This is a genomic window from Bartonella sp. AA9NXGY (genome assembly GCF_042196845.1).
GTDB lineage: Bacteria > Pseudomonadota > Alphaproteobacteria > Rhizobiales > Rhizobiaceae > Bartonella.
The window spans coordinates 1-57,671 of record NZ_JBHIRB010000007.1 but is presented as its reverse complement, the minus strand read 5'-3'; the positions used below and the strand labels follow the sequence as shown (position 1 = coordinate 57,671).

Sequence of the window (57,671 nt, the reverse complement as noted above, 5' to 3'; positions counted from 1 at the left end):
TAAATTGCATTTTGAATCATATCTATTACTGATATAAAAAATATTTTTGTTCTTTCTAAGAAGTAACAAATTATATTAAAATAATTAATTATATTTATTTGATTTATTTATAATAATAACATGTGTAATTAATATAACTGTAAATTATTTTTATTAAAAATTATTATATATATTTAGTATGTTGATATGAAATAAGAGAAAACTGAATTATAGACTACAAATTAAATTATAAAGATATCTTGCTAAATTATATCTGTTAAATTTAGAACTATAAATAAAATGAAAAATAATACCGTTTTGAAAAATTTATTTTATTAAATTAATTTTAATAAGAAAATAAATAAAAACAGTTTTATTTAATCAATATATTTTCAAAAATTTTTATTGTTAAGTATAATATTAAAAATAAAATCATCTTTGGAACCTGTTAGTAACACAGAGGTTAATGAAGTGTTGTTTCAACAAATGGTAACAAGATGACACTAAATAATTTTTTGAAATTAAGTACTTTTTTTATAATGATTGCATGTGTCTCGTTGATAGTCACGACTTCAATAAGTGAAGTTTTTCACCTTCCTTATTGTCAAACCTTTACCTATAGCTCTACTCAAAAGGTCACTAAAATAGGTCAGAACTCATTTACTGCTTCACAAGTTAAAAATTGTCTTATGCAAAATGGTTTTGAGAATATTAAACGATTGCGCTTAGATGACAATGGTATCTGGCGTGCTTTAGTAAAATTTAAAAAGTCCCATTTTTTCGTATCCGTTGACTATTCAGGAACAGTTAGCATTCAAAATGAAAGAAAAGAATATGATTGATTTAAAAACTTACAGCAACGTTTCTTTTCACAGCTGTAAGAAAAAAAAATTAAAAAAGTACTGCCATTCTATTAAAGAATTTTCTTTCATTGGCGGTTTAAATGGTAGCATATCAGGAGCTATCGCGGCAACTCTTGCAGCTTATGGTTATATTGCTCTTCCAGGATTTGGTCCAGTTATCGCAATGGGTATAGGAGTAGCACTTTCTTCCGGAATAATAATAGGAGCACTGATAGGATCAGGAATGGGAGGGAGTGTCGGTATATGCTGTATTTTATTGGGAAATTTATATGAATCATAATAATTTTTTCTCTTATAAATTTCATAATGAATAGAAATTTCTCGTCATTTTTTCTATGAAAAACAATTAAATCATCAACAAATTATATGTTCTTTTTTTGATGAAACGATCATCATATTGTAAATGAAATAATAGCTAACTTACTAAAATTCCTTATTTAATTTCTTATTATACCTCAAAAAGTAGATTTTTTAAAAGCATCTCTTGAAGAAATGTAAGTGAGATATAATTATCCATCCATAAAAGCTGTATTTTTTATAGATCAAAAAATAAAAGTTATGTTCAGAAATATATATAAACACACTTTAATTTATTTGCTCTTTCTAATAACAGAATATTTCTATGTAAATTATTTTTCTTAAAGTTAAATTTAAGACATTTATATAATATATCATTAATATAGATTGTTATTTATAGACAACAATATATTAAAATATAAGTATAAAGGTATTTTATGAAAAAAATATTATTATCATTATTGTTTTTTATGGCATTTTTAATTCATAAAAATTCTGCATTAGCACTATCAAAACAAGTAAATATTTATAAATTAAAATATAACAATTCCAAAAAGGCTATTGGTAGCATTAAAATTGAAGAAACCACATACGGTTTGATTTTCATCCCTAATTTATCTACTTTATCAGAAGGAATGCATGGTTTTCATGTACATGTAAATCCTTCATGTGATACAAAAGATGGCATAATTGGTGGAAGCGCAGGTGGACATTATGATCCGGAACATACCGGAAAACATTTAGGACCTTATAATGTCAATGGTCATCTTGGTGATTTACCAGCACTTTATGTTGATAAGCAGGGATATGCCATAATGAGCGTTCTTGCTCCACGATTAAAAAAAATCTCTGAAATTAAAGGGCGCTCTTTAGTCATTCATTTAGGGGCTGATAATCAATCAGATAAACCATTACCGCTTGGCGGAGGTGGTGCACGTTTAGCGTGCGGTATTATTGAAAAATAAAGAGAGTATTGTGGCAGACTGAGACAGTACACACTCCCTTTACCATAAGGTGTGAGAGAAATTTATTTTTTAAATCTATTTCAAGAAATTGAGTAAACTGTGTGAATATTTTATAAAATTAATGTTTTTTTGAATGTTTAGTTCGGATAACAAAAAGCTTAATAATCATCAAAACGAACAGCAATGGAAATTAAAGAAATAGTAGTGTAAATTCTCCGTAAGAAGACTTCAATATGAGGAAGTAATATTTTCCATGCTTGATGTAAAAAAGCAAAAAAGTCGAATTTCACTCTCTATAATAAAAAATTTATAATAAATTATAATCATTAAGTCTAGTATCTAATGGAATCACGCTCAATGCACAAAATATAACAGGTCTAAAACAGAATTTTTACTCTTCCCCTACTCAACCCTACTCATGAGGTACGTGAGAAAAATTTTAATTGATACAATATCAATATAATAAGTCAAACAAAATAATTAGAGTAATTTTTCATCACTCTGAAAAAAGGCTTTTAAATAATAGAGTCTTTTTAAAAATACTCCTCATAGATACATACGATCCCAATCTAGTGGACGCATCTCACCAGTTTGATAAAATTGACGAATGAGCTTAATATAATCAAGAAAATCTTTGTTTTCCTCCACTAATCTATTAGCAGTATCCCAATCAATATCACTACGTTCTTTGGCAGGAATTAAGATTTCACTCTCGGAAGAGTTTTCCTTATTAAGTCTTATAAATCCAATTCCATGCAAACTTGAAAGCATCCGAAGCTCTTTTAATGTATCAACTCCTTCAATTTCACTAGCAACTAAATAACTCAAATTAGCCCATGAAGAATTACTAACTGTTTGAAAAAATGCTTTTCGTAAATTTGAACGATTGATGAGAATTTTTACTTCAAAAGACCAAAGCTTTGTCTTTTTATCAAAATATTGCAAAACACAGTCTTTGATTTCACGATTCCATTCCTTGCTTAAATCTTGCATCCCTACGAGATCTGGATAAAGCCATTTATTTCCGCCTGCACCATGTTTATTACGAGAACATTTCTCATTAATGCGCTTGCTATAAACTGCAAGCTCTGACCATAAAAATTTAGATAATAATGGATAAAGATCATGCTCTTTAACAGAGCCATCTTCTGTTCTACTCTTTGCATTGTCCTCTATTGTATCAATTTCAGCACTATCTGTTTGTTCAGTAAAATAATATTGTCGCGGTCGTCCTTCAGTGGTTTTAATTTCTGAATAACGCTTTTGTAACTGAGGGCGTTTTGCCCCTATTTCAGCAACAATTTGCTGAATAAGAGCTGCATCACTATTAAGGGGAGTGATTATTGCCGTTGAATTCTTTTGTTTTTGACGGCATTTTTCTGGGTAATTTTCAAATATCCATTGAGCAATTTCTCGAGCTGTAAACTTTTTTGTCGGGTTTTTCTTTAAAAAATTAAAAACAGTGTTTGTTAAATTTAAAGTCATATGAAAAACTCCCCCTTTTATCCTCTGGGTATTTCATTATATTCAGGCGTTTTAAATGAAAGAACAATAAACTGTTTAAGTTTTTTAAAAAAAGAACATTTATCAAATTACTCAATAAAATTAAAATATTTTTTTTAATTTATAACTATAACTCAAAGATCTTTTCACATAACGAAAATAAGATTGTACTTTTATAAAAAATTGTAAATGTGCTACAAATCCCCATACAAAAGCATAATCTTGTATAACTTTTCTATACATTTTTCTTTTAACGTCGTTAGAAAAAAGTTAAAATAATTATTCAAACATTTGATTAAACCTCACACCCGTCAATTAAAAAACTTAAGTGTTTTATTTTTGAAGCAAAAAGTTATAAGCTCTCAAGTATAGATTCTGAAATGGTAAACTCTGCACACAAACCTTCAAAACTACTATTTGCTTTAATAGCATCATGGGGAATAAGAACATAATACCATTTTTTATCGCCATAAGTCGCCGCATAGCGCGTTGCATGACAACACCATTGAACTGCAGCTTCTCTCTTTTTTAAAACAATAGGATTTTGCATTTCAGAGGCTTTTTTAGGCTCACAAAGATATTTGGCATCCTTCGTTTCTACAACAAAGTCTGGTTCATAGATTGATCCTTTATCATATTCTATCTTGAAAAAACCTCGAGCGGGTTTCATCCATTTCAAGACTTGTGCATCATCCTCTAATATTTGAGCAAATCGTAATTCCCCTTCTACTGAATCAAACTTTTGTAAAGGATAACAGCATTTTCTAAAGCCGCTGAATACAAGTTTTTTAATATCGCTTTTAATGGCAGGAATATTACGAAAATCAAGAGGAGACGTCCCTTGCGGCAACACATAATGGATAGGTTGTAAAATTGTAAAACCTCGTGTAACTTTAACCGCATAATCTTTTTGCGTTTCCCATTGATGTTCTCTTAATTGCGCAACAATAAAACTAGTAAGCTTGTGCTGATAGTGAATTAATACGTTCTCAACAGCTGTATCATTGGGTAAATAAGATCGGAAATGTTCTACTATCTGACTAGCTAATTTTCGTAATAAGAGCGTATGGTTATCATAATCGACAAAGTCATTATCAATCAAACCACGAATGATATAGTTTTCAAGATAAGGCTCTTTGACATATTCATTCTTAGATGTGAGAAAAATGCTTTTATGGGTACGCAATTCTCGAATTAAAAGTTCTTTACTAACAGGTTGAAAATTTAAGTTTTCTAAATTTTCCAAATCAAAATCATAAAAACCATAAGTAACATCACGCGAAGGAATGAGTATAATATTTGGAATATTTATTATAAATTCTGTTAATTGTTTTGTCAGAATTGTCACCACTTTTGATACAAGAGACTTTTGTGATGAAGGCTTAATATTCATAACTTTATTAGCAATTTTTTCTTGCATCTGTGCAGAACAAAGCATTTGAGAACTTGGCAATTTATCATTCTCTTTGATAAGATCCCACGCGATCGCTGCAATATCTTGCTCTTCAGGTGTTAATGTAGGGGAATCTGTATGACGTAATATGATACCTTGTAAATCAGAAAATGCTCCATTTATATCGGAATTACGTATTACCATCGTTTGCATCAATAAAGCTTCTACTTGACTTGGAACTGTCACTATATCGGTCTTTTCAAAGGGGATATTCCCTCCTGTTCCAATCTCAATATGCTTTTTTATAATTGAGTTTGGATCGTTTGCACGATCAATAATATCTTGAAAACGATCATGCGCAATAATTGTTAAACGATCAATAGCTTCCACGCCTGTTCTATACCCATAAGGCAAACGCAATCCACGCCCAATTGTTTGCTCTGTTAAAATTTCTGAAGCCGATGCACGCAACGGTACAATAGTATAGAGATTCGTAACATCCCACCCCTCCTTTAATTTATTAACGTGAATAACAATTTCTGTTGAGTCATGAGAATCTTCAATTGCAATCAGCTTTTGAATATTTTGATCTTCTTCTATATTCGACTGTTTTGTATGAATCTCTATAACTTTTCCCTTATAAGCTCCTGCAAAAAAATCATCTGATTCCAATAAATCACGCAATTTCTGTGCATGATTTGTATCTTGAGCGACAACTAAAATAAAAGGCTTAACGAACTTTCTGTTATAATCTTTTGCATAGACAATTAAATCTGCTTTCACGTTTTCATGGGCATGAATTGCATCTTGTAATTTGATATGTTCTAATTGTTCAGATGTATAATTTTGAGGTTGAAAATCTTTACGTGTAGCAACAGCAGGCTCTTTTACAAAACCATCTCTCATAGCCTCTGCAAGTGAATAACTATAGACAACATTTTTAAAATCTACGGGTTTTGCACCTATTGTTTTTGGTGTCGCTGTAAGCTCTATTCCTAAAACAGGTTTTAACTCATTAATTGCTGCCGCACCAGCAGAAGCTCGATAACGATGTGCTTCATCCATTAACAAAACTAAATCAGGAAGATTTGCGAGATAATCAAAATAACTTTCACCAATCGTTTCTTGTAAGCGTTTAATTCGCGGAATACTAGATTTTAGTGCGCCTTTTTTATTATCCGTTGTATTAATTTTAGAAATATTAAAAATATTGATAAAGGCCGTATCTCCATTCTCAAACAAACGCTTTTGTCCTTGAATATGGTGTTCATCAACGCGAATACCTTTACCACTTTCATAATCTTCACCTGTAATAATAACGGGTCTATTGGCAATAAATTCACTCATTCCACTGAAAACATACTTCGGACTTTGGGGACTAAAATCCTGTTTTAACTTTTCATAAATAGTCAAATTTGGCGCTAAAACAAAAAAATGGCGACTATGACCTGTTAAATAAAGATAGCTGATAAAAGCCCCCATAAGTCGCGTTTTCCCAACACCCGTTGCTAAGGCAAAACAAAAAGAGGGAAAATTTCGTTCAAAATCTTGTACAGAAGGATAAAGATTTTTTATCACTTCTAACTCTGTAACAAAATCAGCATTTTTAGAAAGCTCTATATTTTCTAAGATTTTTACCAAAATATTTAAAGATTCACGTTGAGGATCACGTAACGATAAGCGAGCAGAAATCCTTTTTTTAACAGTGTTCATGAAAAACTCCGCTTTTTATATATTATTCAAATAGATCTAATTCTGCTTGCGCAATATCTTTATTTTTGCTGTTTTCTTTTACCACAATCACTGGTTCAAGATTGGCTACATTTAAACTGTAATCGTCCCTTCCCCATTCGCATTTTTCTAATATTGCACGGGGGATTTTAGTGAGTGTCAGATTTTCAAAGGATGCTGATTTTGTATCAAAGGCTGTACCACAAATCAGCAACGTGCGATGAGAGCCTACCTCTTCACTCATTATACGGAGTTGTTCATGGGTCATAGCGCTTGTTGTGACATAAATATAATCTGTTTCGGTTGAATACCCTTGCATCCAATAATGATTTTCATCAGGTGCGTAGGTAAATCCCATATGTTTGCACATGGCTTCTGATAGCATGGCAGCATTATATTCGCGACTAATAATCCATTGTCCCCATGGATCTTTTTGCAACAGGGAAGGTGCAAGGCGATAATAACGGAATCCCCCGCCACCTTGCCAATTGACACTTTTGGAAATTCCCCCTTGATCAGTTCCATCAATGACTTGTTTTAAACGAGGGATAATGTGGGTGTGACAATGCTCACCAAGTTCAATCATAATCCACTTCCTTCCCATTTTATGGGCAACAGCACCGGTTGTGCCAGAACCAGCAAAAGAATCCAGTACAAGATCACCGGGATTAGTGGCAAGTTGAATAATGCGTTCCATTAAACGTTCCGGTTTAGGAGTTGTAAAGACACTATCAAAATTGAAGACTTTGGCTTCTTTTTTTGCATCTTGATTATGGCCAACTTCCTGATAAGGCCAAATGGTCATTGAAACCATACCATTTTTTACCTCTGATAAAAAACGTTTCATAGAAGGAACATTACTTCCTGTTGGACCAAACCAAATACGATTATCATTCAATAATTCAAAGAATTTTTTTTTATTCATAGCCCAACTTCTACCATTAGGAGGCATTACCTTGCGTCCAGAAGGTGTGATGATTTCATAAATATCCTTAGGTGTTACTCTTTTTACAGATAAATCTCCAGATTTCCAAGGACCGCGAGGATCATTATCAGGATTTTTATAGCGCGCATCCATATCGCTTGAACGAGGAAGCAATTGAGGGCGCCAAATCGTTTTATCTTTAGCATAAACCATTATAAAATCATGATTATCAGAAAGCCATTTTGTATCATTTTGTGGAGCATATTTCTTTTGCCAAATAATATTGTTGATGAAATTTTGGCGACCAAAAATTTCATCCATCATCACTTTAAGATAGGCTTGTTCATCATCATCAATTGATATCCAGATACTTCCATCATCCGCCAGTAAATGATGTAACAATTCTAGCCTGTCTCTCATAAGGCTGAGCCATATGGAATGCTCTAAACCATCTTCATAATGTTCAAAGGCATTGCCTGTATTATAAGGCGGATCGATATAGATACATTTTACCTTCCCCATATATTCTTGTTCAAGCGCTTTGAGTGCGAGTAAATTATCACCAAAAATGAGTTTATTATCAAAAATATCTTGGGATGATATTTGATGCGAAGCGTGATAAGATTTTTCAAGATCTTCCAATAAAATACGAGGCTCTAGTTTTGGGCGTTTTTCTTTTCCAATCCAAGTGAGTTCTAGTTTTTGTTTATTATAACTCATGCGATCGTCCTTAAATTTAAACGCTTATGAAAAGTAAACAGCTTATTCATGAATGGCTAAATTAGAGTCTCTTAACAATACTTTTAGTACCATCCGACAGCAATTTGAGCTTCTTCTGACATACAATCAGGTGTCCATGGTGGATCAAAAGTCATAGTGACTTCAACATACGAAACCCCTTCAACTGCACTGACTGCATTTTCTACCCACCCCGGCATTTCACCTGCAACAGGACATCCCGGTGCTGTAAGAGTCATTTCAATTTTTACTGAACGATCATCTTCAATATCAATACGATAAATCAGTCCTAGCTCATAAATATCAGCAGGAATCTCTGGGTCATAAACTGTTTTGAGAGCAGCAATAATATCATTTGTCATACGATCAATTTCGTCTGCTGGCATTGCTGATATGTAAGATTTTTTATTTTCGCTTACAGTTTCAACGGATTCTGTAGAATGACGCTCTTCAATTGATTCAGCCATTAAAAAATGTCCTTGTTTCTTGCAATGCTTCTACTAATTGATCTATATCCTCTTGAGTGTTATACATGGCTAACGATGCGCGGCAAATAGATGTTAGACCAAAGCGCTGTAATAAAGGCTGTGCACAATGAGTTCCCGCACGTATTGCAACCCCTTTTCTATCAATAAACATAGCGATATCATGGGCGTGAATCCCTTCAATTATAAATGATATAATAGCTCCTTTATTGGGAGAATGACCATAAATACGCAATGACTCAACCATTTTAAGTTTTTCCTGCGCATAAGCTAAAAGGGACCTCTCATGGGCATGAATCGTGTTACGACCTTTCTCTTGTATATAATCAATAGCCGCAGTTAATCCAATAGCTTCAACGATAGGAGGAGTGCCTGCTTCAAAACGGTAAGGAGGAGCATTATAAAAAACCTTATCGGTTGTTACCTCCTCGATCATTTCCCCTCCCCCTTGAAAAGGACGCATTTCTTCTAACCTATCTTCTTTACCATACAAAACACCAATACCAGTGGGTCCATAAAGCTTATGACCTGTAAAGACATACCAATCACAATTGAGATCTTGCACATCAACGGTTAAATGTACTGCTCCTTGAGAACCATCAACAAGAACCGGAATAGAATTTTGATGTGCTAGTTTAATAATCTCTTTAACAGGAGGCACAGTTCCTAATATATTGGACATATGCGTTATAGCAACAAGCCGCGTTTTTTCGCTTAAAGCCTTTTGGAAATCTTCAATGTGCAGAACACCATTTTCATCGACAGGAACAAAAATAAGTTTAACACCTTTTTGTTCACGGAGAAAATGCCAAGGAATAATATTTGAATGATGTTCCATGATCGTTAGAACAATCTCATCACCTTCCTTGAGTTTTGGCATCGCCCAACCATAAGCAACAGTATTAATAGCTTCTGTTGCATTTTTCGTAAAAACAATTTCTTCAGCTTTTTGAGCATTTAGAAAAACACGAACGGTTTCACGAGAATTTTCATAGGATTGTGTTGCTATATTGGCTAAAAAATACATTCCCCTATGCACATTAGCATAACTATAGTGATAATAATTATTCATTGCATTGAGTACTGACATTGGTTTTTGGGCAGAAGCACTACTATCAAGATATGCTAATCGCTTTCCATAAACTTGATGGTGCAAAATAGGAAAATCACGCCGAATTTCTTCGACATTATAAGTAAATGTTTGTACGTTATTTTCCATTTTTTCTACCTTAAACATTTTTTTCAAGCCATTTACTAATGATATTCTCCAAAACGATTTGAATATTATCTTGCTTGATGTCATCAATGAGCTCAGAGATAAATCCTTTAATCAAAAGTGCTCGCGCCGTTTTAAATGGGATACCACGTGTCATAAGATAAAAAAGATAATCATGATTAATATTAGCAACTGTTGCACCATGACCACATGCAACATCATCAGCAAAAATCTCCAGTTCAGGCTTTGCATTAAATTCTGCATCATCTGAAAGAATAAGGCTATTACAAGCCATGCGTGCATCTGTTTTTTGCGCTTTTTGAGAAACACGTATTATTCCTTGGAAAACACCAACAGCCTTATCTGTAACCACATTGCGTATAATTTCGGTTGATGTTGATTTTTCTTCCACGTGACGAACAGTCATTGTAAGATCACTATGTGTTTGTCCTGATAATAAATTTATGACGCGTAATTGAAAATCAGATTCTTCTCCCTGTAATTCAATATCGATTTCTTGGCGATTTAATTGACTCCCTATATTAATGACATAAAGTGATAACTTCGCTCTTTGATCAAGAACAGCACAAAATCGACCAAATTGTGTAGAATTAAAATCACGATTGCGAATGAGAATCCACGTAACATCACTATCAGCAGCAACATTTAATGAAAATATTGAACTGACAAAGGTATCTTTATCATTGCCAACCTGATGTTCAATAAACATAACTTGACTATTTTTATCAACTTTTATATCCGAAAAAATATGAGATTGTCCCCCCATTTGTATATTTTGTAATTCAATGGGGATATTTAACTTTGTATTTTCAGGGATGTGAAAAAGCCAACCATCTGTAACAAAAGCTGTATTTAACTGTCCAATAAAATCTTCATCAGAAATGTTTTGATTTATCTGTACAGAATTATCTTCTAATGCGTCTGAAAGGCGTTTTACTGCAATGTTGTCTACCTTTGACTCTATCGATGTTTTTCCATTGTTTATGGAGAAAACAGCACTTTCTGAAAGCAATGCATCAACCAATTGATTGTCTTGAACTTTTGAAAAATTGCTAATAGACTTCAGTAAGGTACGCAGATTGGTATAATGCCAACTTTCGATTTTACGGGAAGGAAGCCGTGTCGTTTGAAACTGCTCAATAGTTTTCTTGCGGATTTCCTGTACAGCTTTATCACCAGGTAAGTGGTTTACATACTGATTAAAATTACTGAGTATATTTTCTTCAACCGCTAACAAGTTTTGCTGTGCATTCATATTTAATAACCTCAAACCGCTTCCCTAATAAGATCAGCATACCCATTTTCCTCTAAATAAAGCGCTAAGGATTTATCACCGCTTTTGATAATTTGTCCTTTATAAAGAACATGTACCGTATCAGGAATAATATAATTAAGCAGCCGTTGATAATGGGTAATCACCAAAAATGAACGTTTTGAATCCCGAAGTTTATTAACACCATCTGCAACAATTTTTAGTGCATCAATATCTAAGCCAGAATCCGTTTCATCTAAAATGCAAAGTGTAGGTTCAAGAAGTGCCATTTGTAAAATTTCAGCGCGTTTTTTTTCTCCACCTGAAAAACCTACATTTAATGGACGCTTTAGCATATCCATATCTATTTCAAGTTTGGCTGAAACTTCTTTAACACATTTTATAAATTCAGGAATTTTAAGTTCTTCGTCACCTCGCGCTTTGCGTTGAGAATTCATCGCAACTTTTAAAAATTCCATTGTTGCTACCCCTGGTATTTCCATTGGATATTGAAATGCAAGAAAAACACCATATGCAGCACGTTCTGCTGGATCCATTTCTAAAAGTGATTGTCCATTATAGAGAATATCTCCTTCTGTTATTTCATAATCATCACGACCAGCAAGCAAATAAGATAAAGTTGATTTTCCGGCTCCATTTTGTCCCATGATAGCGGCAACTTCTCCATCTTGAACTGTCAAGTTTAAACCACGAATAATTTCTGTATCGGTTTCAGCAATACGGGCGTACAAATTTTTGATCTCTAACATAATTTAATCCTGTTTTGGCTGTTTTTCAGATATCAATGCGTATTATTTTACCTTAGCATCCATCTACTTTTGTAATTACCATAGAGGTCATTTTTAGCATTATGTGCTACCGTTACAGCCTTTTTACATAAAGTCTTCTATTTATCTAATTAAATAAAATTATCCAACACTACCTTCAAGGCTAATACTAATAAGCTTTTGTGCTTCGACAGCAAATTCCATGGGAAGTTTTTGAATGACCTCTTTTACAAAACCATTTACAATTAATGCGATAGCTTCTTCTTCCGGAATTCCTCTTTGCATAACATAAAAAAGTTGGTCATCAGAAATTTTTGATGTTGTGGCTTCATGTTCAAACTGAGCTGTTGCATTTTTTGCTTCAATATAAGGAACTGTATGCGCACCACAATCATTTCCGATTAACAAACTATCACATTGCGTAAAGTTACGCGCATTTTGTGCTTTTCGATGCGCTGTGACTTGTCCCCGATAAGTGTTATTTGAAAAACCTGCAGAAATACCTTTGGAAATAATGCGACTGGATGTATTCTCTCCCAAATGAATCATTTTTGTACCAGAATCAATTTGTTGATAACCGTTTGCAACAGCAATAGAATAAAATTCTCCACGCGCATTATTACCACGGAGTAAGCAGGATGGATATTTCCAAGTAATCGCAGAACCGGTTTCAACTTGTGTCCATGAAATTTTAGAGCTATCACCTCGACAATCTCCACGCTTCGTCACAAAATTATAAATACCGCCCTTGCCATCTTTATCGCCAGGATACCAGTTTTGTACTGTAGAATATTTAATCTCTGCATTTTCAAGGGCAATAAGCTCAACAACAGCAGCATGAAGTTGGTTTTCATCACGTTGGGGTGCTGTACACCCTTCAAGATAAGAAACATAGGAATCTTCAGCGGCAATAATCAATGTTCGTTCAAATTGGCCAGTGTTGCGTTCATTAATCCTAAAATAAGTTGAAAGCTCCATAGGACAACGAACCCCTTTGGGAATATAAACAAATGAACCATCTGTAAAGACAGCAGCATTTAAGGCCGCATAATAATTATCACTTATAGGTACAACTGTTCCTAAATATTCTTTAATAAGCTCAGAATGTTCAATAATCGCCTCTGAAATAGAACAAAAAATCACACCGGCGCGTGCCAGCTCTTTTTTGAATGTTGTTACAACAGAAACAGAATCAAAGACTGCATCAACAGCCACCTGCCCCGATACAGACATACTGTCATCAAAAGTGGAGGGATCAGACTGTTTTCTTACTCCTGCCAAAATCTCTTGTTCTTTAAGGGGAATGCCAAGTTTTTCGTACGTTGCTAATAACTCAGGATCCACTTCATCCAAAGATTTTGGTCCTGTATGATTTTTGGGAGCAGCATAATAATAAAGCTCCTGAAAATCAATTTTAGGATATTCAAGACGCGCCCAATGAGGCTCTTGCATTGTCAGCCAACGGCGGTAAGCTTTTAAGCGCCATGTTAGCATCCATTCAGGCTCATTTTTTTTAGCGGAAATAAATTTAATAATATCCTCATTTAAGCCTTTTGGAGCTTTATCGGTTTCAATATTGGTTTCAAAACCATATTTATATTGGTCAACATCTATTTCACGTACTTGGCGTATCGTTTCTTGTACTGCCGGCATCAATTTTCTCCATTTTTTGGCGTCAAAAACCGGTAACTAAAGTCTTGTTTTTTACAAGATTAAAGTAAGCAAGTTATCTCCTAGGCTATAGGTAAAGCGCAAAAATTTCAATCAAACTTATTTTATTTTTAAAATAATTCTAATTTTTATAACTTTCTGATGATAAATCTTCCCCTTTTTTCCTGCTTATAATTTGAGAAAAAAACGACAGAAAATCATCAATATCTTCAGAAGTTGTGCCACGTCCTAGCGAAATGCGAATGGCACCATTTGGAACATGATACCCCATTGCCTCCAACACTTTGCTTTGTTTTACTTTTCCTGAAGAACAAGCAGAGCCGGATGATAAAGAAAACCCTTCTAAATCAAAAGCAATTTGCATCGTTTCAGCTTTTATATTTTTCACGGTAAAGTAAGTTGTATTTGGCAAACGTTGAACTCTTTTGCCAAAAATATCAACATTTTTACTTATTTTTTGTAGTCCAGCTTCTAATTTATTGCGTAAATATATTAACTGTTTTATTTCCTCCTGTGTGAAGCAATCAGTCATTGCTGCCCCAAAAGCAGCAATAAGGGGCAATGCTTCTGTTCCTCCACGGAGACCTTTTTCTTGTCCTCCCCCAATAATAAGAGGGTGTGGCATGAGAAGATTACCACATGAAACAAAAGCACCGATTCCTTTAGGACCGCCAACTTTATGTGCAGACAGTATAAAAAAGTCTCCTCCTAGCTGATGAATATCCACAAAATTTTTATCTACATATTGTGTTAAATCAACTATAAGAGTGCCTCCTAAATCCCGAACAATAGCGGCGATTTCTGTTAACGGTTGAATAACACCCGTTTCACTATTTGCAGCTTGAATAGCAACAAGAGGTAAACCTTTTGTTTTATCGTGAACCGTTAAGAGTGATGTTAATTTATCTTGTTGTATGAGCCCATCTTGATCAACATCAATGACGCTTATCAACTCTTTAGAAAAACGTCCTCCCTCTGCAACAGAGGGATGTTCAGTCGCTCCAAGGTAAAGGTGAGAAAATTTAACTTTTGCTTTCCCCATATTGTAAAAGGGTGTTAACAAAGTCATTGCAGCTTCACTCGCACCAGAGGTAAATACCACGTGATCTGGATCTGTTTTCAGATTTTCAGCGATTTGCCGACGGGCCTTTTGCAACAAAGTTTTAGCGGCACGCCCTTCCTTATGAACCGATGATGGATTACCAAATATCTCTAAAGATTCCAGTAACGCCATCCGTGCCACTTTTTTGAGCGGTGTTGTTGCGTTATGATCAAAATATCGGCGTTTTATAACCATTTTACATCGCAATCATTAATCTTATGAATTGATTGAAAAAATAGCGCATTTTTCTTGAAAAGTGCACTAAAAAAAGAATATCTAATAATTATTTAAGAGATTCTATGGTAAAAGTCGACTAGGGTCAAAGAGAGTCCTTTATTGCATTAAGGAGCATTTTATGCCAGAAATTATTTTTAACGGTCCCGCGGGTCGGCTCGAAGGGCGTTATCAACCTTCACAACAAAAAAATGCACCCATTGCGATCATTTTGCATCCTCATCCCCAATTTGGTGGAACTATGAATCATAAAATTGTCTATGACCTCTTTTATATGTTCCAACAACGTGGCTTTACAACTTTACGTTTTAACTTTCGTGGTATTGGTCGTAGTCAGGGTGAATTTGATTATGGAATAGGAGAACTTTCAGATGCTGCTGCTGCTCTCGATTGGGTTCAAACACAACATCCAGATTCTAAAAATTGTTGGGTAGCAGGATACTCATTTGGAGCATGGATTGGTATGCAGCTTTTAATGCGCCGACCAGAAATTGAGGGATTTATCTCAGTTGCCCCTCAGCCTAATGTTTATGACTTTTCATTTCTTGCACCTTGTCCCTCTTCTGGACTTATCATTCATGGCGGTATCGATAAAGTTTCCCCTCCAAAAGATGTTCAAATACTTGTCGATAAATTAAAAACACAAAAAGGTATCATCATCACACAAGAAATATTGGAAGAAGCTAATCACTTTTTCAGTGGATGTCATGAAAAACTTATTGAGCGATGTACCCACTATTTGGATAACCATATCTCCAATGAACTTCTCGCTCCTCCTCCTGAAATACTTTCACTAACTTAGGAAAATACGATAGATTTATAAAAAAATTAGCAAAAATTGTCTCTGATCATAACAAAGTAATTTTTTTAGTCTGCATTTAAAACTTTTCTAAATTTTATTTCAGGATAGAAATGAGAATAACAGCATACCTTTTTTCTATTACTAAGAAGTCTCTTTTTTAGCGTATAAAGATAATAATACCTGTATTATTATCTTTATATTACCAATATGTCTCTTTCTCTTGTGAGGTGTGCGTCAGTTATGATAGATAACGCATTAATAATTCGTTATATAATCGCCTATTATATACAATAAATGCACTCTTAAATTAGGAAATTAAATCTGTGTTTGCCTTTAAATCTGATTTTTTACACATTATGAGCGAACGTGGTTTTATCCACCAAATTTCAGATGAAAAAGGCTTAGATGATCTTTTTTCAAAAGAAACTGTAAGCGCTTATACTGGATTTGATCCAACAGCATCGAGTTTACATGCTGGAAGTCTTCTTCAGATTATGATGCTTTATTGGTTACAAAAAACGGGTCATCGCCCCATTGCTTTAATGGGCGGAGGGACCGGATTGATTGGTGATCCTTCCTTCAAAGACGAAGCACGACGTCTTCTGACACAAGATGATATTGCTACAAATATTGATGGTATTAAAAAGGTATTTGCTAACTATTTGACATTCGGTGACCGAGAAACCGATGCTTGTATTGTGAATAATGCTGAATGGTTATGCAATTTAAACTACTTAGAATTTTTGCGTGATGTAGGAAAGCATTTTTCTGTCAACCGTATGTTGTCATTTGATTCTGTCAGACTCAGACTTGAGCGTGAGCACTCTTTGTCATTCTTAGAGTTTAATTATATGATTCTGCAAGCTTATGACTTTGTTGAACTTTATAAACGTTATGGGTTGCGTATGCAAATGGGGGGCTCTGATCAGTGGGGCAACATTATTAACGGAATCGAATTAGGACATCGTTTAGGAACACCGCAATTATATGCGTTAACATCACCATTGCTGACAACCTCTTCCGGTGCCAAAATGGGTAAATCATTGAATGGGGCTGTATGGCTAAATGCGGATAAACTTTCACCTTATCAATTTTGGCAATACTGGCGCAATACAGAAGATGCTGATGTAACACGATTTCTAAAGCTCTATACTCCATTGCCAATGGATGAGATTCTTAAACTTTCTCTATTACAAGGAACTGAAATTAACGAAGCAAAAAAAATTCTTGCAACAGAAATTACAGCAATGTTGCATGGACGTGTTCTTGCTGATGCAGCAGCAGAAACGGCTCGCAAGACGTTTGAAGAAAAAACTCTGGGAGAAAATCTTCCAACTGTTGAAATTAATGCCTCAGAATTAAAAAAAGGTGTTGGATTGCTCACTCTTTTAGTACAAGCAGGACTCGCTAGATCTAATAGTGAGGCACGCCGACACGTTCAAGGTGGAGGTGTCCGTGTAAATGATCAAATAATAAAGGATGAAACACATCTTATTATTGAAAGGGATGTCAGTGCAGAAGGAACCATTAAACTTTCTTTTGGTAAGAAAAAACATGTTGTGATGAAACCAGTATAATCTTTTGCTGTTTTGTTTATGTTGTTCACGTCGAGCTTGTTCTTTCAATTCAATCGTTGTGATAGGGCGAATTTTGTTAGGGAAATAAAAGTCTCTTCAAAACGATAAAATTCTAGAGAGTTGAATAGTTCTTTTCTTCTGTGTACTCTGATATCTTATACCTGTTACACAAAAAAGAAAGATGAAAACAATGACAAGACCAATGAAAGGTGCTCTTGCTCCTGATTTTACTTTGCCGCGCGATGGAGGAGAGACAGTGTGTCTTTCTGACTTTAAAGGAAAGCCTGTTGTTTTATATTTTTATCCAAAAGATGACACCAGTGGTTGCACAAGTGAAGCACTTGATTTCACAAAATTAAAGATGAAATTTGATGAAATCGGTGTTGCTGTTATTGGAATCTCTCCAGATAATGTAAAAAAACATGATAAATTTAAAATAAAACATGAACTTGATGTCATCTTGGTTTCTGATGAAGAAAAAACGACCCTCGAAGCTTATGGTGTTTGGGTTGAGAAAAGCATGTATGGACGCAAATATATGGGAGTTGAACGGAGCACTTTTTTAATTGATGCAAATGGAATAATAGTAGAAGAATGGCGCAAAGTAAGCGTATCTGGGCATGCTGAAAATGTTTTAGCTACTGCAACACTTTTATATCATAATGGTAACTTGTAAATTGAGTGTTTGATTTACCTTCAAAAGCAAAAGTTATTCTCCCTAATTGATTTTAGTTTTTCAACGGATTCAATTTTTACAATATATTGATTTATAAGGATAATGAATTGTTTTACATTTATATTAGTCCCCCGAATATCGCAAAATTTTCTGATTTCAGATTCTTCCTATCACTTGCAATATCATAAGCAGAATTAGCGTGTGAGAAAAAGTTGAAGAAAGGAACAAGAAAATCCCCCTTTAAACCTTTAAAGTATCAAAGGCTATATAACATCACAGCATCCATAAAACGAACAGCTTAAGAAAAAATCTACATGGCTTGAAGGAAGGATATGTAATTAACGAATATCCTCAGTTTTTTTGTCTTGTCCATAAATGCGCCGTGCGAGTGCTGCCTCTATAAATGCATCTAAATTACCATTAAGTACGGATTGTGGATCCGTATTTTCAATTCCTGTACGCAAATCTTTGACAAGCTGATAGGGTTGAAGAACATAAGATCTAATTTGATGTCCCCATCCGATTTCTGTTTTAGAAGATTCAGCAGCATTGGTTTCTTCTTCTCTTTTTTTAAGCTCTTCTTCATAAAGCCGTGCACGCAACATCGACCAAGCCGTAGCGCGATTTTTATGTTGAGAACGCTCTGTTTGACATTGAACAACAATACCCGTTTTTATATGTGTGATGCGAACAGCAGAATCTGTTGTGTTAACATGTTGTCCTCCTGCTCCAGATGCACGATATGTATCAATACGCACATCTGCCTCTGAAACATCAACTTCAATATTGTCATCAATAACTGGATAGACCCAAATGCTCGCAAAAGAAGTATGGCGCTTTGCATTCGAATCAAATGGAGAAATCCGTACTAAGCGATGAACGCCTGATTCTGTTTTTAACATTCCATAAGCATTATGCCCTTTTACAAGAATAGTCGCTGACTTTATTCCTGCTTCTTCTCCATCATGAATTTCTAAAATTTCAACCTTCATTTCATGCTGTTCAGCCCATCGCATATACATACGTAAGAGCATAGAAGCCCAATCTTGGCTTTCTGTTCCCCCTGCTCCAGCATGAACTTCTAAATAGGTATCATTCGGATCTGCCTCTCCTGAAAGAAGTACGTCAATTTGCCTTTTATCTATCTCATTTTTAAGATTACGTATTGATCTTTCTGCATCAGCGATAATTTCCACATCACTTTCTTCTTCGCCCATCGCAATAAGCTCAATGCATTCTTCAAGTGTTTTTGTAAATGATAAAAGACCATTGATTGAATCATCAAGACGTTGACGCTCACGCATCATATCCTGTGCTCGTTGTGCATCATCCCATAATGATGGATCTTCCGCTTTTTGATTAAGATATTCAAGACGCTTTAGTGATTGATCCCAGTCAAAGATGCCCCCTTAGCAATTGTATTGCTTTCTGGATTTCATCAACTAATGTTTCTATTTCTGCTCGCATAATTTAACACCGTATTTTAAAAAACTCTTTTTGGTTGTGTCTCTTAGCATTTTATACAAATTTAATAGCTGCTATCAGAAAATGGTACAATTCTATCACTCTATTTATAGAACCGACATTGTAAAAAAAAGATAAAAACCATGACTCATGGCAAAAGGAGATTTTGTCGATTAATACAGCCCACCTGTCCCACTTTCAAGTGCTTTGTTGACTTGTGGAGAAGTCGTTACTGCAGGAACACCTTCTTGAAAAGAATTTGTACTCCCAATAACTTGATATATATCAGCAGGACCAGTCCCTGGTTTAAATGCTTCTATAATGACATCTTGATCTCCTCTTTCGGCAAGCATTCCTGTTTTCCGATTAATTGGCATTAAAATCATACCTTTTGGCATCTTAAAGGGAACATCTGGCTTCCCTTTAAGAGCATCTGCCATAAAATCACCAAAAATAGGTGCAGCTAATGAACTTCCTGTTCCATTATATCCTAACGAAGCTGGTTGATCATAACCGACAAAAATACCAACGACAATGTCAGGAGTAAATCCCATAAACCAGACATCCTTAGAGTCATTGGTTGTTCCTGTTTTAGCGGCAATATGTCGATTAAGATAACGTAAACGTGCCGCAGTACCACGCTGAACAACCCCTTCCATCATCGAGGTAATTTGATAAGCCGTCATAGGGTCAAGAACTTGATCTCGCTCATCAATCAATGTGGGCTCACTTTGATTATTCCATGAATTCGTATTACAATTTTCGCAAATACGATCATCATGACGATAAATTGTCTTCCCATAACGATCTTGAATTCTGTCTATCAGAGAAGGTTTAATAGAGCGTCCGCCATTGGCAATAACGGAATAAGCTGTAACCATCCGTAATACTGTTGTTTCACCAGCCCCTAAAGCCATGGGAAGATAAGGCTGCAATTTATCTACCACCCCAAAGCGTTCTGCATATTCAGCGACAAGAGGCATTCCCATATCATTGGCAAGCCGTATTGTCATAAGATTACGAGAATGCTCAATACCGTAACGCAACGTTGAAGGTCCTGCAAAGGTACCACCATAATTTTTGGGTTGCCAAATTTCACCATTATATTGACGAACTTCAATGGGGCCATCTAAAACAACGGATGCTGGTGTATATCCGTTATCAAGAGCTGCTGCATAAACAAAAGGCTTAAAAGCAGACCCCGGTTGGCGGTAAGCTTGGGTTGCACGATTGAATTCAGATGCGGCAAAAGAAAATCCTCCCACCATAGCAAGAACGCGCCCTGTATGAGGTTCCATAGCAACAATTGCACCTTCAACCTTTGGAATTTGTTGTAAACGATAAGTGTTGTTTGTATTGGATAGTTTTTCAACAAAAATGACATCCCCAACTTGCAGAACATGAGATAAATTCTGAACAGTTTTTCGATAACCATTTTCTTTTACAACATGGAGTGCCCATTTTGAATTAGCTTCAGATAAAACAGCAATTTCCCGTTTTTTTGATAATATACCTGAAGCTTCGCGCTGTGGCTGTAAACCAATCTCTACTTTGTTGGGATTAGTAGAAAGAACAACAGCTAAACGCCATTCAGGAACATCACTTAGCCCTATGATATCTGCAAGTTCTGCCCCCCAATCACCTTTCTCATCAATATGCGCATAAGCTCCACGCCATCCTTGCGCATGATCAAATCTAATTAATCCATCGTGCAAAGCACGTCGCGCAATAAGTTGTAAATGCGGATCAAGCGTTGTACGAATGGAAAGCCCACCTTCATAAAGTGTTTTAGCCCCATAGCGATGTATTAAACGACGCCGTACTTCTTCAGTAAAATAATCAGCTGCAAAAACATAGCTATCACTCCCACGGATTGTCGCTCCTAAAGGTTTAGCTTTCGCTTTTTCACCTTGTTCACGCGTTACATATCCATTTGCAATCATCCGGTCTATAACCCAATTACGCCGATCAATAGCACGTTGTGTATTCTTAAATGGATCATAATTTGCTGGTCCTTTTGGAAGAGCAGCCAAATAAGCACATTGTTCTAGCGTCAGGTCATTGACGGATTTATTGAAATAAGTCAAAGAAGCAGCTGCTATACCATAAGTGCCACGACCCAGATAAATTTCATTGAGATAAAGTTCGAGAATATGATCTTTTGAATAAGTTTTCTCAATACGCATTGCTAAAATAGCTTCCTTAAATTTACGTTCTAACGTTGTTTCTGAACTTAAAAGGAAGTTTTTAGCGACTTGTTGCGTTATAGTTGATGCACCCTCTGGACGTCTTCCAGAACCAATATTACGAATATTATTGATCAAAGCTCGAGAAAGTCCTTCAGGATCTAAACCAAAATGATGATAAAAGTTTTTGTCTTCAGCCGAAATGAAAGCATTTATAACAAGCTTTGGTATTGATTGAATCGGTAAATAGAGGCGATGTTTTGTTGCAAACTCTGCCATAAGACGGCCATCAGAAGCATGGACACGGGTCATTACCGGCGGCTCATAAAGTGAAAGAACTTCATAATCAGGGAGTGCATTTGCTTGACCACTGGTCATAACACCCCACGTTATTGCACCATAAAGTCCAATAGCAATAAAAAAACGAAGAAGATATCTTAAAAAAATCATCATAAAAACGGCTATCGCTTTCTTAAGAATTAATTAAAGAAAAAATACGTTACTTCAAACACACCAAGTGGATATCACCACAAGATTGAGATCAAGAGAAATTGTTTTCTATCTTTTATTTATACTAGGGTACACTAGAAGCCCATATTGATACTCTATTTTCTCATAAATTTAAAGAGGCTGTATCATTTTCTGCCTATAATCAGCAAATTGACGAATAGAATGAGCAATAGAGGCTGCCATTTGTTTTCTCCAATGAGGATCATTTAATAACTTTTCATCCTCTTTATTGGATAAATAACCTATCTCTATCAAGACTGAGGGTATATCTGAAGCTCTTAAAACTTGAAAATTAGCATACCGATGTGGGTTATTAATCAAGTTAATATGATTCTTTGATAAACTTGAAATAACACTATTTGCAAAATTAACCGAAAATGTATGTGTTTCACGTCGTGTAAGATCCATCAAAATATCTGTAACTTCGAGCGTTTCATCTGCAGGCAAACCATCAAGCAAATCAACTTTATTTTCATTTTCAGCTAAAGATTTTGCAATGGCATCAGAGGCTTTATCTGATATGGTATACACTGTGGCACCGCGAAGAGAATGTAGATCAATCGTATCTGCGTGAATAGATATAAAAAGATCAGCATCAAACTCTTGCGCTTTTTTAACTCTTTCACTTAGTCTTAAAAAAATATTGGAATCTCGTGTTAAAGCAACGGTAATATGAGAATCCTTTTGTAATTCGTCTCGCAATGCACGCGCAAAGTCTAAAGTCACATCTTTTTCTAAAATTCCAGTAACACCCCGTGCACCACCATCAATACCACCATGACCAGGATCAAGAACAACACGGAAATTATATGCTGGCATTAACTGTGTTTTTGTATCAAAATTGCTTCTTTGCTGTTTTTTTAATATCTCATCAAATTTTTCTTGTGTACTTTTACGAATATCAATCAGCAACTGCCATAAACCATTATTTAATTTTTTTACGACATTTTTTTCAACCACAAAAGCCGTTTTACTTGTCAAAATAATGCGTGAAGTCTGTATGTCAGAGAAAGCATAACGCACATCTGAAAGCATAACGGATAATGTATTCCGTTTCTTTAAAGGCGTATTTTGCATCGAAAAGTCAATTGTAGGTAAATTGATAACCAAACGTGCGGGCCTGTCCAAAATCTGTAAACGAATATTTGGTTTTGAATTAAAAACCGCAATAATACGCGTATGAATACTATCACCAATGGTTCGAAAATTAATAAGTCTCAGAGGATCTGCGGCTTGAACACTAGTTTGGAGTAGCAAAAAAGATAATAAAAAGTATGTGACGAGCACAATAACATCCCCATAAGCTGTTTTCAGCTTTTTGGTAAAAAAAACTCTTATCATAAGCAAAATACTCTACATTACCTTTGTAATAATTTATCTTGGTTACATAAAACGATACACCAATTTATTCTCTATTTTTCAATAAAAGCTAAATAAACACCTCAAAACGAAATTAAGGTCATAAAGATATTATAATTATACATGATTTACATTGTTACTTGCCAAACGCATGATATCAACATAAAAGAATATTTATGCTTCCTAGCTGATAATAGTCATCTAAATTATCTGTAACTCATATTAAGTTGTCTTTAGAAGTTTTTTGTCTATTATGCGTTGAGACTTTTTTATGGATGAAAAATTTCTATGTTGTAACATTAGGATTGCATTACTTAAGATTCGTTGGTTCGGATATCCGAACTGTTTTAAAGATTATTTTACCGGAGACTTTTAAGAAAATATGAGTCATAAAAAACAGATGGAAATAATGATGAGAAATGGTGTAAATGCAGTCATGCCTTTGCACGTGGTGTTTCGTCCTGTTTTTCTGGTACCTCCCTTTTATGGCAGACAGCCTTTTATGTTTACGAATAGTTATGGCATTCGTTTGAATAAAATTGTGCATGTCGCCTTCAGGATATTAACTTATGTCAAACAAAATGCTTATAGATGCCTCCCATCCGGAGGAAACACGTGTTGTTGTTGTTCACGGCAACAAAATTGAAGAACTTGATTTTGAATCAGAACATAGAAAACAGCTCAAGGGGAATATTTATCTCGCACGTATTACGCGTGTAGAACCGTCTCTCCAAGCGGCTTTTGTTGAATATGGTGGAAACCGACATGGTTTTTTAACATTTTCTGAAATTCATCCTGATTATTATCAAATTCCTATTGCTGATCGCCTTGCTCTTCTTGAAGAAGAAGAAAAAGAAGCTGTAGGAGAAAATTCTGTAGATACCTTTACGGAAGAAGCAACTAAAAATAAAAAACGCTCCAGAAGAACAAAAAAAAGTGAAAAAAACAATGTTATAGCAGCCGATATTGAAAATGATATCACATCTGAAGCGATAATAATTGATAATACAGAAGAAGCATTAAATGCCAATATCTCTTATGATGAAATTGAAATGGTCGGTGCTGAGGACATCCGTGAAGAGCTCCCAATTTATCAAAGAAAACAAGGGCGCCAGTATAAAATTCAAGAAGTCATTAAACGACGTCAAATTTTGTTGGTACAAGTTATCAAAGAAGAGCGTGGTAATAAAGGTGCTGCCCTTACAACATATCTATCTCTAGCTGGTCGTTACTCTGTTCTAATGCCCAACACAGCACGTGGTGGTGGTATTTCACGAAAAATTACGAACGTACAAGACCGTAAGCGTCTTAAAGAAATCGTAAAAGAATTAGCCGTTCCAAAAGGTATGGGCGTTATCTTACGAACCGCTGGTGCCAATAGAACAAAAGCTGAAATTAAACGTGATTATGAATATCTTATGCGGTTATGGGATACTATTCGCACTTTGACACTCGAGTCAACGGCACCATACCTTGTCCATGAAGAAAGCAATCTCATCAAGCGTTCTATACGAGATCTTTATAATAAGAACATTAGTGAAATTCTTGTCTCTGGAGACCAAGGATATCGTGAAGCGAAAGACTTTATGCGTATGCTCATGCCAAGTCATGCAAAAGTTGTGCAACCTTACCGTGATCCTACGCCCATTTTTGCAAGAAATAATATTGAAATTCAACTTGATAAAATGTTGCAACCACAGGTTTCTTTAAAATCTGGTGGTTATCTTGTTATTAATCAAACAGAAGCACTTGTTGCTATTGACGTAAATTCTGGCCGCTCTACGAAAGAATTCTCTGTCGAAAAGACAGCCTTACAAACTAACCTTGAAGCTGCTGAAGAAGTAGCGCGTCAATTACGCTTGCGTGACCTTGCTGGTTTAATTGTGATTGATTTTATTGATATGCTTGAAGAACGCAATGTGAAGCTGGTCGAAAAAAAATTAAAAGATTGTTTAAAAAACGATCGTGCTCGTATTCAAGTAGGTCATATTTCACACTTCGGCCTTTTAGAAATGAGTCGTCAACGTATTCGCATATCGGTTTTAGAAAGTACGACACAGCCCTGCCCACATTGCGCAGGAACAGGAAATATACGTTCTGAATCATCAATTGCGTTACATGTCATGCGCTCAATTGAAGAATATCTTCTTCATAATTCGCAACATAATATTATCGTGCGCACCCCCGTAGCAACAGCGCTTTATGTATTAAATCATAAACGCAATATTCTTGTTAATTTAGAAGCTCGCTTTAAACTTAATATTAGTATTGAAGCAGATGATAGTATTGGAACACAACATCTTGTTATTTCTAAAGGCTCAATAGCAGAGAGAATTTCTCAATCTTCATTGGAAGATGACAATAAGCAAGAAATTGAAGATTCTGTTTTCATAAAGAGTGAATCTATTGAAAATCCTTCTCCCATTGAAACAAATCAAAAGCGTCGGCGCAAAAATCGTCACGGTGAAATTACTGATCATTCTCTCTCCAACGTTCATAAAAAAGAAGATACCTTGAATGATGATTCTTATCGTCGAGGACGTCGTCGAGGACGTCGTGGTGGTCGACGCAATCAAGATAATAGTTTTCATCAGATTCGCGTTCCTTATGCAGAACCAGTGGGAGATTTTGCTAAGCAAGCTTTAGCAGAAATTAAAGCAGCGCATCGCAAACGTCGTGTTTCACCTGCTAAATCTTTTGAACTTGAAGAAACAAAAAATAATACACAAACTCTAGATATACAACAACAGAGTGAATCTGAAAAAAATGATACAAGTATTAAACCTAAAAAACGTAAAACACGTTCTTCAAAAGTAGTAGAAAATCAACTTTCTTTAGAGAATGATCAAAATATTGCAGAACAAAAATCTCTTGAAAAAAAACCTACAACCAGTCCGGTGCGTAAAACTAAAACAAAAAAAGCAGACAAAGCTATTCATGAGGTAGAAGATAAAGCTCTTGAAAAGAGTAAAAAATCAACACGTGGAACACGTAAAAAATCATCTTCTAAAGAGACAACGCAAATACAAAAAATATTAGAGCAAGAAACTGTAATCGAGATGGAGAAAGTTATCGAAACCTCTCCTTCCCAAATTGAAGAAACAATTAATCAACCCGTTGTTATTTCATCAACGCCTAATGATTCTTCCAAAACTGAACGTATTGGTTGGTGGAAACGCAGAATTCTTTCGAAAAATTAAGGATTAAAAAAAACCGCCACAGAAAACTGTGGCGGTTCAAATAAACAATTATAGAAAACGTTTTGACCAACTTTTATGGTGTGGTTTTATTACTTTTGTTTCGCTTTTTCTTGCTCAGCCCGCATACGCTCTTCAATTTCTTTTTGCTTTGATTGAATAGCTTGCTGCAGCTTTATTTGTTCTTGTTGGAAATCTTTTTCCTCCATACCAGGACCGGTATAGGCTGCTGTAAACCCATTAAGAGAAAATTCAATAGGATTAGCTGAACCACGGAAATTAACTGTGGTTACAACCATTTTTGTACCACTTTTCATAGCTGCTATAAGCTTATCATCTAAGACATCATTAGCAATACAACTTGGTCCATTACAAATAATATAAGGAATTTTTTTAGAGAACTCGTCACCAATTTTAATGTGAACACCTTCTGGCAAAAAACGACCTGTAGGCACTTGAATACCTATACGTTTCTCATTTTGCTTCCCTTTTATTTCAACAAGATTAAAAGCCGTTAAAGGTTGTCCCGTATTCGATAATACAGTATTCATTGTATTACAAATATCAACATCATGCTGCTTACTGCAAACTTTGTACCAACCTTGTGATAAAGTTTGCGCATTTGCAGAAATACCAGCTATAAGAAAAAGGGCAGCGGCTCCAACTAATACTGAAACAGCAGAATAAACATTTTTATGCGACATGATTAAGTTAATCCTTTCAACGCGCTCTTAAGTAACTTAAAAAAAATATTAAATATAATTCCAACTTAATTTATTAAATTATAATGAAATAACAATTAATTTTACTATTTTTACTTCAATATAAAAAAAAAAGTCAAATTTAGAGAAAAAATACGACGAGCCATTCTAATTTTTATACACTCATATCATTTCCCCTCTTCATCACATTGGTATTTGATGCAATCTATCCATAAAACACCTCTGTGCATTTAAACTAAGATTACACAAACGAATCAATATTGCAATATTAATTAAAATAAACTCTGATACTACTCTAAAAAACTTACTAATTAAAATTTTTACATTTATTACTCTTCATGTTAAGCTTATAGAACCTTTGCAACAGGTGTTGCAATGCATGAAGCTCTAAAATATCAGATAAATTTTACTGTTTTCCTTGTGTGATACACAAAAACAAAATCATCTACGATATTATTGAAACATTTAATGAATTAAAACCACTGATTGTCTAAAATTTCTGCATAATTGTAAGAGAGCTTTTTGCTAATGAACAATTTTCTGCCCTTGTTTACAAAATAATAGTGATACGCTTTTGTAATAAAAATTTTATATTCCATAGCGTTTAACTAAACAGTTTAGTTTAAAAATACGCTACTAAAGAAGTGCTTTTTTCTTAATTAAACAACACATTTTCTTAGAGAGAAAATCTATAACTGCTGAAAATATTTTATTTATAAAAAACTTTCTTAAAATATAATAACATATTAATTTATAATAATAATTTATCTTTTTTCTATTTCTATATTGTATGAAAGATCCTAATAGCGCAAACCTCTCTTATGTTGAATCAATAAAATTTATCCACTTGTACATCACAAGCGGAGTTAGTTTTATAGATAAACTACTGAACAAAGGAAACCCTCCCTATGAATCATCTCACGTGCCTAAAGCCATAATAAATTTATGCTCATATATTAAACATCTATTATTGCACTTCTGTACAAATATCATCTCTCAGTTTTATAACGTGAATAAAAAATATAGCTTTTATCAATTTCTTTTAAGTTATTTCTTAAATAAAAGAATCTACTAAAATGATAAATTCTTTTCATCTTTCACAATATCAAAGATATAAATCGTTAATGATTTAAGTTTTAAGAAAAAAATGAATTAAAATATCATTTTGTTTCTCTATATAACACAACTTAGAGCTATAAAATATCTCTCTTATCATATTAATGAAACAAGATTTATGATATGAGATGTATCGTCATTAAAATAATTAAACAGATAAAAATAAAAAACTACAAGCACAAAAAATTATGCATAAAAAGAAAACATAAAAAAGATATATGATTTTATTATTTAATATATATATTAAATCTTATATGATAAGAACAATAGATAATATCTTATGTGCATAAAATTACTTTATTATAAATAATAATTAAAAACAAAAAATTAAAATATATTTTAACTATTATTTAGTATATAATCTTAATTTCTCTGTATTTATATGAGTAAATTTTTAATTGAATAATTCTTCAACATGAAAACGTATACGATCTATAATATTCTTTTTCTTGTTTGGAAGCATTATATTATGTACTTCTTTAATGGTATTACAAAGCTTAGGTACACTTTTTACAAACCAATTATCTTCTGTAAGACTATTTTTTATATCGTCAAATATTTGTTTTTCATAACTATAAGAGCCATCTGTTAATAATTCTTTAATATCCCTGACTAAACTAGGACTTATTGAATTATTTGCGCCTTTAGCCCAACTAAAATCTTTATCTTTCCAATCAAAATCTTTGCGCAAAATAGCACCTATATCACTTTGCAATATATCCGCTAACGTATTGCAAGCAATAATAAATATGAGATAATTTTTCATTATCTCATCATCACCTCCACTTTTCTCATTCATTCCCCATTCATTAAACGTTTGAGTTTTTTTTAAATAATCTTTTGCTTTAATCAACTTTTCTTCATACTCCCCTACTTCATACTCTCTCGCTATATGTATTCTAGAGATAATTTTTTGTTTTTTTTCAGCTAGATCCTGTAATTTCGAACCAAGATTATAATATTCATCCTTCAGAGTTTTCAGTTTTTTATATAACTTATTCCGTTCCTGTAAACGCTCATAGTATTCTGCTTTAGAAATATTTTTTTCCCAAATATCCAAATGAGATATACTTTCTTCAATAAATTGTATGCTCTCTTTAATATTCTTTCTTTTGTTTTTTAAATGTTGGTATTGTTCATCAGAAGATAACTCAGCATAAGCGTTTTTTACGCCATATATTAAAGTGAGTAACAAAAAAACGATAGTTAGACACTTTTGTAATGAAGAAAGCATGCTATCTTTACCTAAATTCTTTCTAAAAAATTTACAGGAGCTTATTAGCTTATTATATTAAAAGTGCTATTTATTGCAGTTAAACTGTCTAATCTATTTTCTTCATTATATCAATACGTATATAATAAAAACCAAATAAATATATAAAAGGTTCTTTATTATAAACTTAAATTTTATTCAGAATGATTTTATAAAAATGAGTAACAGTTCTGAAACAATAAAGAAATTTTTTAAACAGAATGTTATTCTGCCATTTCGACAAGCTGTGTCATAATATTCGCTGCTCCAACAAGCCTTTCATCCGCTGAGGACCAATCACGAATAAGAGCAATACTTTGATCTGGTCGAATTTTTGCCATTGTACCTTGTTTTCCCACCCACTGAACAAGAGCAACACTATTTGCGAAATAGTTATTACGAAACTGTATGACAATCCCCTTTGGTCCAACATCTAATTTTTCTACATGTGCTTTTCGACACAATGTTTTAATATGAAAGACTTTAAGAAGATGTTGAACCTCAAGGGGCAAAGGACCAAAGCGATCAATTAACTCCGCTGCAAATTCATCAATTTGTTCTAAACCATCAAGTTCTGTTAAACGACGATAAAGTCCCATACGTAATGATAAGTCAGGCACGAAACTTTCTGGTATCATCACTGTTGTACCAAGAGAAATTTGAGGTGACCATTGCTTATCTTCATTTAGCTCTCCATCTTTTAATTCAGCAACAGCTTCTTCAAGCATTTTTTGATAGAGTTCAAATCCAACTTCTTTGATATGCCCCGATTGCTCTTCACCTAAAAAATTGCCTGAACCGCGGATATCCATGTCATGGCTTGCCAATTGAAAACCGGCCCCTAAGGTGTCAAGAGATTGTAACACTTTAAGACGGCGATCAGCAGCAATTGTTAAAACTTTACCAGCAGGAAATGTAAAGAGAGCATACGCACGTTGTTTTGAACGTCCTACCCTACCACGTAACTGATAAAGGGCAGAAAGACCAAACATCTCAGCACGATGCACAATTAGGGTATTGGCTGTTGGAATATCAAGACCTGATTCAATAATGGTTGTTGAGAGCAGCACATCATATTGTCCATCATAAAATGCATTCATGATATCATCAAGTTGTCCAGCCGGCATTTGTCCATGAGCCACAACGAATTTCAGTTCTGGCACATGTGTTTTGAGATATTCTTCTACAAAAGCCAGATCAGAAATACGAGGACAAACATAGAAACTTTGTCCACCACGATAATATTCTCGAAGCAGGGTCTCTCGTATAACAAGTGCATCAAAGGGTGAAATAAAAGTACGAACCGCCATTCTATCAATGGGGGGGGTTGTTATCAATGAAAGTTCACGTACACCCGATAAAGCTAACCCTAAAGTGCGTGGTATGGGAGTTGCTGAAAGTGTGAGAACATGAATATCACTTTTAAGCTCTTTTAAACGCTCTTTGTGTTTGACACCAAAATGCTGTTCCTCATCAATGATAAGAAGACCTAACCGTAAAAAATTAACTGCATCACTTAATAATGCATGGGTTCCAATGACAATATCGATTGTACCATCTGAAACACCTTTTTTTACTCGTGCAAGTTCTTTCGCTTTTACAAGCCTCGAAGCATGTCCAATTTTAACCGGTAATCCTTGAAAACGCGAAATAAATGTTTTGTAATGTTGACGTGAAAGCAAAGTTGTCGGTACAACAACAGCAACCTGATATCCATTTAATGCTGCAACAAAAGCACTTCGAATGGCTACTTCAGTTTTTCCAAAACCAACATCACCGCATATCAAGCGATCCATCGGCTTGCCTGAGGCTAGATCGTCCAAAACAGCATCAATTGCATTCATTTGATCTTCCGTTTCTTCATAGGGAAAGCAAGCAACAAACTCATCAAATGGTCCAATTGGTGGAAGTAAAGCAGGCGCAGCACGAGTCATACGCTCTGCAGCTATACGGATTAATTGCCCTGCCATTTCCAATAAATGTTTTTTTAGCCGAGCTTTACGTGCTTGCCAAGCAACACCTCCTAATTTATCTAAAGTTACCTCTGTTCCTTCTGAGCCATAACGTGAGAGAAGCTCAATATTTTCAACAGGTAAAAAGAGTAAATCACCTCCAGCATATCTAATTTCAAGGCAGTCTCGTAAAATTCCAGTGGTTCTGATGGTTTTAAGACCAACAAATTGGCCAATACCGTGGTCGATATGCACAATAATATCACCAGAATTTAAAGCAGAAATTTCAGAAATAAAATTTGTATTATTCTTACGCCGCTTTGGCGATCTTATAAAACGATCGCCAAGGATATCTTGCTCTGCTATAATAGCCAAATCTTCAGCCACAAAACCATGTTCTATCATGATAACAGCTGCTAATATGCGATCTCGAGGTGTTGCTTTGACTGTTTGCAAAGATTTTGCAACATCTATTTTTTTCAATCCATGCTCATCGAGAACTTGTAACAAACGATTGAGAGATCCTTCACTCCAACACGCTAAAAGCACTTTTTTACCAGCAGCGCGTAAAGATGCGATATGATCAATAACACTTGAAAAAACATTTTTTTCCTGCGCATTACGCTCTTTTACAAAATCATATCCTTGTTTAACATTTGTGTGAATAACAGTTTGTTCCAAACTTTGTGGAACATTAAAAGGAGAAAAATCAATACGCTGTGAAGATTGTTGCACACCTTCCAAAACACGCTCTGGCGTTAAATAAAAAAGACTAGGATCTATTGGATGATAAGAAGTAGAATTTTTTTCATCACTTTCGCGCTCTTTGCGCGCATTATAATAGTCTTCAATAAGACGATAGCGCTCAATGAAAACTTCTTCTATGAGATGCTCAAAAACTATCGGTAAATTGCCACAATGATCAAAAAAGCTATCAAGGTTTTCATAAAAAAATGGAAGCCAATGTTCCATACCGGCAAAACGCCGACCTTGAGAAATTGCTTCATAAAGCATGTTATTTTTTTGTGATACACCAAATGTACGGGTATAATTGCTTTTAAAACGACTGATACGTTCTGGTGTAAGAGCAACCTCACTCATTGCCTGTAATAAAAGTTCAGTTTTTTGGCCTGTTGTCCTTTGACTTTCTGGATCAAATACGCGGATACTTTCTAGGGTATCTCCAAAAAAATCAAGGCGTAAAGGTTCAACATCCATCGGAGAAAAGATATCAAGTATTCCTCCTCTTACAGCAAACTCACCAATATCACGGACAACCGTAACGCGTTCAAAACCATTGGTTTCTAGAAATTGAATAAGATTTCCCATGTTATTGCGCTGGCCAACACGTGCGTGAATAAGCTGAGCTTCTATCATTTCACGAGGAGGCAACTTTTGCATAATTGCATTTGCTGTTGTTAATATAATTGCAGAATATGGATCTTTCCGTAAATTTGCTATGTGTGCCAATGTTGATAGTCGACGTGCCATAACAGCAATTCCTGGTGATACGCGATCATAAGGCAAACAATCCCATGCAGGAAATTGAAGTACGGGTAAATTGGGTTCAATAAAATTTAAAACTTGTTGTAAATGCGCAATTTTTGTTCCGTCACGGACAACATAGAGGAGCGGTTTACCTTGTGCAATTTCTGAACTTAATTTAGCAAGCGCAAAGGCTTCAAATCCATCAGTAACGCCATCTAAAATCATACGAACAGAATTATTTTTGGGAATAACAATTTTTTTAAATATAGGCATCGGGATTAATAACTTAAGCAAGTACGATAATTGGCAATATCACGGAAAAGTGGACTATCAACTTCAGAGGGGGGCAAAATTTCTCCAGTAATCCATGTGAGTAAATCACGATCATCAAAAGACATAATATACTCAAGCTCAGAGAGCGTTTTATCATTCATCCCAGTAATATGAGCATCGACATAATGTCCAAAAATGAGATCCATTTCACGAATACCGCGATGCCATGCACGAAAAATCAATCGACGACGACGAGCATCTAATTGATTTTTGTCAACGACAAAAACTGTCATAAAAAATCTCCTTTAATAAAGTAATATAAACTATTCAATTAGTCGTATAAAATTTTTACCTTGCTTTAAGGAAGTTCTATAATCTTTTGTTCTTTAAGTGTAATTCGACGATGCATTTGCTTAGCTAAAGCGTAATTATGTGTTGCAATAAGAGCAGAAAGACCAGACTGACGAACAAGGATAGATAAAGCTTGAAAGACATAAGCTGAAGTTACTGGATCAAGATTTCCTGTAGGTTCATCAGCCAAAAGAACCGAAGGGCCATTTGCTACTGCACGTGCAATAGCAACACGTTGTTGTTCTCCTCCCGATAACTCTGAGGGACGATGGTTCGCACGATGAGAAATACGCAGATACGTCAATAATTTGCGTGCACGATCTTCTGCTATGGATTTTTTTAATCCTGCTATCATTTGCGGTATCATGACATTTTCTAACGCCGTAAACTCTGGAAGTAAATGATGAAATTGATAAACAAAACCAATATCATTTCGTCTTATAGCTGTTCGCTCACTATCAGAGCGCTTTGCACAAGAAACACCTCGTAACATCACATCACCAGCGGTTGGTTTTTCTAATAATCCAGCAATATGAAGAAGTGTTGATTTTCCAGCACCAGATGGTGCAACAAGTGCAACAAGCTCTCCACGATTAAGAGTAAAATTCGCTTTATCTAAAACAATGAGCGGCTTATGACCCTCGAAAAAGCGTCTTTCAATCTCTACAAGCTCTAAAATAGCTGTCATTATTCATACCTCAAAGCTTGTACGGGATCTAGCTTAGCAGCACGCCATGCCGGAATGAGAGCAGCAAGAAATGACAAGAATAAAGCCATCATAGCAACCAAGATGGTCTGTTTCCACTCAATTTGTGCAGGCAATTTTGTTAAAAAATAAAGTTGAGGATTAAAAACGTCGACATTAAATAACCAAGATATAAAATCTTGGATATGATTAATATTCGCGGTCGCGATAACACCTAAAATTAAGCCCAATATCGTTCCAATAAAACCAATCATCATTCCTGTAATGATAAATATACGCAAAATCGCACTTTGTTGAGCACCCATCGTGCGTAAAATTGCAATATCATGACTTTTATCTTTTACAAGCATAATCAGTCCTGAAATAATATTTAAAGCAGCAACAAGAACGATCAGAGAAAGAATGAAAAACATAACATTTCGTTCAATCTGTAAAGCTGAAAAAAAAGCCTGATTACGTGTACGCCAATCAATTAAATAAACCTGTTGATCAACTGCTTTTTCTACAACGGGTTTTATTTGATCAACTGCATCAGGATCATTTAAAAATAACTCTAAAGACTGAACCTTATCGCCTAAATTAAAAAACATTTGTGCTTCATGAAGAGGCATAAAGACAAATATTGAATCATATTCAGACATACCAACTTCAAAAATAGCAACGACTTTATAAGCTTTCACTCGTGGCGTAACGCCAAAAGGAGTCTCATCACCATCTGGAGTAATGATACGAATATCTCTTCCAACTGTTAATCCTAATTTTTCTGCTAAGCCACTTCCAATTGCAACACCTTCTTCTTGATCAAACCGAGAAATCGATCCTAATTTAATGTTTTGAGAGACTGTTTTAAGCTTTTCTAGATCTTGTTTGCGCATACCACGAACTAACGCGCCAGAGCCACCTTGAACTTCACCTTGAACAAGTGCTTGACCTTCAATAACAGGCAAAGCAAACTTCACGCCATTTGTAGTTTCTAAAGAAGAAATAAGAGTCTTATAATCAGCAAAACCAGAATCAACTGTTTGAATAATAAGATGCCCATTCATACCAAGAATACGATTGAGAAGTTCTGTACGAAAGCCATTCATCACCGCCATAACAACAACCAGAGCAAATACGCCCAACATAATCCCAATAAGAGAAATAATTGAAATAACAGATGCAACGACATGTTTTTTATTGGGAATCATATAACGAAAAGCGATCATCCACTCATAAGATGAAAAGCATTTGTTTTTCAGCCTCTTCATAATATTTCCTATTAAATTATAGAAAGTTGGCTGAGCACATCTTCAACCTTTAGAGATTTTTTTATTCCTGTTTTTCGATCTTTAATTTCAACTTCATTTTGTGCAATGCTGTTAGGACCAACAATGATTTGCGTTGGCAAACCAATCAAATCCATTGTTGCAAATTTTGATCCAGGGCGTTCATTTCTATCATCTAATAACGGATCAAAACCAACCTTCTTTAATCCCTGATAGAGAAACTCACATGCCTGTGTGCATTTTTCATCATCGGGCTTCATATTGATAATCCCAAAATCAAACGGTGCCATCGACTTTGGCCAAATAATACCATTTTCATCATGAGAAGCCTCAATAGCGGCCGCAACAAGACGCGAAGGCCCAATACCATAAGATCCCATAGAGACCACATGCTCTTTTCCATCTTGTCCCATAACTTTTGCTCCCATTGGAGCAGAATATTTAGTACCAAAGTGGAAAATATGCCCTACTTCAATACCACGCGCTGAAAGACGATTATGATCAGAAACTTTAGCCCACTCCTCTTCATTATGCATTTCTTCCGTTGCTGCATAAAAAGATGTCCATTGCTTAACAATATCATCTAAAACAGCTTTATCACTAAAATCGATTGAACTATCAGGAATGGTAAGTTCAAGAAATTGTTTATCACAGAAGATAGCACTCTCTCCTGTTTCAGCCAAAATGATAAATTCATGACTGAGTTCCCCCCCTATTGGACCTGTATCTGCACGCATAGGAATTGCTTTTAAGCCAAGGCGAGAAAAAGTGCGTAAATAAGCAACAAACATACGATTATAAGATGTTTCAGAGCCTTCATAATCAAGATCAAAAGAATAAGCATCTTTCATTAAAAATTCTCGTGCTCGCATCACACCAAAACGTGGACGAATTTCATCACGAAATTTCCATTGAATATGGTATAAATTAAGCGGAAGATCTTTATAAGAACGAACATAAGAGCGAAAAATATCTGTTACCATCTCTTCATTGGTTGGACCATAAAGTAAATCACGCTTTTGACGATCTTTAATGCGGAGCATTTCCAAACCATAATCATCATAACGACCGCTTTCACGCCAAAGATCAGCAGACTGAATTGTAGGCATCAATATTTCTATTGCACCCGCACGTTCTTGCTCTTCACGAATAATTTTACAAACTTTATCAAGCACTTTTTTTCCCAAAGGAAGCCAAGAATAAATCCCTGATGTTTGTTGTCGAATCATTCCAGCGCGCAACATGAAGCGATGAGAAACAATTTCTGCTTCTTTAGGATTCTCTTTTAAAAGTGGAAGGAAATATTGAGAAAGACGCATTGAAATAATTAACTCCTAATCAGATCTATCATATCGGAACAATTTATCACACCCTCTATTCATCTATAGCCGCATCCTGAATACTTGCAAATATAACGATCTTATCATTTAAAAATTTATTGTGCTTTATTCTCTATTTTTCTTATTTAGCAATAAAATAAAAATGCTCTTCTCTTTTTAAATAACGTAATAGGAAAGTTCTTTTATTTTGACCGATGTAAAAAAACTGTACAGATAGGTTTTTTTTGCCAAATTTCATGAACAGCCGCTCTTACTGCACGTCGTGTTGCCTCTCGAATAAGTTCATTATTTTTCTGTTTCATGCGTGGGGTATTATAAACTGTATTTTCTACGATATCTAAAAGAATATCTTTTAAACTTTCCCCCTTTCCATTACTTTCAGGTAACCCGAATGTTGTTAGACCTATATCCCCTAATAATTCATGCTTACTATTTATATGGAGAGAAATAGTAACATGACCAGCATAACTTAGTTTACGGCGTTCACGAATCCCTAATTCATCTTCATCTCCAATTAAGCAACCATCCTTATAGATGCGGCCAACAGGAACTTGATCAATAACTTCTACAGGCTCTGGTGCAAGACGTAACATATAGCCATTTCTGATATCCATAACAGTTTTAATACCCGCTTGACGTGCTAAAGTTGCCTGAGCCTTAAGATGCATTGCTTCCCCATGTACAGGGACAAGTATTTGTGGCTTTATCCAATCATACATCTGTAAAAGTTCTGAACGACGGGGATGACCTGAAACATGAACAAGTGCATCTTCATTCGTAATAATTTTAATACCCAAATCAATGAAACGATTTTGTACCTCAATAATCGCTTTTTCGTTTCCTGGAATACTTCGTGATGAATAAATAACGGTATCACCAGCGGAAAGTGCAATATTTTTCATTCCATCACGTGACAGTTTAGCCAAAGCAGCACATGGCTCACCTTGGCTCCCTGTGACAATTAAAACAAGATCTTTTCGCGAGATGTAGCCATAATCATCTTCCGTTACAAATGGTGCTAAACCATTCATATAACCAAGCTCTTGTGCAACCATAATACTTCGCTTAAGGGAACGCCCAATGACAAGCACCTTACGTCCAGCAGCTTCAGCTGCAAGAGCAATAGAACGTATCCGACCAATATTAGAAGAAAAAGTTGCTATCGCAACGCGCCCTTCAGCTTTAGAAATAATCTCTGAAAGACTGGCTTGAACTTGCTGTTCTGAAGGAGAGATACCATCCCGACATGCATTTGTGGAATCACAAAGTAATGCTAAAACACCTTTTTTGCCTAAAGCACGAAATCTTTTTTCATCGGTTACAGCCCCGAGTGAAGGGGTATGATCAATTTTCCAATCACCAGTATGAATCACAGTCCCCAAAGAGGTTGTAATTGCTAAAGATACAGATTCTGGTATTGAATGGTTAACGGCTATAGCCTCTACAGCAAAGGAACCTACCTGAAAACAATCACCAGCTTGAAAAATATTGAGTAAAATTTTTTGAGATTCAAAATCTAATTGTTTTTTAGTTTCCAATAATCCTGCCGTAAAAGGCGTACAGTAAATCGGCACTTGTAACTTTGGACATAAATCAAGAACGGCCCCATAATGATCTTCATGTGCATGTGTTAAAACAAGACCCCGTATATTGTGTTTTTCACTTTCTAGAAAACGAATATCAGGCAAAACAAGATCGACACCTGGTAATTCAGAACCAGCAAAACTAATCCCCATATCAACCAGCAGCCATTCACGAAGATATTGGGGACCAAATCCGTAAGCAGCTAAATTCATCCCTATTTCACCTACACCTCCCAGAGGTAAAAAAACAAATTCACATCTATTGGCTGCAACCATAAACATCTCCCAAATCATTAAGGTATCTGATGATAAAATAATTTTTCAATAACGGCCTGCATTAACAGAATCAGCCAAACCAAAATGAACATCCCCAGCTGTTATAATGGCTGTCTGACCGTCTTTTCGCTTTATGATGCAGTTAAAATCACTATCAAGACCATCAAAAATACCCTCAATGACTTTTTCATCATTCACCACTTTGACATGTTTCCCAAGATGAGCGGAATATAAAAGCCATTTTTTTCGGATTATTTCACATCCTTTTGGTTGTTTCCAAAGAAGGTAATTTTTAGAAAAACACTCCGTCAAAACCGTAAATAATTGTTCTGCATCAATACGCAACCCGATATTCTTTAAGCTTGAAGTGGAATAGGGCGCATCTTCATAATTATATTTCACATTTATTCCAATCCCAATAACCAAGGCATATTGTTGTGATGACAATTTTAAAATCTCAAGCAAAACTCCAGAGCTTTTTTCTCCTCTGAGCAAAATATCGTTTGGCCATTTTAAGCTCACAATATTGTTTGTCTGCTTTTCCTCTTTTATCAATTGTTTTATTGCCTCTGCCACACTTACTCCAGCAACAAAACCAAGTTGAGCCGCAGTTTGATGAACAATATCATCAATTAATAAAAGACTAGAATAAAGGTTCCCTTTTGGACTAGACCAAGTCCTCCCTCTTCTTGCTCTTCCCTGTGATTGTTCTTGTGCAACAATCCAAAGATTACCTTGATGACCAGTTTGCGCTTTTCGTTGCGCAATGAGATTTGTTGAATCAACACTATCGTACGCTTCAACAGTGTATCCCTGTTTTTGTGCAAAATCTGATAAAGTATAAACCATATTCGTTAAAACAATGCTGTTGCTGCTTTTTCTGCTAGCTCAGCGAACCAAACTCCAAAAAGCGCGTAAAATAAAATAAAGAATACAGAAAGACCAAGACAAAATTGAAGCTCTTTCGATAAAGCAACAAAATGCGCTTTTGCATCATCAAACCACATAATTTTAATGATTCGCAAATAGTAAAAAGCCCCAACTACAGACGCTATCATCCCAACGACAGCAAGTAGCGTAAGTCCAGCGTGGACAGCAGCAGAAAATGTATACCACTTTCCAAAAAAACCAGCCATAGGAGGTATGCTTGCTAAAGAAAAAAGCTGTATTGTCATCACAACAGCCATAAACGGATTCGTCTTTGCTAACCCTGAAAGATCATAAATATTTTCAACATTTCCATTCTGAGAGCGCATTCCAAGAATAAAGGCAAATGAACCAAGCGTCATTCCAAGATAAATAGTCATATAAAGGATAACGCTTTTTATCCCAAGCATATCTCCAGCAGATAAACCAACAAGTGCATAACCCATATGACTGATCGACGAATAAGCCATTAAGCGCTTAATATTATTCTGACCGATTGCAGCAAAAGCACCCAGTATCATTGATGCAATCGCCATGAACACCAAAATTTGTTGCCATGCAGGCATCACGTTATCAACACGCCCTAGGGGAATAAAGGTCACCACAATAATACGGATGATTAAAGCCATTGCAGCAACTTTAGGGGCACCAGCAAAAAATGCTGTAATCGGTGTGGGCGCTCCTTCATAAACATCAGGTGTCCACATATGAAACGGAACAGCAGAAATTTTGAAAGCCAAACCAGCTAAAATAAAGACAATTCCAAAAATGACCCCCAATTGTACATTTTTGCCTTTTAAAGCAAGAGCAATTTCGTGAAAACCAATTTGACCGGTAAAACCATAAAGCAAAGAAATACCATAAAGAAGCAAACCTGAAGATAATGCTCCTAAAACAAAGTATTTTATACCGGCTTCAGAAGATTTTACATTATTACGATTAATCGCTGCTAAAACATATAAAGCTAAAGATTGCAGCTCTAACCCCATATAAAGCGACAGCATATTACCCGCTGAAATCATAAACATCATTCCAAGGGTTGCTAAAAGAACAAGTACTGGAAACTCAAATATATTAAACTTTTGTGCATTGGCAAAACCAACAGACATGATAAGAGAAAAGAGTGCACCAATAAGCATTAAAATTTTCATATAACGACTAAAGGAATCGATAACGAGCGCATTGGTTTGAAATGAACCATTTTTCGGAAAAATTATAAGAATAATAATGGTTGCCACAAGAATTGCTATGGCTAAACCTGTCACTGTTAAAGAAGCACGTGTATTGGAATAAACACCAATCATAAGCAGCACGACAGCTCCTAATGCAATTAAAAGCTCTGGAAGAATTAAGACTAATTGCGCTATTATTTCAGTTTGCATGTGCATTCTTCCCTTATCTAGTGCAGTTTATTGATGAGGGTTTCTACGGAAAACGCCGTTGCCTTAAGAATAGGCGTTGGATAGATACCAAAGAATATTGTAAGAATAACCAATGGATAAAGGAGGAATTTTTCTCTTAAAGAAAGATCTATTAATACTTTTAAATTCTCTTTATCCAAGGAACCAAAAACCACACGCCGATAAAGATAAAGGGCATAGGCTGCCGATAAGATAACACCTGTTGTTGCTAAAACAACAACCAATTTATTTACTTGAAAAACACCTATTAAGGTTAAAAATTCACCCAAAAATCCTGAGCTTCCAGGCAAACCAACATTTGCCATGGTGAAAATTAAGAAAACAACAGCATATTTAGGCATATTATTCACTAAACCACCAAACGCTGAAATTTCACGTGTATGCAAGCGATCATAGATAACCCCAACACAAAGAAACAATGCTGCTGAAACAATTCCATGGGATAGCATCTGATAAATAGCCCCTTGTATCCCCTGTTCATTCGCAGCAAAAATACCCATCGTTACATATCCCATATGCGCTATTGAGGAATATGCAATAAGTTTTTTGATGTCACTTTGAACAAGTGCAACCAGTGATGTATAAATAATAGCGATAAGCGATAATGTGAAAACAAAAGGCGCAAAATCTGCTGAAGCGATAGGAAACATAGGCAAAGAAAAACGAAGAAAACCATACCCACCTAATTTAAGTAAGACACCAGCTAAAATAACAGAACCCGCTGTCGGTGCTTCTACGTGAGCATCAGGGAGCCATGTATGAACTGGCCACATTGGCATTTTAACTGCGAAAGAAGCAAAAAATGCAAGCCATAGCCATATTTGCATATGAGCAGGAAACTGATAATTGAGTAAAGTTGGTATATCAAGTGTCCCAGCCTCCCAATACATAACCATAAGAGCAACCAGCATAAGCACTGAACCAAGTAAAGTATATAAGAAAAACTTTATACTTGCATAAACACGACGTGCTCCTCCCCATACACCTATAATGATAAACATTGGAATGAGGCTGCCTTCAAAAAAAACATAGAATAGCATTGCATCAAGAGCACAAAAAACACCAATAATCGCAACTTCTAGAAGAAGAAACGCAATCATATAGGCTTTTAATCTCTCTTTAACATTCTCCCAACTTGCTAAAATACAGAAAGGTAAAAGAAAAGCCGAGAGAACAACAAAAAGAATAGAAATACCATCGACCCCCATATGATAGCTAATACCCCCCCCTAACCAACTGGATTTTTCAACCATTTGAAAATTTTGGTTGCTAGAATCAAATCCTATCCAAATAATTAAAGAAATAATAAAAACAAATAGAGTCGTAAAAAATGCGACATTACGTATATTATGGCGTGCTACTTCACTATCATCTTTGATAAACAAAATCAGAAGAACACCAACAAGCGGCAAAAATGTAACCGTAGAAAGAATAGGCCAATCGGTCATTAGTTTACGCCCCCGATCATCATCCATGTAATGAGCAATGCAACGCCGATAAGCATTGCAAATGCATAGTGGTAAAGATAGCCTGTTTGCATTCGAACAACTCTATTTGTAATATCAACAACACGCGCTGCAATACCATTGGGACCTAGACCATCAATAATCTTACCGTCTCCCACTTTCCAAAGAAAAGAACCAATTCTAAAGGTAGGACGAACAAATAAAAAGTTATATAATTGATCGAAATACCACTTTTGGTAAAGAAAGTGATACACTCCTGGCATAATACGCGCCATTTTCTTGGGAAGAGAGGGAGCCACAATATAAAATAAATAAGCCAACATAAACCCAAGAATCATTGCTATAAAAGGCGACCATTTTACCCAATTAAAAACATGGTGAGCATCATGAAGAATATGATTATGGCTGCTTGTAAATAATGCTCCCTTCCAAAAAGCATTATACAAGTCACCAAAAAAGTAAGGTTGGAAAACGACACCAGAAAATATTGCTCCAATAGATAAAAGAAAGAGTGGAATCAACATAACTGGAGGCGATTCATGAACATGATGCATCACATCAACTGTTGCCCGTGGTTTACCATGGAATGTCATAAAGATAAGTCGCCATGAATAGAAACTTGTTAAAAAGGCAGCAAAAACAAGAAGATAAAAAGCATATCCTGAAGCAATATTATGAGATGCAAAAGCAGACTCTATAATCGCATCTTTTGAGAAAAAACCTGCAGTCCCGAAAAGTGTTCCTGGAATTCCAACACCGGTCAAGGCAATGGTCCCGACCATCATCATCCAATAGGTGACCTTTATATGTTTGCGTAACCCACCCATTTTTCGCATATCTTGTTCATCAGACACAGAATGAATCACAGAACCTGCACCAAGAAACAATAAGGCTTTAAAAAAAGCATGCGTAAAAAGATGAAAGACAGCAGCGCCATAAGCTCCAACACCTAATGCCACAAACATATAACCAAGTTGAGAGCATGTAGAATAAGCAATAACACGCTTAATATCATTCTGCACCAACCCCACAGTTGCTGCAAAAAACGCTGTTGTTGCACCAACAATAATAATCACGGTCAAAGCAGTTGAAGAAAGTTCAAAAATTGGCGACATACGCGCAATCATAAAAACACCAGCCGTTACCATTGTAGCGGCATGAATAAGCGCTGATACAGGGGTTGGCCCTTCCATTGCATCAGGCAGCCAAGTATGTAAAAGAAATTGTGCGGATTTTCCCATCGCACCAATAAATAATAAAAGACATGTAATGGTAATTGCCGTCTGCCCATCAAATTGCCAATCTAAAAATGTCATATTTTGTATAAAGCTCTTGTCGGCAGCTTTTGCAAAAATAGAGGCAAAATCAACCGATTGGAACAAAACAAAAATACTAAAGATTCCTAAGAGAAAACCAAAGTCTCCAACACGGTTAACTACAAAAGCTTTCATTGCGGCCTTATTAGCAGAATCGCGCTGAAACCAAAAACCAATGAGTAAATAAGAAGCAAGTCCGACACCTTCCCATCCAAAAAACATCTGAATCAAATTATTGGATGTGACCAACATAAGCATCATAAATGTAAACAAAGAAAGATAAGAAAAAAAACGAGACCTTGAAGGGTCATGGTGCATATAACCAATTGAATAAATATGCACTAATGCCGAAACACTATTCACAACAATAAGCATGACAGCTGTTAATGCATCAACATGTAAAGCCCAATTAAAGCTTAAGTCACCAACAGTCATCCAATGTAATACCAATACATCAATCGCTGGAATATGACCAAGTGCAGTACTGAAAAATGCTATCCACGATAATATGGCAACAACAACCATAAAGCTACATGTTATCAATTCACTCGCACGATCTCCTATCGTTTTTCCACCTAGTGCAGCAATTAAAAAACCCAAAAGCGGAAGAAAGACAATCGTATAATACATCACTGGTTAGCCTTTCATTACATTAACATCTTCAACCGCAATGGAACCACGATTACGGAAAAAAACGACCAGAATTGCTAAACCAATGGCAGCTTCAGCAGCTGCTACGGTTAAGACAAATAAAGCGAATACCTGACCAACGAGATCATGAAGAAATGCTGAAAATGCAACAAAATTGAGATTAACTGAAAGCAATATAAGCTCAATGGACATCAAGATAATAATCACATTTTTTCTGTTGAGAAAAATTCCAGCAATACCAATTGTAAACATCAAAGCAGAAACAGTGAGATAATGTGTAATATCAATATACATCTGCATAGCCCCCTTACATACCTTTGCCTGATTCAACTTGTTTGATTTCAATGGCACTTTCTACCGTTCTAGAAACTTGCTCCGCAATAGATTGCCGCTTTACTCCTAATTTATGACGAAGTGTTAAAACAATAGCTCCAATCATTGCAACCAATAAAATCATTCCAGCAATTTGAAAATAGAAAACATAATCCGTATAGAGAATATCACCTAATGCTTGTGTATTTGTTCGCTGCGCTAAATCTGGCATTGGTTGCGTAACATGCGTTCTCAAGACTGGAGAAAAATAGCTACTCATAAAAACAACAATCAATTCTACAGCGATAATAACACCAATAAGAGCTCCAATAGGAGCATACCGAAGAGTTCCACTCTTTAACTCAGCAAAATCAACGTCAAGCATCATAACGACAAATAAAAATAAAACAGCGACAGCTCCAACATACACAACAAGCAGAATAAGCCCTAAAAACTCTGCTCCTGCAAGTAAAAACAAAGCTGCTGCATTAAAAAATGCGAGGATTAAAAACAAAACAGAATGCACTGGATTGCGTGCTGTAATAACAATAACTGCACTTGTTAGCATAATAAAAGCAAACAAATAGAAAAATGCCGCCGCTAGATCTGTTAGCATAGGCTTCTCCTTAATTATTCAAACAATTGGTATAAACTTCATACCAGATTACAATTTATCGGAAAAATATCCGACACCTCATTTAACGATACACTTAACGATAAGGCGCATCCATCAATATATTTCGAGCAATTTCTCGCTCCCAGCGATCTCCATTCAATAAAAGTTTTTCTTTATCATAATAAAGTTCTTCACGTGTTTCCGTCGCAAACTCAAAATTTGGACCTTCGACAATAGCCTCAACCGGACAGGCTTCTTGACAAAAACCACAGTAGATACATTTAACCATGTCTATATCATAACGGACAGTTCTACGTGTACCATCATTGCGCCGTGGACCAGCTTCAATTGTAATCGCTTGAGCAGGACAAATCGCTTCACATAATTTACAAGCAATACACCGTTCTTCACCATTTGGATAGCGACGCAATGCATGCTCACCACGAAAACGCTGAGATACAAAACCTTTTTCATAAGGATAATTAATCGTGGGTTTTGGTGAAAAAAATTGACGCATAGCTAAGAAAAAAGCACTCACAAATTCCAATAGAAGAAGTGACTTTGCCGCCTGAATAAAACCTGACATCGTAAAATCTCCTCTTAAACGAAATCCGTAAACTTTAAAAAAGCAGCAGTTATCACAACCATTGTTAGTGAGAGAGGAAGAAAAACCTTCCAACCAAGCCGCATGAGCTGATCATAGCGATAACGTGGAACAAATGCTTTGACCATAGCAAACCAAAAAAATACAAAACAAACTTTTAAAACAAACCAAATGATACCAGGAACCCAATTAAGCCACCAAACATCTAAGGGAGGCAGCCAACCGCCTAAAAATAGAATGGTTGTTAATGCGCACATTAAAACAATCGCAACATATTCACCTAGAAAGAAGAGCATGTAAGGCGTTGAAGAATATTCTACCATATGACCAGCAACAAGTTCAGATTCTGCTTCCACCAAATCGAATGGAGGACGGTTTGTCTCTGCAAGCGCAGAAATAAAAAATATAATAAACATTGGAAAAAGGACCAACCAATTCCAATCGAGAAAACTGTTAAAAGGAAGACCAAGAGTTGTACCAAGCCCGTGCGTTTGTTTAAAAACAATTGTTGTGAGATCTAACGAACCACTTATTAAAATGACAGTCACAAGCACAAAACCAATGGAAACTTCATAAGAAACCATTTGTGCCGCCGAACGAAGAGCTCCTAAGAAAGGATATTTTGAATTTGATGCCCATCCCCCCATAATAACACCATAAACTTCAAGAGATGAAATGGCTAAAATATAAAGCAAGCCAACATTAATCTTTGCAACCTCCCAGCCCTCATTGACAGGAATAACAGCCCAAGTTGATAAAGCAAGTGTCGCTGAAACAAAAGGAGCCAAAAGAAAAACCCCCTTATTTGCACCTGCTGGGATAATAGGTTCTTTCACAACAAATTTAATTAAATCTGCAAAAGACTGTAACAAACCCCATGGTCCAACAACGTTTGGTCCACGACGCAATTGTACCGCTGCCCAAATTTTTCTATCTGCGTAAAGAAGATAAGCAACTAAGATCAAAAGAACGACTAAAAGAAGCAGTGTTTTTCCAACGATAATAAGTAATGGCAACAGCCAAGTCATAAAGAAATCATACATCATTATTCCTTTTCCTTTGCCTTTACTCTACAGTTTGCGTAACATGGTTTTTTGCAAGAGATGAACATTCAGCCATAACGGCAGAAGCACGTGCTATCGGATTTGTCAAATAAAAGTCTTTAATCATAGAAGTAAATGTTTGACTCTCTAGAGAAACCATTTTTGAACCAAGCACCTTAAGATTACTTATATCAGAAGGCACTATATCATCAACGGCACAAAGATGTGGATAATCATTAAACAAACATTGTCTTAATTGAGAAAGAGAATCAAAAGGAAGCCTTTGTCCTAAAATATCCGATAAAGCACGCAAAATAGCCCAATCTTCTTTTGCTTCACCTGGAGCAAAACCAGCCCGATTTGTCATTTGAACACGTCCTTCTGTATTCACATAAAGCCCTGATTTTTCAGTGTAAGCAGATGCAGGCAAAATAACGTCAGCAGCATGTGCACCATTATCACCATGGCTCCCAATATAAACTGTAAAAGCTTTTGTATTGGCTAATTCTACTTCATCAGCACCAAGCAAAAATAGAACTTCACAGGTTTTAAGTATATTTGCAACCCCAAGCTTAGAAGTAAAGCCTATGTCCAACCCTCCAACAATCGATGCTGCATTATGAAGAACCCCAAACCCATTCCATGTCTCACTAAGAGCACCTATATTATCAGCTAATTTAGCAAGACTTTTTAAAACAGATAAACCTTCACTTCCTGAAACCGCTCCCTCTCCGATAAGAATAAGGGGCCTCTTCGCTTCTTTTAAGACATTAAAAAAAACATCCTCTCCACGAATAAGTGTCGTTAATGTATCACTCCCAGATCCAAGGTAAGAATAAGGATAACGTAAATCGACTTTCTCTCCAATTAATGCAATAGGAAAATTGCCCATCCGTTGGCGCTTTAAAATACGCGCATTTAAAACAGCTGCTTCATGACGTGGATTAGATCCCACAATAAGCAGTGCATCAGCCTGTTCAATACCTACAATTGTAGGATTAAAAATATAACTCGAGCGCCCAAACTCTGGCGATAAAGCCCCTCCTCTTTGACGACAATCAAAAAGCGTTGAGCCCAAAGAACTCAATAATGCTTTAAGGGCATACATTTCTTCAACAGAAGCAAGATCCCCCGCAATGGCTCCAATTTTTTCTGGAAAAATTTTAGAGATTACCATTTTAATTTTTGCAAAAGCTTCTGTCCAACTGACAGGTTGAAGCTTTCCATCTTTGCGTACATATGGCTTATCAAGCCGCTGAGTCCGTAATCCATCCCAAATAAAACGCGTTTTATCAGAGATCCATTCCTCATTTACATCTTCATTCGTACGCGGCATAATCCGCATAACTTCACGGCCGCGGCTATCAATACGGATAGCACTACCAAGCGCATCCATCACATCAATCGATTCCGTTTTTACCAATTCCCACGGACGGGCATGAAACGCATAAGGTTTTGAAGTTAAAGCTCCCACTGGACAAAGATCAATAACATTTCCCTGTAATTCAGATGTCATAGCTTTTTCAAGATACGTCGTAATTTCAGCATCTTCACCACGACCGATCAAACCAAGTTCAGAAATACCTGCAACTTCCGTTGTAAAACGAACACACCGTGTACAATGAATACACCGTGTCATAACAGTTTTGACGAGAGGTCCAATATATTTATCTTCTACAGCACGTTTATTTTCTGTATAACGAGAACAATCTCGTCCATAAAGCATTGCTTGATCTTGAAGATCACACTCTCCCCCTTGATCACACACTGGACAATCCAAAGGATGATTAATGAGAAGAAATTCCATAACACCTTCACGTGCTTTTTTTACCATCGGTGTATTGGTAAAAATCTCAGGTGCCTCACCGTTAGGCCCCAATCGTAAATCACGAACCCCCATAGCACAAGAAGCCTGAGGTTTTGATGGACCACCCTTAACCTCAACTAAACACATACGACAATTTCCAGCAATTGACAAAGATTCATGAAAACAAAAACGTGGAATTTCTACCCCAGCCGCCTCAGCAGCCTGAAGCAAAGTGTAATAATCAGGAACTTCAATCTCTTTGCCATCAACTTTGATATTTATCATCACCCATCCAACCTGCGGATAACCCACTTAAAATTTGCATTCGGTTGCTCTTAAAACAAAATCCTTTATTAAACCGCTTCTAAAGCAATATTTTTGCTTTGGACTACATTTCGCGTGTATTCATCAATTCTACGCTCGATTTCCGGACGAAAATTACGTATCAACCCCTGTACAGGCCATGCGGCAGCATCACCAAGCGCACAAATAGTGTGTCCTTCAACCTGTTTAGACACTTCAAACAAAAGATCAATCTCGCGTTTTTGCGCTCTTCCCTCAACCATACGCCCTAAAAGACGCATCATCCAACCCGTCCCCTCACGACACGGTGTACACTGACCACAACTCTCGTGCTTAAAAAAAACAGCTATACGCCAAATTGCTTTGATAATATCGGTTGATTTATCCATAACAATCATTCCCCCTGTGCCAAAAGAAGACCCGACATCTCGCATCCCATCAAAATCCATAATCGCATCGATCATATCCTCACCACGGACGACTGGACAAGAAGCCCCCCCTGGAATAACTGCTAAAAGATTATTCCATCCACCACGAATACCACCCGTATGTTTTTCAATTAATTCACGGAATGAAACACCAAGAGCGTCTTCAAATGTACAAGGAGCGTTAACATGCCCTGAAACCATAAATAATTTCGTGCCAACATTATTTGCTCGTCCGATTGATGAAAACCACGAAGCACCCCGCCGCAAAATCGTTGGAACAACGGCAATAGACTCTACATTATTTACTGTTGTTGGACAGCCATAAATCCCCATATTGGCAGGAAATGGTGGTTTAAGCCGAGGTTGTCCCTTTTTTCCCTCAAGACTTTCAAGAAGGGCCGTTTCTTCACCACAAATATAAGCACCGGCTCCATGATGAATGATAATATCGCAAGCATGCCCATATTTTGTTTTTTTGCCAAGCAAACCTGCATCATAACATTCATCAACGGCAGCTTGTAGCGCTTCACGCTCACGAATATATTCACCACGAATATAAATAAAAGCAACATTGGCTCCCATAGCAAAAGTAGCGATTGCACATCCTTCAATCAAAGTATGGGGATCATGCCGTAAAATATCACGGTCTTTACATGTTCCAGGCTCTGATTCATCAGCATTGACAACCAAATAATGAGGACGCCCATCACTCTGCTTTGGCATAAAGGACCATTTCATTCCGGTAGAAAAACCAGCACCACCACGACCGCGTAAACCCGACGCCTTCACCTCATCAATAATCCAATCACGACCTTTGTCAATAATCCCTTTCAGACCATTCCAATGTCCACGCGACATCGCAGCCTTTAATGATTTGTCTTTTAAACCATAAATATTGGTGAAGATACGATCTTTATCAGCTAGCATACCCCACCTTTTTTTTCTATTACCCGTAGCATTTTTAGCTTTTCCTCAAATGCAATTTTTAAATATCTTTTCAAGATTTCTTACTTTTCGTTAAATGTTGCCATCATGGGTAGAATAATAAAATATTTTCTCAAGAAAAATACTTAATTATGTTCCCCATTCTTTCCTTATCCTTTTTTGCTGAAGACTCGAGAGATCTTTTTTTCTTTCTCATCATCAAGAAGAGATGTTAAACCACTAATTGGCTCCGACGATTTACGACTATTTTGCGGACCAACAGCTATCTCAGGACCCTTTCCTGCCTCAAATGCATCGATAATCTCTTCAAGGCGTTCAGCTGTAAGATCTTCGTAAGTATCTTTAAAAATCATAACCATGGGAGCATTAACACAAGCACCAAGACACTCCACCTCTTCCCATGACAATGTTCCATCCTGATTGGTCGTAAAAGGTTCATGATGAATTTTTTTCTGACAAACTTTAATCAATTCATCAGAACCACGTAACATACAAGGCGTTGTCCCACAAACTTGAATATGCGCTTTTGTTCCAACAGGCTTAAGCTGAAACTGAGTATAAAAAGTAGCAACTTCTAAGACACGGATATATGCCATAGAAAGAATTTGAGCGATATGTTCAATTGCAGCACGTGTCACCCAACCATCTTGCTCTTGTGCACGCATTAATAATGGAATGACAGCTGATTGCTCACGCCCGACAGGATACTTTTCTATAGTATTTTTTACCCATATTTGATTTTCTTTTGTAAAAGAAAACTCTGCGGGCTGATAGATATCATCTGCAAGACGGCGTACGGACATTAGCGATCAACCTCCCCAAAAACAATATCAATCGAACCCAAAATAGCTGTAGCATCCGCCAACATATGGCCTCGGGTTAAAAAATCCATAGCTTGGAGATGAGCAAACCCAGGAGCACGCAACTTGACACGATAAGGCTTATTGGTTCCATCAGAAACAAGATAAACACCAAACTCACCCTTCGGAGCTTCCACAGCAACATATACTTCTCCAGGAGGTGTATGAAAACCTTCCGTATAGAGTTTAAAGTGATGAATCAGTGCTTCCATCGAGCTTTTCATTTCACTCCGCGTCGGTGGTACAATTTTGCGATCCAAGCTCGAAACCGGTCCATTTTTTTCAGTACTCAGTAAACGCTCCACACATTGGCGCATAATTTTCGCTGATTGACGCATTTCTTCCATACGAATAAGATAGCGATCATAACAATCGCTATTTTTACCTATAGGAATATCGAATTCCATTTCATCGTAACATTCATAAGGCTGACTTTTACGCAAATCCCATGGAACACCAGCGCCACGAATCATAACCCCAGAAAAACCGCGTGCCCAAGCTTCATCAATACTTACAACGCCAATATCCACATTACGCTGCTTAAAAATCCGATTTGGGGTCACAAGCGCATCAAGTTTTCCGAGAGAAATAAGAAATGGATCAATAAAATCACCAATATCCTCAACTAAAGATTCTGGTAAATCTTGATGCACGCCACCAGGACGAAAATAATTTGCATGAAGACGAGCACCACAGGCACGCTCATAAAAAATCATCAATCTTTCACGTTGCTCAAATCCCCAAAGCGGTGGTGTTAAAGCACCAACATCCATTGCCTGTGTCGTTACATTAAGCAAATGATTAAGAATACGCCCAATTTCAGAAAACAAAACACGTATTAATTGCCCTCTTTTAGGAACTTTTATATCTAATAACTTTTCAATAGCAAGAACAAAAGCATGTTCCTGATTCATAGGAGCGACATAATCCAAACGATCTAGATAAGGACCAGCTTGAAGATAAGTCTTTGTTTCCATTAATTTTTCAGTACCGCGATGCAACAACCCAATATGTGGATCTACACGCTCAACAACTTCACCGTCCAGCTCCAGAACCATGCGCAAAACCCCATGCGCGGCAGGATGCTGCGGACCAAAATTGATATTAAAGTTTCGAACATTGACCTCAGCCACAATCAACCCCTTGCTTTTTAAAAAACTTCATATCAAATATCAAAAAATCTATCACGCTAAAAAATATTTAATTATTTAAGAAATACAGTACTCTAATATAATGCCTTATCAAAACCAATATTATTTTTTTTCATCTGCTTTCCCATCACATGGCAAAGTATACTGTCCTCCTTCCCAAGGAGAAAGAAAATCAAAATTACGCATCTCTTGGCGCAAAACAACAGGCTCATAAATCACCCTCTTTGCTTCATTATCATAACGGCATTCAACAAATCCTGTCACAGGAAAGTCTTTGCGTAAAGGATATCCTTCAAACCCATAATCTGTTAAAATCCGTCTCAAATCTGGGTGTCCTGAAAATAAAACCCCATACATATCATACGTTTCACGTTCATACCACTCTGCGCCAGGATAAACCGTACAAGCTGAAGCAACAGGAGTATTTTCATCCGTACGAACTTTTACACGTAAGCGTAAATTCTCACGAGGAGATAACAATTGGTAAGAAACATCAAAGCGCTTATCGCGAAAAGGATAATCCACACCACTAATGTCTGTAAGATTAATAAATTGACAGCGAGGATCATCACGAACAAACATTAAGACATCGATAATTGCATCAAGACGTGCCACAATGGTCAATTCACCAAAAGCAAGAACAGTCTCTTCAAGCTTATTTTTTAATTTGTTTTCCAAATAAGCAGCAAGCTCAACCAATGTTTCATCCACCATGACAAGAAAACTCTCTATCGCTCTATGGATCCGGTACGACGGATTTTTTTCTGTAGCAACAATATGCCGTATAATAATGCCTCTGCTGTAGGTGGACACCCTGGGACATATATATCGACAGGCACGATACGATCACATCCCCGCACTACTGAATAGGAATAATGATAATATCCCCCACCGTTTGCACATGATCCCATAGAAATGACATAACGTGGCTCTGGCATCTGATCGTACACTTTTCTTAAAGCAGGAGCCATCTTATTTGTTAGAGTACCTGCCACCACCATCACATCTGACTGGCGGGGTGAAGCTCGTGGTGCATATCCAAAACGCTCATTATCATAATGAGGCATTGAGCATTGCATCATTTCGATAGCACAACAAGCCAAACCAAAACTCATCCACATTAAAGAACCGGTACGTGCCCAAGTAATCAAAGCATCTGCCGAGGTAACTAAAAACCCCTTATCTGATAATTCAGCATTGATATCACGAAAAAATTTATCGTCAGATCCTATCAGCCCACCAGTATTTGGATCAATGATTCCTTTTGGTTTTGGAGCCTCAATCGTTGAATTATTAGATCTTAATTCCATTCAAGGGCTCCTTTTTTCCATTCATATATAAATCCAATAGTCAAAATCGCTAAAAACACAATCATCGACCAAAAGCCAAACATACCTATTGATTCGAATGAAACAGCCCAAGGAAAAAGAAATGCAACTTCAAGATCAAAAATAATAAATAAAATTGACACCAAATAGAAACGAATATCAAACTTCATGCGTGCATCACTAAATGAATTAAACCCACATTCATAAGCCGATAATTTTTCAGGATCAGGGGAACGATATGCTACAATGTAAGGTGTAATCAACAAAACTCCAGCAATAACCGCTGACACAATAATGAAAATCAAGACTGGCAAATAAGAGCTCAATAAATAAGCCATAACCCTCTTCCATCGTAACGAAATGCCTGAGTTTAACACAATGATTCAATATTGCGAGACCAAACAGACAAATTTAACAATCGCTCTATTAACTCTATTCATACTGCTTCAAAGGCATACAGAGCGATACTTTTCTTATCGGCATAGGTAACGCAGAGCAAAGAAAGACGCAAGCCCTATTCTTATAAACCATATAAAAAGAAAGAAAAAACATATTTATTCCCAATCAAACACTCCACCACATCACTCATAGCATATGGATATTTTAAAAAGGAAATTTCATAAGGAATCACAAAATGGCGCGAGTGACGGGGCTCGAACCCGCGACCTCCGGCGTGACAGGCCAGCACTCTAACCAACTGAGCTACACCCGCGCATTTTTTCGAACCAATTTAATTTGGTACAAGCGGTCGTGTAAGGGGTTCATGCGTTTATGTCAAGAAGGATTATGCATTTTTAAAAAAAATTATCAAATACCATCTTTATTCTTGCGTTTAGAAAAATTTTTCCTTAAAGAGTCTCCATTCAATTGCTGATCATTGCATTGGGCGATTAGCTCAGCTGGTAGAGCGCCTCGTTTACACCGAGGATGTCGGGAGTTCGAGTCTCTCATCGCCCACCATATAGCTTTATATTCCTATTAAGTTTTTGATTCTTCATATATTTTTAAAAGATAAGGGATGCCTAAATAAAGTTAGGGGAATATGGTTTTTACTCTTTCCTTTACAAAGCGCATTCTTTTTGCCAGCTTTCTCTAACAATTTTTTAATAGTTCTAAATCTTCTTGTGAAATAATGTTTATCAGTCTAGCAAACATACCAACAGCTTCACATCTAAATGTATCAGAAGGCTTTATAGTGAAACTTTTACAATAAGAATCCGATTCTCTTTTCAAAATTTCTGCTACCTCTTGATCTAAACCATAAAGCTCTATGATCTTTTCCTCCAGTCCTACAGGAACAGATTTTTTGCTAATCTCGACAGAAGATAAAAATCCTACAGATATATCTAATTTCTTAGCCATATCTAAGAAGTGTTCGGAGTGATCAATGCGAAGTTTCCGTAAAATTTTACCAAAGGGTGTAAGTATTTAAATAAAACGCGTAAGGGTATAAGCTTTACGGCATAAACTGAGAAAATTATCCACCAATAATATGTTTCACGCAATCAGCAATGTGATTTACCTTCTTTGCATTAGCAGCAACTCCATTAAATTTTTTTATAATCCAATCAGCTCCTGTTCCAAGGTGTGTAATCCATGTTTTTTGAACAATAGGCTCAACAGCCCTCACAGTTTCTTCAGTAAATGTAGTTAATTCCAGAAATCTTTCACAAACAATTCGAGGCGCTTCAAAATCATTTGCTTCATTACGTACGGTAAACAAATTATCCAAATTATCGTCGTTAATAAGATAAGGGGAATGCGTCGAATAAATTACTTTATTGCCTTTTATGCTCGATAACGTTTGTAAGGAGCTTAATATTTTTCTCTGTGGATGAATACGTAAATTATTTGCTGGCTCATCCAATAAAAAAACTATTCCATTTTTGCTTCTATGCCTGCGAACTTCTGTAAGAACTTTAAAACAAAAAAACCAACGAAACCCTTTACTTCTCTCATGTAAATAAAAAAAGAGGTTATTTGCTTTAATTTGTAAACAATAATCTACAAAACCACTGACAGTATCGTGATCACTATTAGATTTTTCTATTATACAATAATCAAAAAGGCTCTTCCCTTCAGTAATATCCACCCAACCTTCCTTCACTACTGACTTCAAATAACCATTGATCAATCCTATACGCTGCTTAACAGCATCGTTGTCATCACAATCGACAATATCTTCCTGAAAACTAATACCAAGATTTTTTTCTTATTTTGTACTCGATTGGATGAGCCATAAACATACCGACATACTTGGCTCGCATCTCCAAGACAAGTATGGGCACTTATGGGATTCATGATCACTCTCCACCATTCTTTCCACCAGTTACTGCCAGCAGGTATTGTCTCATAAGTATAGCCATTACCGCCAATAATTCTGCTTACAAAGTCATATCTATTCCCATCAAAGCCAATAATAATTTGTTTGCCGTCACTCACATACCCTAACAGACCGGATGCAACTAAAACATTAAAGGCTGGTCCATAGAGATTGATAGTCGTGTTTTCGTTGGCTATACCGTGAACACCTTCTTGTATGACAGATACAAGATATTGATTTATAATGATAATCTAGCTCTGTTCATATTGAATTAGACCCTCGAATAACGTAGGATTCTCTCATTTCAAATCTGTTTATCTTGAATCAATCAAAACCACTTGCTTGCACGTCACAAGCGGGGTTGATGTGTGGGTAAAAATTGTACAAGAAAGGAGTAAAAATGGTTCTTATGAATCGTCTTAATGCAAGGGCTGTAGCAACATTGGGAGCTGGTAAATATAATGATGGTGCCGGCTTGCTTCTTCACAAACGTAAAGATGGTGGTGCTCAATGGCTTTATCGTTATACCATTCATGGTCGGCGCCGTGAAATGGGCTTGGGTGCCTTGCGAGATGTTTCTTTAAAACAAGCTCGTGAATTGGCAACTAGGTGGCGGGCTGTTTTACGTGAGGGGCGTGACCCTATTAAAGAACGCAACAAACAAAAGCGTGAGGCAATGCGCAATCTCCATTATTTAAAAGATATTGCTCTAGATGCTTTTGAAAGCCGTAAAGCTGAATTAAAAAATGATGGTGAGTCTTGTAATTGGTTTTTACATTTACGCCTCCATATTCTCCCTAAATTAGGCTGTCTGCCCGTTTCAGAGATTACGCAAACAGAGATACGCGATACCCTTGCCCCTATTTGGCATACAAAAGCTGGAACTGCTCGAACAGCACTAATGCGTCT

General features: G+C 36.1%; 43 protein-coding genes, 2 tRNA genes and 2 pseudogenes. 9 read left to right on the top strand and 38 right to left on the bottom strand.

All coding sequences use genetic code 11. The features are described from left to right. Nucleotides 1–476 precede the first annotated feature (476 nt). From ACFIM6_RS04955 to sodC, 3 genes are all read left to right on the top strand, one after another. On the top strand, nucleotides 477–821 hold the full coding sequence (locus tag ACFIM6_RS04955) for a hypothetical protein (protein ID WP_375611907.1): 345 nt from the start codon (nucleotides 477–479) through the stop codon (nucleotides 819–821). Then, on the top strand, nucleotides 814–1,122 hold the full coding sequence (locus tag ACFIM6_RS04950) for a hypothetical protein (protein ID WP_375611906.1): 309 nt from the start codon (nucleotides 814–816) through the stop codon (nucleotides 1,120–1,122). The genes ACFIM6_RS04955 and ACFIM6_RS04950 overlap by 8 nt, the downstream gene beginning before the upstream one ends. Before the next feature lie 454 nt (nucleotides 1,123–1,576). Continuing rightward, a complete protein-coding gene (sodC, locus tag ACFIM6_RS04945; RefSeq protein ID WP_375611905.1) occupies nucleotides 1,577–2,104 on the top strand; it encodes a superoxide dismutase [Cu-Zn] SodC in 528 nt (175 codons plus the stop codon). A 546-nt stretch (nucleotides 2,105–2,650) separates the two neighbouring features. Here the strand turns inward: sodC and ACFIM6_RS04940 are convergent. From ACFIM6_RS04940 to ACFIM6_RS04900, 9 genes are all read right to left on the bottom strand, one after another. Beyond that, on the bottom strand, nucleotides 2,651–3,589 hold the full coding sequence (locus ACFIM6_RS04940; RefSeq protein ID WP_375611904.1) for a COG2958 family protein: 939 nt from the start codon (nucleotides 3,587–3,589) through the stop codon (nucleotides 2,651–2,653). A gap of 370 nt (nucleotides 3,590–3,959) precedes the next feature. Beyond that, nucleotides 3,960–6,713 carry a DEAD/DEAH box helicase gene (locus tag ACFIM6_RS04935; RefSeq protein WP_375611903.1) on the bottom strand — a complete coding sequence of 918 codons (2,754 nt, stop codon included), beginning with the start codon at nucleotides 6,711–6,713 and terminating at the stop codon, nucleotides 3,960–3,962. Nucleotides 6,714–6,735: 22 nt separating this feature from the next. Continuing rightward, on the bottom strand, nucleotides 6,736–8,376 hold the full coding sequence (locus ACFIM6_RS04930; protein ID WP_375611902.1) for a site-specific DNA-methyltransferase: 1,641 nt from the start codon (nucleotides 8,374–8,376) through the stop codon (nucleotides 6,736–6,738). An 83-nt stretch (nucleotides 8,377–8,459) separates the two neighbouring features. After that, nucleotides 8,460–8,861 carry an SUF system Fe-S cluster assembly protein gene (locus ACFIM6_RS04925; protein WP_375611901.1) on the bottom strand — a complete coding sequence of 134 codons (402 nt, stop codon included), beginning with the start codon at nucleotides 8,859–8,861 and terminating at the stop codon, nucleotides 8,460–8,462. Then, a complete protein-coding gene (locus tag ACFIM6_RS04920) occupies nucleotides 8,854–10,098 on the bottom strand; it encodes a cysteine desulfurase (protein ID WP_375611900.1) in 1,245 nt (414 codons plus the stop codon). The genes ACFIM6_RS04925 and ACFIM6_RS04920 overlap by 8 nt, the downstream gene beginning before the upstream one ends. Nucleotides 10,099–10,108: 10 nt before the next feature. After that, nucleotides 10,109–11,371 (bottom strand): Fe-S cluster assembly protein SufD, encoded by a 1,263-nt coding sequence (gene sufD, locus ACFIM6_RS04915; protein ID WP_375611953.1) that lies wholly within the window; start codon nucleotides 11,369–11,371, stop codon nucleotides 10,109–10,111. A gap of 11 nt (nucleotides 11,372–11,382) precedes the next feature. After that, nucleotides 11,383–12,138 carry a Fe-S cluster assembly ATPase SufC gene (sufC, locus tag ACFIM6_RS04910; RefSeq protein WP_375611899.1) on the bottom strand — a complete coding sequence of 252 codons (756 nt, stop codon included), beginning with the start codon at nucleotides 12,136–12,138 and terminating at the stop codon, nucleotides 11,383–11,385. A 159-nt stretch (nucleotides 12,139–12,297) separates the two neighbouring features. Beyond that, nucleotides 12,298–13,809, bottom strand: a complete 1,512-nt coding sequence (gene sufB, locus ACFIM6_RS04905; RefSeq protein ID WP_375611898.1) for a Fe-S cluster assembly protein SufB — start codon at nucleotides 13,807–13,809, stop codon at nucleotides 12,298–12,300. Between the two features lie 139 nt (nucleotides 13,810–13,948). Then, nucleotides 13,949–15,124: a cysteine desulfurase family protein gene (locus ACFIM6_RS04900; protein WP_375611897.1), complete on the bottom strand. Its 1,176-nt coding sequence runs from the start codon at nucleotides 15,122–15,124 to the stop codon at nucleotides 13,949–13,951. Between the two features lie 160 nt (nucleotides 15,125–15,284). On the opposite strand from ACFIM6_RS04900, the gene ACFIM6_RS04895 reads away from it, so the two are divergent. From ACFIM6_RS04895 to ACFIM6_RS04885, 3 genes are all read left to right on the top strand, one after another. Continuing rightward, nucleotides 15,285–15,965: an alpha/beta hydrolase gene (locus ACFIM6_RS04895; protein ID WP_375611896.1), complete on the top strand. Its 681-nt coding sequence runs from the start codon at nucleotides 15,285–15,287 to the stop codon at nucleotides 15,963–15,965. Nucleotides 15,966–16,288: 323 nt separating this feature from the next. After that, a complete protein-coding gene (tyrS, locus tag ACFIM6_RS04890; protein WP_375611895.1) occupies nucleotides 16,289–17,542 on the top strand; it encodes a tyrosine--tRNA ligase in 1,254 nt (417 codons plus the stop codon). A 190-nt stretch (nucleotides 17,543–17,732) separates the two neighbouring features. After that, the gene (locus ACFIM6_RS04885) at nucleotides 17,733–18,218 is read left to right on the top strand and encodes a peroxiredoxin (RefSeq protein ID WP_375611894.1); all 486 of its coding nucleotides are present in this window, start codon (nucleotides 17,733–17,735) and stop codon (nucleotides 18,216–18,218) included. 338 nt (nucleotides 18,219–18,556) lie between these two features. Here ACFIM6_RS04885 and prfB read toward each other — a convergent pair. The 3 genes from prfB to ACFIM6_RS04870 form a co-directional block, all read right to left on the bottom strand. Further along, nucleotides 18,557–19,685, bottom strand: a protein-coding gene (prfB, locus tag ACFIM6_RS04880; protein WP_375611893.1) for a peptide chain release factor 2 whose coding sequence is annotated in 2 segments (ribosomal slippage) — nucleotides 18,557–19,615 and nucleotides 19,617–19,685 — 1,128 coding nt in all. Because the reading frame shifts where the segments join, the coding sequence is not laid out codon by codon here. A gap of 170 nt (nucleotides 19,686–19,855) precedes the next feature. Next, nucleotides 19,856–22,321 (bottom strand): penicillin-binding protein 1A, encoded by a 2,466-nt coding sequence (locus ACFIM6_RS04875; protein ID WP_375611892.1) that lies wholly within the window; start codon nucleotides 22,319–22,321, stop codon nucleotides 19,856–19,858. A gap of 168 nt (nucleotides 22,322–22,489) precedes the next feature. Next, nucleotides 22,490–23,719, bottom strand: a complete 1,230-nt coding sequence (locus tag ACFIM6_RS04870) for an N-acetylmuramoyl-L-alanine amidase (RefSeq protein WP_375611891.1) — start codon at nucleotides 23,717–23,719, stop codon at nucleotides 22,490–22,492. Nucleotides 23,720–24,306: 587 nt separating this feature from the next. Here ACFIM6_RS04870 and ACFIM6_RS04865 point away from each other — a divergent pair. Further along, a complete protein-coding gene (locus ACFIM6_RS04865) occupies nucleotides 24,307–26,937 on the top strand; it encodes a ribonuclease E/G (protein WP_375611890.1) in 2,631 nt (876 codons plus the stop codon). Between the two features lie 89 nt (nucleotides 26,938–27,026). Here the strand turns inward: ACFIM6_RS04865 and ACFIM6_RS04860 are convergent, their stop codons facing one another. The 24 genes and pseudogenes from ACFIM6_RS04860 to ACFIM6_RS04745 form a co-directional block, all read right to left on the bottom strand. Further along, complete coding sequence (locus ACFIM6_RS04860) at nucleotides 27,027–27,638, bottom strand: invasion associated locus B family protein (protein WP_273791265.1); 612 nt, start codon at nucleotides 27,636–27,638, stop codon at nucleotides 27,027–27,029. Nucleotides 27,639–29,166: 1,528 nt separating this feature from the next. After that, entirely contained in the window at nucleotides 29,167–30,006 is an 840-nt protein-coding gene (locus tag ACFIM6_RS04855) for a hypothetical protein (RefSeq protein WP_375611889.1), read from the bottom strand. Between the two features lie 242 nt (nucleotides 30,007–30,248). Continuing rightward, complete coding sequence (gene mfd, locus ACFIM6_RS04850; protein ID WP_375611888.1) at nucleotides 30,249–33,737, bottom strand: transcription-repair coupling factor; 3,489 nt, start codon at nucleotides 33,735–33,737, stop codon at nucleotides 30,249–30,251. Nucleotides 33,738–33,742: 5 nt separating this feature from the next. Then, entirely contained in the window at nucleotides 33,743–34,030 is a 288-nt protein-coding gene (locus ACFIM6_RS04845; protein ID WP_375611887.1) for a succinate dehydrogenase assembly factor 2, read from the bottom strand. A 65-nt stretch (nucleotides 34,031–34,095) separates the two neighbouring features. After that, entirely contained in the window at nucleotides 34,096–34,776 is a 681-nt protein-coding gene (locus tag ACFIM6_RS04840; RefSeq protein ID WP_375611886.1) for an ABC transporter ATP-binding protein, read from the bottom strand. Further along, entirely contained in the window at nucleotides 34,776–36,044 is a 1,269-nt protein-coding gene (locus ACFIM6_RS04835) for a lipoprotein-releasing ABC transporter permease subunit (protein WP_375611885.1), read from the bottom strand. The genes ACFIM6_RS04840 and ACFIM6_RS04835 overlap by 1 nt, the downstream gene beginning before the upstream one ends. An 11-nt stretch (nucleotides 36,045–36,055) precedes the next feature. After that, on the bottom strand, nucleotides 36,056–37,381 hold the full coding sequence (gene proS / locus ACFIM6_RS04830; RefSeq protein ID WP_375611884.1) for a proline--tRNA ligase: 1,326 nt from the start codon (nucleotides 37,379–37,381) through the stop codon (nucleotides 36,056–36,058). 203 nt (nucleotides 37,382–37,584) lie between these two features. Next, the gene (locus ACFIM6_RS04825) at nucleotides 37,585–39,261 is read right to left on the bottom strand and encodes a ribonuclease J (protein WP_375611883.1); all 1,677 of its coding nucleotides are present in this window, start codon (nucleotides 39,259–39,261) and stop codon (nucleotides 37,585–37,587) included. Nucleotides 39,262–39,306: 45 nt separating this feature from the next. Continuing rightward, nucleotides 39,307–40,110, bottom strand: a complete 804-nt coding sequence (locus tag ACFIM6_RS04820) for a biotin--[acetyl-CoA-carboxylase] ligase (protein WP_375611882.1) — start codon at nucleotides 40,108–40,110, stop codon at nucleotides 39,307–39,309. A 5-nt stretch (nucleotides 40,111–40,115) separates the two neighbouring features. After that, nucleotides 40,116–41,570: an NADH-quinone oxidoreductase subunit NuoN gene (nuoN, locus tag ACFIM6_RS04815; RefSeq protein ID WP_375611881.1), complete on the bottom strand. Its 1,455-nt coding sequence runs from the start codon at nucleotides 41,568–41,570 to the stop codon at nucleotides 40,116–40,118. 17 nt (nucleotides 41,571–41,587) lie between these two features. After that, on the bottom strand, nucleotides 41,588–43,057 hold the full coding sequence (locus ACFIM6_RS04810; RefSeq protein WP_375611952.1) for an NADH-quinone oxidoreductase subunit M: 1,470 nt from the start codon (nucleotides 43,055–43,057) through the stop codon (nucleotides 41,588–41,590). Next, on the bottom strand, nucleotides 43,057–45,021 hold the full coding sequence (nuoL, locus tag ACFIM6_RS04805) for an NADH-quinone oxidoreductase subunit L (RefSeq protein WP_375611951.1): 1,965 nt from the start codon (nucleotides 45,019–45,021) through the stop codon (nucleotides 43,057–43,059). Before nuoL ends, ACFIM6_RS04810 begins: the two co-directional genes overlap by 1 nt. Before the next feature lie 6 nt (nucleotides 45,022–45,027). Then, nucleotides 45,028–45,336: an NADH-quinone oxidoreductase subunit NuoK gene (gene nuoK / locus ACFIM6_RS04800; protein ID WP_273791275.1), complete on the bottom strand. Its 309-nt coding sequence runs from the start codon at nucleotides 45,334–45,336 to the stop codon at nucleotides 45,028–45,030. Between the two features lie 13 nt (nucleotides 45,337–45,349). Then, nucleotides 45,350–45,970 (bottom strand): NADH-quinone oxidoreductase subunit J, encoded by a 621-nt coding sequence (locus ACFIM6_RS04795; RefSeq protein ID WP_375611880.1) that lies wholly within the window; start codon nucleotides 45,968–45,970, stop codon nucleotides 45,350–45,352. Nucleotides 45,971–46,064: 94 nt separating this feature from the next. Next, nucleotides 46,065–46,556, bottom strand: coding sequence for an NADH-quinone oxidoreductase subunit NuoI (gene nuoI, locus ACFIM6_RS04790; protein ID WP_273723184.1), 492 nt, complete (start codon nucleotides 46,554–46,556; stop codon nucleotides 46,065–46,067). A 14-nt stretch (nucleotides 46,557–46,570) separates the two neighbouring features. Continuing rightward, nucleotides 46,571–47,617 (bottom strand): NADH-quinone oxidoreductase subunit NuoH, encoded by a 1,047-nt coding sequence (gene nuoH, locus ACFIM6_RS04785; protein WP_375611950.1) that lies wholly within the window; start codon nucleotides 47,615–47,617, stop codon nucleotides 46,571–46,573. 22 nt (nucleotides 47,618–47,639) lie between these two features. Continuing rightward, nucleotides 47,640–49,709 (bottom strand): NADH-quinone oxidoreductase subunit NuoG, encoded by a 2,070-nt coding sequence (nuoG, locus tag ACFIM6_RS04780; RefSeq protein ID WP_375611879.1) that lies wholly within the window; start codon nucleotides 49,707–49,709, stop codon nucleotides 47,640–47,642. A gap of 68 nt (nucleotides 49,710–49,777) precedes the next feature. Next, nucleotides 49,778–51,082 carry an NADH-quinone oxidoreductase subunit NuoF gene (nuoF, locus tag ACFIM6_RS04775; protein ID WP_375611878.1) on the bottom strand — a complete coding sequence of 435 codons (1,305 nt, stop codon included), beginning with the start codon at nucleotides 51,080–51,082 and terminating at the stop codon, nucleotides 49,778–49,780. A gap of 130 nt (nucleotides 51,083–51,212) precedes the next feature. Then, nucleotides 51,213–51,903, bottom strand: a pseudogene (gene nuoE / locus ACFIM6_RS04770) (NADH-quinone oxidoreductase subunit NuoE). Next, on the bottom strand, nucleotides 51,903–53,093 hold the full coding sequence (locus tag ACFIM6_RS04765) for an NADH-quinone oxidoreductase subunit D (protein WP_375611877.1): 1,191 nt from the start codon (nucleotides 53,091–53,093) through the stop codon (nucleotides 51,903–51,905). Before ACFIM6_RS04765 ends, nuoE begins: the two are co-directional and overlap by 1 nt. A 120-nt stretch (nucleotides 53,094–53,213) precedes the next feature. Further along, nucleotides 53,214–53,825 (bottom strand): NADH-quinone oxidoreductase subunit C, encoded by a 612-nt coding sequence (locus ACFIM6_RS04760; RefSeq protein ID WP_375611876.1) that lies wholly within the window; start codon nucleotides 53,823–53,825, stop codon nucleotides 53,214–53,216. 14 nt (nucleotides 53,826–53,839) lie between these two features. After that, the gene (locus ACFIM6_RS04755; RefSeq protein ID WP_375606831.1) at nucleotides 53,840–54,421 is read right to left on the bottom strand and encodes a NuoB/complex I 20 kDa subunit family protein; all 582 of its coding nucleotides are present in this window, start codon (nucleotides 54,419–54,421) and stop codon (nucleotides 53,840–53,842) included. Next, on the bottom strand, nucleotides 54,412–54,777 hold the full coding sequence (locus ACFIM6_RS04750) for an NADH-quinone oxidoreductase subunit A (RefSeq protein ID WP_005773599.1): 366 nt from the start codon (nucleotides 54,775–54,777) through the stop codon (nucleotides 54,412–54,414). The genes ACFIM6_RS04755 and ACFIM6_RS04750 overlap by 10 nt, the downstream gene beginning before the upstream one ends. Before the next feature lie 297 nt (nucleotides 54,778–55,074). Then, nucleotides 55,075–55,151, bottom strand: a tRNA-Asp gene (locus ACFIM6_RS04745). 172 nt (nucleotides 55,152–55,323) lie between these two features. Here ACFIM6_RS04745 and ACFIM6_RS04740 point away from each other — a divergent pair. Further along, a tRNA-Val gene (locus ACFIM6_RS04740) sits at nucleotides 55,324–55,399 on the top strand. A 34-nt stretch (nucleotides 55,400–55,433) separates the two neighbouring features. Here ACFIM6_RS04740 and ACFIM6_RS04735 read toward each other — a convergent pair. Together ACFIM6_RS04735 and ACFIM6_RS04730 are read right to left on the bottom strand one after the other, a co-directional pair. Next, a pseudogene (locus ACFIM6_RS04735) lies at nucleotides 55,434–55,867 on the bottom strand (XRE family transcriptional regulator). Nucleotides 55,868–55,916: 49 nt separating this feature from the next. Next, nucleotides 55,917–56,531, bottom strand: coding sequence for a hypothetical protein (locus ACFIM6_RS04730; protein ID WP_375611875.1), 615 nt, complete (start codon nucleotides 56,529–56,531; stop codon nucleotides 55,917–55,919). Nucleotides 56,532–57,162: 631 nt separating this feature from the next. On the opposite strand from ACFIM6_RS04730, the gene ACFIM6_RS04725 reads away from it, so the two are divergent. Then, a partial coding sequence (locus ACFIM6_RS04725; RefSeq protein WP_375611874.1) for an integrase arm-type DNA-binding domain-containing protein occupies nucleotides 57,163–57,671 on the top strand: 509 nt, incomplete at its 3' end.

Excerpts from the sequence above, each read along its gene's own strand:
- ACFIM6_RS04955 (WP_375611907.1), top strand. The coding sequence starts at position 477 with ATGACACTAAATAATTTTTTGAAATTAAGTACTTTTTTTATAATGATT.
- ACFIM6_RS04950 (WP_375611906.1), top strand. The coding sequence starts at position 814 with ATGATTGATTTAAAAACTTACAGCAACGTTTCTTTTCACAGCTGTAAG.
- sodC (WP_375611905.1), top strand. The coding sequence starts at position 1,577 with ATGAAAAAAATATTATTATCATTATTGTTTTTTATGGCATTTTTAATT.
- ACFIM6_RS04940 (WP_375611904.1), bottom strand. The coding sequence starts at position 3,589 with ATGACTTTAAATTTAACAAACACTGTTTTTAATTTTTTAAAGAAAAAC.
- ACFIM6_RS04935 (WP_375611903.1), bottom strand. The coding sequence starts at position 6,713 with ATGAACACTGTTAAAAAAAGGATTTCTGCTCGCTTATCGTTACGTGAT.
- ACFIM6_RS04930 (WP_375611902.1), bottom strand. The coding sequence starts at position 8,376 with ATGAGTTATAATAAACAAAAACTAGAACTCACTTGGATTGGAAAAGAA.
- ACFIM6_RS04925 (WP_375611901.1), bottom strand. The coding sequence starts at position 8,861 with ATGGCTGAATCAATTGAAGAGCGTCATTCTACAGAATCCGTTGAAACT.
- ACFIM6_RS04920 (WP_375611900.1), bottom strand. The coding sequence starts at position 10,098 with ATGGAAAATAACGTACAAACATTTACTTATAATGTCGAAGAAATTCGG.
- sufD (WP_375611953.1), bottom strand. The coding sequence starts at position 11,371 with ATGAATGCACAGCAAAACTTGTTAGCGGTTGAAGAAAATATACTCAGT.
- sufC (WP_375611899.1), bottom strand. The coding sequence starts at position 12,138 with ATGTTAGAGATCAAAAATTTGTACGCCCGTATTGCTGAAACCGATACA.
- sufB (WP_375611898.1), bottom strand. The coding sequence starts at position 13,809 with ATGCCGGCAGTACAAGAAACGATACGCCAAGTACGTGAAATAGATGTT.
- ACFIM6_RS04900 (WP_375611897.1), bottom strand. The coding sequence starts at position 15,124 with ATGGTTATAAAACGCCGATATTTTGATCATAACGCAACAACACCGCTC.
- ACFIM6_RS04895 (WP_375611896.1), top strand. The coding sequence starts at position 15,285 with ATGCCAGAAATTATTTTTAACGGTCCCGCGGGTCGGCTCGAAGGGCGT.
- ACFIM6_RS04885 (WP_375611894.1), top strand. The coding sequence starts at position 17,733 with ATGACAAGACCAATGAAAGGTGCTCTTGCTCCTGATTTTACTTTGCCG.
- ACFIM6_RS04875 (WP_375611892.1), bottom strand. The coding sequence starts at position 22,321 with ATGATGATTTTTTTAAGATATCTTCTTCGTTTTTTTATTGCTATTGGA.
- ACFIM6_RS04870 (WP_375611891.1), bottom strand. The coding sequence starts at position 23,719 with ATGATAAGAGTTTTTTTTACCAAAAAGCTGAAAACAGCTTATGGGGAT.
- ACFIM6_RS04865 (WP_375611890.1), top strand. The coding sequence starts at position 24,307 with ATGTCAAACAAAATGCTTATAGATGCCTCCCATCCGGAGGAAACACGT.
- ACFIM6_RS04860 (WP_273791265.1), bottom strand. The coding sequence starts at position 27,638 with ATGTCGCATAAAAATGTTTATTCTGCTGTTTCAGTATTAGTTGGAGCC.
- ACFIM6_RS04855 (WP_375611889.1), bottom strand. The coding sequence starts at position 30,006 with ATGCTTTCTTCATTACAAAAGTGTCTAACTATCGTTTTTTTGTTACTC.
- mfd (WP_375611888.1), bottom strand. The coding sequence starts at position 33,737 with ATGCCTATATTTAAAAAAATTGTTATTCCCAAAAATAATTCTGTTCGT.
- ACFIM6_RS04845 (WP_375611887.1), bottom strand. The coding sequence starts at position 34,030 with ATGACAGTTTTTGTCGTTGACAAAAATCAATTAGATGCTCGTCGTCGT.
- ACFIM6_RS04840 (WP_375611886.1), bottom strand. The coding sequence starts at position 34,776 with ATGACAGCTATTTTAGAGCTTGTAGAGATTGAAAGACGCTTTTTCGAG.
- ACFIM6_RS04835 (WP_375611885.1), bottom strand. The coding sequence starts at position 36,044 with ATGAAGAGGCTGAAAAACAAATGCTTTTCATCTTATGAGTGGATGATC.
- proS (WP_375611884.1), bottom strand. The coding sequence starts at position 37,381 with ATGCGTCTTTCTCAATATTTCCTTCCACTTTTAAAAGAGAATCCTAAA.
- ACFIM6_RS04825 (WP_375611883.1), bottom strand. The coding sequence starts at position 39,261 with ATGGTTGCAGCCAATAGATGTGAATTTGTTTTTTTACCTCTGGGAGGT.
- ACFIM6_RS04820 (WP_375611882.1), bottom strand. The coding sequence starts at position 40,110 with ATGGTTTATACTTTATCAGATTTTGCACAAAAACAGGGATACACTGTT.
- nuoN (WP_375611881.1), bottom strand. The coding sequence starts at position 41,570 with ATGCAAACTGAAATAATAGCGCAATTAGTCTTAATTCTTCCAGAGCTT.
- ACFIM6_RS04810 (WP_375611952.1), bottom strand. The coding sequence starts at position 43,057 with ATGACCGATTGGCCTATTCTTTCTACGGTTACATTTTTGCCGCTTGTT.
- nuoL (WP_375611951.1), bottom strand. The coding sequence starts at position 45,021 with ATGTATTATACGATTGTCTTTCTTCCGCTTTTGGGTTTTTTAATTGCT.
- nuoK (WP_273791275.1), bottom strand. The coding sequence starts at position 45,336 with ATGTATATTGATATTACACATTATCTCACTGTTTCTGCTTTGATGTTT.
- ACFIM6_RS04795 (WP_375611880.1), bottom strand. The coding sequence starts at position 45,970 with ATGCTAACAGATCTAGCGGCGGCATTTTTCTATTTGTTTGCTTTTATT.
- nuoI (WP_273723184.1), bottom strand. The coding sequence starts at position 46,556 with ATGTCAGGTTTTATTCAGGCGGCAAAGTCACTTCTTCTATTGGAATTT.
- nuoH (WP_375611950.1), bottom strand. The coding sequence starts at position 47,617 with ATGTATGATTTCTTTATGACTTGGCTGTTGCCATTACTTATTATCGTT.
- nuoG (WP_375611879.1), bottom strand. The coding sequence starts at position 49,709 with ATGATAAATATCAAAGTTGATGGCAAAGAGATTGAAGTTCCTGATTAT.
- nuoF (WP_375611878.1), bottom strand. The coding sequence starts at position 51,082 with ATGCTAGCTGATAAAGATCGTATCTTCACCAATATTTATGGTTTAAAA.
- ACFIM6_RS04760 (WP_375611876.1), bottom strand. The coding sequence starts at position 53,825 with ATGGTGGATGAAACATTGGTTGAGCTTGCTGCTTATTTGGAAAACAAA.
- ACFIM6_RS04755 (WP_375606831.1), bottom strand. The coding sequence starts at position 54,421 with ATGGAATTAAGATCTAATAATTCAACGATTGAGGCTCCAAAACCAAAA.
- ACFIM6_RS04750 (WP_005773599.1), bottom strand. The coding sequence starts at position 54,777 with ATGGCTTATTTATTGAGCTCTTATTTGCCAGTCTTGATTTTCATTATT.